The sequence below is a fragment of the Arthrobacter sp. 135MFCol5.1 genome (assembly GCF_000374865.1).
Classification (GTDB): Bacteria; Actinomycetota; Actinomycetes; order Actinomycetales; family Micrococcaceae; genus Arthrobacter.
Map to the genome: position 1 here is coordinate 341641 of NZ_KB895453.1, position 54791 is coordinate 396431.

Sequence of the window (54791 nt, forward strand, 5' to 3'; positions counted from 1 at the left end):
AATGGCCGCCAAGCCTTCGCTTGGCGGCCATTGCTGCGTTAATGCCCACATTTCGCGCTTGTTACAACTATGTTGCTCTATATGCAACGCCAGTCAGAACGGATGAAGCGAAGGCGTGATTGCCCGCCGGACGTTCTGCGCTGGTTTTAATCATGAAGCAGATACAGAAACCTCTTGACTGTGTCGCTCGTCACCACCTATTTTGAAACAACCACGTTGCAAGCAATGCAACTCATACTTTCTGATGGTGGTTCCATGAGTACCAATTCCAACTCCTCCGGAGCAGGAGCCGTTGCCGCTGACGCCAACGGCCCCGCCGTGGCAGGCCAGGGTGCCGGCAGCCCGGTGGCAAGCAAGGACGTTCGACGCCGGGTGGTCACGGCCAGTTTCATCGGCAACTTCGTCGAATGGTTCGACTACGCCGTCTACGGCTACCTCGCGGCCGTCATTTCGTCCGTCTTCTTCCCCGAGGCCGACCGCCAGACTGCGCTGCTGGCCACGTTCGCGGTGTTCGCGATTTCCTTCTTCGTCCGGCCCCTGGGCGGCTTCTTCTGGGGCCACATCGGCGACAAGCTGGGCAGGCGCAAGGCACTGTCCCTCTCGATCGTCATCATGTCCGTCTCCACCTTCTGCATCGCCCTCATTCCCGGCTACGGAACCATCGGCATGCTGGCCCCGGTCCTGCTCCTGCTGGTGAGGGTCGTCCAGGGCTTCTCGGCAGCGGGCGAATACGCCGGGGCGTCGGCCTTCCTGGTGGAATACGCGCCGGCCAACCGCCGCGGCCTGTACGCTGCGGTCGTGCCCGCCAGCACGGCCGCGGGCCTGCTCCTGGGCTCGCTGATCGCGGCCCTCCTCAGCTCGGTACTCAGCACCGGGCAGCTGCACGACTGGGGCTGGCGGTTGCCGTTCCTCCTGGCCGCCCCCATGGGGCTGATCGGGCGCTACATCCGCACCAAGCTCGAGGACACTCCCGCCTTCCGCGCCCTGGCAGAGCAGGAAGAGTCCGCCCCCAAGGCGCCGGCGCTGGACATGTTCCGGACCTACCGGAAGCAGCTGCTCATCGCCTGCGGAGCGGTGCTGCTCAACGCCGTCGGCTTCTACGTCATCCTCAGTTACATGCCCACCTACCTGTCCGAGGAACTGGGCTTCGGCCCCACCGAATCGTTCCTGGCCACCACCATCGCCCTGGCCAGCTACATCGGCTTCATCTTCCTCACCGGCATGGCCTCGGACCGGTTCGGCCGCAAGCGGATGCTGATCACCGCCTCTGTGCTGTTCATGCTCCTCACCGTCCCGGCGTTCATGCTGCTGGATACCGGCAACTTCCTGGTGATCGTCCTGGTCCAGATCCTGCTGGGCGGCATGCTCACCCTCAACGACGGCACCCTGCCCAGCTTCCTGGCCGAACTGTTCCCCACCAAGGTCCGGTACAGCGGCTTCGCCGTCAGCTTCAACCTGTCCAACGCGATCTTCGGAGGGACCGCGCCGTTCATGGCCACCCTGCTGATCGGCCTGACCCAGAGCAAGCTGGCCCCCGGCTGGTACCTCGTGGCCGCGTCCGCCGTGTCCCTCGCCGCAGTCCTGTTCGCCGCCGAAACCTCGCGCAAGCCGCTCAAGCACCTCTGATCCTGCAGAGGCCCCGGAACTTTCTTCCTTCCTACCCACCCATGTGCGGCCAAATACCTGCCCGCAATATCGAAAGGCACACCCGTGACCATCACCACCGACAACGCCTCATCCATCGCCGAACTCGAGCGCCTCAAGGTCCTGCACAACGGCACCAAGGGCAAGCTCACGTTCTCTGACGCAGAGTTCGAGCGCCGCCTCGGCGGCCTGCGCCAGATCATGGCCGCCAAGGAGCTGGACGCGGTCATCCTCACCAGCTACCACGGCATCAAGTACTACTCCGACTTCCTCTACACCACGTTCGGCCGCAACTACGCCTTGGTTGTCACCGCGGACGACTCGGTCACCGTCACCGCAAACATCGACGCCGGCATGCCATGGCGCACCTCCTACGGCGAGAACATCGTCTACACCGACTGGCGACGCGACAACTTCTACTTCGGCCTCCAGGAGGCACTGCGCCAGCGCGGCGTCAAGGCCACCCGGCTGGGCGTCGAGGACGACTTCCTCCCGGGCCTGACCCGCGAAAAGATCGCCGCCGCCTTCCCCGGCGCCACGCTCCTGGATGTCTCCCAGGACGCCATGCGCCAGCGCATGATCAAGTCCGCCGAGGAAATCGAGGTCATCAAGCACGGTGCCCGCATCGGCGACCTCGGCGGCGAGGCCATCCGCAACGCCATCCGCGAAGGCGTCACCGAGTACGAGGTGGCCCTGATCGGCACCGAAGCCATGGTGCACGAGATCGCCCGGACCTTCCCCGACCGCGAAGTCCGCGACACTTGGGTGTGGTTCCAGTCGGGCATCAACACCGACGGCGCCCACAACTGGGCCACCACCCGGAAGCTGCAGCAGGGCGACATCCTCTCCCTGAACTGCTTCCCCATGACCTCCGGCTACTACACGGCCCTGGAGCGCACCCTCTTCCTGGGCCAGCCGGACGAGCGCTCCCTGGAGCTGTGGAACATCAACGTGGAGGTGCACCGCCGCGGCCTGGAACTCATCAAGCCCGGCGCCGTCTGCAAGGACATCGCCGCCGAACTCAACGAGATCTACATCAGCCACGGCCTGCTGGCCAACCGCACCTTCGGCTACGGCCACTCCTTCGGCGTCCTCAGCCACTACTACGGCCGGGAGGCCGGCCTGGAACTGCGCGAGGACATCGACACCGTCCTGGAACCCGGCATGGTGGTCTCCATGGAACCGATGATCACCGTTGCGGACGGCCAGCCGGGTGCCGGCGGCTACCGCGAGCACGACATCCTGGTCATCGGCGAGGACAACACGGTGGAGAACATCACCAAGTTCCCCTTCGGCCCGGAACACAACATCGTCCAGGCCTAACCATCACCACAGCGAAGCGGCGCCATACACGTGGCGCCGCTTCTGCCGTCCATGAGGAAAGATGGTGTCCACCATGACTCCTGCAACGACTTCCGACAGCAACGGCACAGGCACCAGTACCAACGGCGGGACGGACGCCAAAGGCGCTTCCGTCGTCGTCAATGCCATCGCTGTCCTGCGCACCTTTACCGCGGACGAACCCTTGCTGGGGGTTACGGAAATCGCCAACCGGGTGGGCATGCACAAAAGCAGTGTCTCCCGGATCCTGGCCACCTTCGAGCAGGAGAACCTGGTGGAACGGGACCCGGAAACCAAGCGGTTCCGGCTGGGGCTGGGGCTGATCGCCGTCGCCGGGCCGCTGCTGGCCGAGATGGAGGAACGGCGCGTTGCGTACCCCGTGCTGCGGCAACTGGCGGAGCAGACCGGCGAAACCAGTGCGCTCATGCTCTGGAACGGGGACGAAGCCATTTGCGTGGAGCAGATCGCCAGCCACCACCAGATCAAGCACACCACGCCGCTGGGCGCCCGGTACCGGGACGCCATGAGCGCTTCCGTCCAGGTGTTCCTGTCCACGCTGCCGGCCGAGCGGGTGCGTGAATTGCTGCGGAGCGGAGCCATCACCTTTCCCGGAATGGACGACGCCGGCCTGATGGCTTACGAGGCCCGGCTCCAGGACGTGGCGCGGCGGGGCTGGGCGGGCAACTACGGTGAATCGTCCATGGATGAAGTGGGCGTGGCGGCCCCGGTCCGCGACCATCGTGGCGACGTGGTAGCGGCCGTCCTGATTCCGGCCCCGCGCTTCCGGGTATCGAAGGAGCAGTTCGAGCGTCTGGCTGAAGCCTGCGTTGCCGCCGCCGCCAAGGTGACCACCCGTCTGGGCGGCCGTCCGGCAAGCTGATCCGGCATGTTCAGGTGGCCGGGTGTTCAGGTGGCCAGGACGAATACCTGGTTCACGCTGTGACCGCGCTGACTGCGACGACGCCACCCCACGGGTCGCTGATCACCGCGCTCCGGAATCCCGGGGTGTTCGAGGGTGCCATGAGGATGCCGCCCCCTAACGCAACGGCCCGGTCGGCAGTGGAGTCTGCACTGGCCACCGCGAAGTTCACACTCCAGTTCGGCGGAACGTCCACGCCCTCCGTTGAGGTGGCCACTGCCACCATACGGTCTCGCAGAAGCCATAGTGAGAAGGCTGCGTCAGGCGGTGACTTCAGCTCCCACGTGAACATTGACCTGTAGAAATCCCCGGCTTTTCCAAGATCCGGGGTGTGCAAGGAACTCATCGCCCAGCAGTTCGGCTGGTCGGCAAGCTCAACGCCGTCAATTTCGCCTGCCTGCCGCAGGCAGAACAGCACGCCGGAGGAATCGGCAACCAGCGCAGTGGGGGCGTGGGCGTCCAGGAGCATCAACCGCCGGCCCCCAACCTGTTCAGCGCGTGCCGATGCCTCGGCGACGTCCTCCACCCGGATGTGCGTCAGCCAGCCCGCAGGCGACTGTGGCGGGGCCTGTCCCACACCGGCCACCAGGCGTCCGTTGAGGCGCGCCCGGTAGTAGTCACCGTCAATGCCGGACGTGGGAATTGCCTCGTCGAAGCTCCAGCCGAAAAGTTGGCCGTAGAACTCTTTGGCTGCCCGGGGATCCGGTTGCCACGTGTCCACCCAGCAGGGTGCACCTACCGACGACGTATCCCGCTTGGCCATAGTGCGCCCCCTCGAATCCCGCTGGGCCGCCGGACGCGTGGCGCCGGCCCCAAGAGCAATGCACGGCAAGCATACGTCCGAAGCCGGAGGCGTGACGGGAGGTGGATGCGGGTCCGGTCGGGCATTGCCCCTTATCAGCCCAGCTCCGCTCGGCGGCCCGACCTCCGCGAGTGCGGCCCGGACCTCTGTGATGGGTCCAGGATCGCCGGACAACCAGGCGTCCATGTCCACAAACACTGCATCCGGAAGATGGCCGCCGTCGTATGCCGAATGTCTCATTATATGGACGCAAGGGAGCGCGGCCCCGGGCTTCTTCACGGCCTGTCCGGGCGCTCGTCGGAGCCGTGCCGGTCTGTACAACCAGCACCGGCCCGCGGGAAACTGGCGCCATGGGCAAACTAACCTTCGCCATGAACGTCAGCCTGGACGGCTATACCGCAGCTCGCGGGGACGACCTCGGCTGGAGCATGCCGGACGATGAACTGTTCCAATGGTGGTCCGACCGCGTGTCGGCGACGGGCCTGGCCCTGTACGGACGCAGGCTGTGGGAGGCGATGAGCTCCCACTGGCCCACCGCGGACCAGGAGCCTGGTGCCACGCCGGCGGAGATTGAGTTCGCGCAACGCTGGCGGGACATGCCGAAGGTGGTGTTCTCCTCCAAGCCCCGCCCGGTCAACTGGAATACCCGCCTTGTCACCGGCGATGCAGTTCCGGAGATCGCGCGGCTCAAGGCAGGGGAGGGCGGTCCGATTGATATCGTCGGTGCCACGCTCGCCGCGGCGGCCATGCGGGCCGGACTGATCGACGAGTACGTGATGGTCACCCATCCGGTCCTGGTGGGCGGCGGGACGCCCTTCTTTACCTCCCTGGACCATTGGGTGCAGCTGAAGCTTGTGGAGACCAGGGCCTTTCCCGGTGGCGCGGTCCTGGCCCGGTACGACGTTCGTCGCTGAGCAGGCCAAGACTCAAAGCGGCCTGCCTCCGCGCTTGGGGATAGGGCGGCAAATTTACCGGGACGGGCCTCTCAGGGGAGCCCCGCCATCCGGGCGGCGAGATGCAATGCCGCCAGCCGCCCCGTCCCGCGAGGATCGCCACCGCACAGCTCAAAGATCCGCTGAAGCCGGTGGTGCATGGACTGCCGTTCCAAGTGCAGTTCGCGCGCCGATTGCGCGGTGTTGCAGCCCGAGTCCAGCCATACCCGCAAAGTCTCCAGCAACTGGGACTGCCGCTGCGCGTCATGCTCCAGGACCGCCCGCAGCTGCCGGTTCACGAACGCCTCCCGCGCCGAGGCATCCAGGCAGGTCAGGGACAGGCTTTCAACCGCGGAATCCTCCGCGTCCACCACCACCAGGCCGCGGGCCGGATACTGCCGGCGTGCCGAGGCGTTCCGCCGCCGGATCTGGCGCACCTCCAAGGCCCGCCGCGCCTCTGCCAGCGACCAGGAAGCCCCAGCCACCCCGCCGGCCAGGGGCCCCACGGCAATCACCGCGTCAGGGTCCCCCGCCAGGCCCTGCAACGATCCCAACAGCCGCCGCCGCTCACCGGCGGCATCGGTGCAGGGGAGGCCGATCATCACCACCAGCTCGGCGTCGTCCAGGTACGCGGCACAGGGAATCCGGCGTGAGCTCAGGAAGGTTTCGACGGCGCAGCGCACCTCCTGCGGTGACGCCGCATGGATTGCCGCCACCACTGCCGGGGAATCCGTGGGAAAGCCGGCCCCGGGGGCAAGCTGCTCAAGCCGCCACTCCGGGGCGGAATTGAGCACTGCCCGCATCAGTTCTGCTCCGGCCAGGGCGTGCAGTCCGGGTGGAGTGTGCTGCAGCAGCGCCAGCCCGAGGATGTCCACGGAGCGTTCCCCGGCCACCTGCGCCAGCGCCACGTCTGCGGCCTCCGGTACCCGCACCTCAAGCCGCCCCATCAGGACGCCGCGCACGGGAATGTCCACGCTGACCACCGTTCCGCCGGGCAGCCCGGCCCCGCCGGCAAGGCTGCCGTGAGCGCCCGGTCCGGAGCCGTCGTCGTCCGCCGGCCCCTCCCCGGCGTCCGCGTCCACCCCGGTGCTCCACCCCTCGGGGGCGGCGCTGCCCATGGTCACTCCCCACGGGGAGGTGAGGTGCACGGCGGAACCCGTGATGCCCGCCAGTACGGCCAGGATCTTGTCCAGCGAGGCCCCATGGGCCAGCTCCGCCGCCATGGCACGGGTGGCGGCGTCGGCCTGCTGCAGGTGCCCCACCGACTCGCTGACCAGCATGGAATTGATGGCCTGCATGACGCCCACAAAGGGCACCACCTTCCGCAGCTCGACCACCGGAAGACCGTATGCCTCGGCCGTCCGCAGCATGTCCGCAGGGATTTCCGGGAGGGCGCCCCCCGTCTCGATGGCGAGCGCCGCGATACCCCGCTGGGCCAGTTCGCGGACATAGTCCTCGCGTTTGGCGGGGGTGGCCGTGGCCAGGGTGATCCCGCCGCAGAGCAGCAGCTCGCCGCCACGGAGCAGGGGAGCGATGTCCAGGACTTCGCTGGAATGGACCCAGCGCACCGGCTGCGCATCGGCCACCACGCCCAGGGGATGGAGTACGGGATCGGCGGCGGCAAGGGCGGGGTGGGCGAGTATTTCGCCAAGAAACACTGACACGACATTCCGTAACGTAGTAGGGGAATCTGTTCGACAGATTGTATCTTGTTCCTTGTGATGGGGGCCACATAGCCTTTGAGTACTTATCCACCTCACGGAGGCCCCCATGCAAGAAAAGCTTTCACCAGCAACGCACGGGCACGCGGCCCCTGCCGGCCAGGACCACAACGTCGTGGACCACGAAGCCTGGCTGCAGCCCATCCCCGAATCAGCGCGCACACGCAAGGTATCCGGCCAGTTCTGGATCTGGGCGGGCGCCAACCTGGCTCCCATCAACTGGGTGCTGGGGGCACTCGGTATCCAGCTGGGACTCGGCCTGGCGGACACCGTCACCGTCCTGGTCCTGGGCAACCTGATCGGCATGCTCCTCTTTGGCTGCTTCGTCCTCCTGGGCCAAAAGACCGGAGCCACCGGCATGGTCCTGGCCCGGGCCGCTTTCGGCCGCCGCGGCAATTACCTGCCGGCCGCCATCCAGGCCCTGCTGGTCATCGGCTGGTGCGCGGTGAACACCTGGATCATCCTCGACCTGGTCATGGCACTCTTCGGAACCCTCGGCTGGGTTGACCCTGAAGCCCCCAACTACGCCTGGAAGATCGGCGTCGCCACCTTCATCATGGCCCTGCAGGTCGCTATCGCCTGGTTCGGCTACAAAGCCATCGCGGCCTTCGAAAAATGGACGGTACCGCCAACCATCCTCATCCTGGCCGTCATGTCCGCCGTCGCCTGGTTCGGCATGGACATCGACTGGGGCTACGCCGGACCGGCCGGCGCCATCCTGGAAGGCTCGGAACGGATCGCCGCCATGAGCGCCGTCATGACTGCCATCGGCATTGGCTGGGGTATCACCTGGTTCACCTACGCCGCGGACTACTCCCGGTTCGTCAGCACCAGCGTCCCCAAGAAGAAGGTCTACCTGGCCTCGGTCCTGGGCCAGTTCATTCCTGTGGTCTGGCTGGGTGTCTTGGGCGCCAGCCTGGCTACCAACTCCGGGGAGATCGACCCCGGCAAGCTGATCGTCCTCAACTTCGGCGCCATGGCTCTGCCGGTGCTGCTCATGGTGCTCCACGGCCCCATCGCCACCAATATCCTCAACATCTACACGTTCTCGGTCGCGACCCAGGCACTGGATATCTCCATCAGCCGCCGCAAGCTCAACCTGTTCGTCGGCGTCTTCTCGCTCGCCGCCGTCGTCTTCTTCATCTTCCAGGAGGACTTCGCCGCGGTGCTCGACGCCTGGCTGATCGGCCTGGTGGCCTGGGTGGCCGCCTGGGGCGGCATCATGCTGGTGCACTACTTCTGGCTGGACAAGCGCTGGCCGGGCGAGCCGGAGCGCCTGTTCGACGCCGTGGGCACCAAGCGGCTGCCCGGCGTCAACTGGGCCGGTGTCATCTCCCTGGTGGCCGGGATCGTCGCAACCTGGCTCTTCATGTACGGCCTGATCCCCATCATGCAGGGCCCCATCGCGGTGGCCCTGGGCGGCTGGGACCTGTCCTGGCTGGCCGGCGGACTGACCAGCGCCGGGGTGTACGCCATCCTCGGGCCACGGCAGCACATCCGGTACCTCGCAGTGAAGCCCCGGACGGTCACCGCCGTGAGCCCCGCCCCCGGAGCAGGCGGCAAGGAAACGGACGCCGCCCCTGTCCTGCCCGCCCGCTAGGCCGCACAGCTTCCCATCCCCCAACACCTGGCGGGCGCCCTGCGCCCGCCGAAAGGATTTCCCGTGAACCAGCCCGCCATCGCGGACGCCCTGCATCCGGTCACCTGGCCCGACGGCGCCAAAGCCGCAGCCTCCTTCACCTTCGACGTGGACGCGGAGTCCTGCACGATCGCCCACGACCCCAGCTCCACCCGGCGCATGTCGCTGATGACCCACCAGTCGTACGGTCCCAAAGTCGCCGTACCGCGGCTCCTGAAAATCCTTGAGCGCCAGGACATCAAAGCCACCTTCTTCATCCCGGGCTTCACCGCCGAGTCCTACCCGGACGTGGTCCGGCGGATCGTCGACGGCGGGCATGAGGTTGGCCACCACGGCTACCTGCACGAACCGATGCAGGGCATCGACGCCGCCACCGAGGCCGGCTACCTTGACCGCGGCCTCGAAGCCCTGGCGAAGGTGGCCGGGGTCCGGCCGGTGGGGTACCGGGCACCGTGGTGGGAACTGAACTGGCATTCCCCGGGCCTCCTCGCGGACCGCGGCTTCCTCTACGATTCCAGCCTGCTCGACGGCGATGCCCCCTACCGCTTCGCCGTCGCCGCCGATGATCCCCGGGACATCGTGGAGATCCCCGTGGACTGGACCCTTGATGACTGGGAGCAGTACGCCTTCTACCCCGGCGTGACCGGCAGCGGCGTCATCGAAAGCCCGGCCAAGGTCCTGGAAATGTGGACCCTCGAGGCCGAGGCGCACCACTCCCAGGGCAGCTGCTTCGTCCTGACCAACCATCCGTTCATCTCCGGCCGGCCCTCCAAGGCCGTGGCCCTTGAACAGCTGATTGAGCGGGTGAAGGCGATGGACGGCATGTGGGTCGCCACCATGGAACAGATTGCCCGGCACACCAAGGCCACGGTCACGGAGGTCCACACCCACGCGCGGATTGACGTGCCGGTATTCCCGGGCGCGGGTGCACAATTCCAGCCGGCCGTGGTGCGGCAGGGGGTGCTGGCCTAGAGTGGCCGAAAGGGCCGGGGCCGCCGGCCGGGAGGAGTGCCCGCATGGACCTCATGGCCAACCTTACGGACAGCATCGGGCAGGAACTCGCCTGGCAGATTCCCCTGTACGAGCAATTCCACCGGAACCCCGAGCTTGGCCTTGCCGAACACGCAACGTCCGCCGCGGCAGCGGACCTGCTGGCCGGCTGGGGCTTTGACGTCCGGCACTTTGGCCGCACCGGCGTCGTGGGCGTTCTCGCCAACGGCGCCGGTTCCTGCGTCCTGGCCCGGGCGGACATGGACGCCCTCCCCGTCGCCGAGGCCACCGGTGCGACGTACGCCTCCGCCGTTCCAGGGGTGATGCACGCCTGCGCGCACGACATGCACGTGGTGGCAATGCTCGGCGCGGCAAAGTATCTGGCTGGCCACCGGGACACTTGGCAGGGCACCTACGTTGCCTTGTTCCAGCCGGCGGAGGAGACGGCGGCGGGGTCCCGGGCAATGCTCGACGACGGCCTGGCCGCCGGAATCCCGCGGCCGGACATTGCGCTGGCCCAGCACGTCATGCCCACCGAGGCGGGAACCATCGGCACCACGCCGGGTCCCGTGCTGTCGGCCGGCGATTCGGTGCGCATCACCGTGCACGGCCGGGGTGCGCACGGATCCATGCCGCACAAGTCGGTCGATCCGGTGGTGCTGGCTGCCTCGATCATCCTCCGCCTGCAGACCGTGGTGTCCCGTGAAACGCGCCCGGGGGAGTTTGCGGTGCTGACCATCGGCTCGGTGACCGCCGGTGCCACGGCCAACATCATCCCGGACCGGGCGGAACTGCTGCTCAACCTCCGTACCTACAGCATGGCCGTCCGGAGCCAGATGCTCGCCGCCATCGAGCGGATTGTGCGCGGAGAGTGCGTCGCGGCCGGCTCGCCTCAGGAACCGGAGTTCGAGTACTACGACCAATACCCGCTGACCAGCAACGATCCCGGGGCCAACGCCAGGGTCACAGCGGCCTTCACCACGACGTTCGGTGCCGACGCCGTCTACCGCACCGCCCCGCAGACTGCGTCGGAGGATTTCAGCCGCATTCCCGACGCTTTCGGGGCCCCGTACGTGTACTGGGTTGTCGGGTCGGTGCCTCGGGAAACCTACCGGCAGGCGGTGGCAACGGGCGCCGTGGACACCGATATTCCAGCCAACCACTCACCGTTCTTCCTGCCCGCCGTGGATCCCACCCTGCGGGTGGCTACGCAGGCGCAGGCTGCCGCGGCCCTCGCGTACCTGGGCGACGCGGCTTCCTAGCCGCTTCGAGCCAGCAGGGACCGCATCTGCGCGGCCGCGTCGCTGCCCGGTGCAGGGGTATACACCACGATGTGGAGGTCCGGCCGGTCGGACGGGGACACCTGGTGGTGTTCCAACTGGAGCACACCCACGGCCGGGTGGTGGAAAAGGCGCTCGCGGGATTCGAAGCCCAGGATGTCGTACAGGTCCCAGCCCTGCCGGAATTCCGGGCTGGCTTCCTTCAGCCGTTCCACCTGGTACTGGATGTCCGGATCACCGAGCCGCTGCCCGGCTTCGGCGCGGAATTCGGCAAGGAACCGCTTGCTGGTGGTTTCCCAGTCCGGCAGGAGGTTGCGGACGTAGGGATCGGTGAACACCAGCCAGAGGAGGTTGCGGTCCGCCGGGGCCACCGTGGCGATGTTCGGAAACAGGGCGGCATAGGCCGTGTTCCAGCCGGCCACGCCCCAGTCCGGAAACAGCGCGAAGCTCGGATTGGGGTCCAGTGCATCGAGCAGGCGCTGGATATGGGGCGGGGCGGAATCGGCTGCGGGGCCGGCAGGGGCCGCTGCTGCGTAACCGCCCAAGGACAGGACGTAGCCCACGCCGGTTGCCGAGAGATGCAGGGCCCGGCTGACCGCCTCCAGCACCTGCCGGGACGGGCTGATGTCCCTGCCCTGCTCCAGCCATGTGTACCAGGTGACGCTGACGCCGGAAAGGAACGCCACCTCTTCGCGGCGCAGTCCCCGGTCGCGCGCCCGGCCGATCGGCGGCAGGCCGTAATCCGCCCGGAGCGCCTGGTCCCGGCGGGCGCGGAGGAAGAGGCCGAGTTCTTTGCGGCGCCCTGGTTCAGTCACCAGAAAATACTATTACTCTGGTACTCCTGCTACTAGTAGTAAGAGCGTCTTCCGTATGGAGGGCCATGCCCGCAGGATGGTAAGCATGCCTGCACTTCGCTCTAAAACTGTCACCCACGGCCGCAACATGGCCGGAGCCCGCGCACTGCTGCGCGCCTCCGGCGTCGCCAACGCGGATATCGGCAAGCCGATCATCGCCGTGGCCAACTCTTTCACCGAATTCGTCCCCGGCCATACCCACCTTGCCCCCGTGGGCAGGATCGTCTCCGATGCGATCCTCGCCGCCGGTGCCGTGCCGCGCGAGTTCAACACCATTGCCGTGGATGACGGCATCGCAATGGGCCACAGCGGCATGCTGTACTCGCTGCCGTCCCGCGACCTGATCGCCGATTCCGTGGAGTACATGGTCAACGCGCACTGCGCCGACGCCCTGGTCTGCATCTCCAACTGCGACAAGATCACCCCGGGCATGCTCATGGCGGCCCTGCGCCTGAACATCCCCGTGGTCTTCGTCTCGGGCGGCCCGATGGAAGCCGGCCGCGTGACCCTGACCGACGGCTCCGTCCGGTCACTGGACCTGGTGAACGCGATTGCCGACGCCGTGGACGAGTCCATCTCGGATGCCGACATCAACCTCATCGAAGAGAATGCCTGCCCCACCTGCGGTTCCTGCTCCGGCATGTTCACCGCCAACTCGATGAACTGCCTCACCGAGGCCATCGGCCTGTCCCTGCCGGGCAACGGCTCCGTACTGGCCACCCATACCGCCCGCAAGGCGCTATACGAGAAGGCCGGCGCCACCGTCGTCGAGCTGGTCAAGCGCTATTACGACGGCGACGACGAGTCCGTGCTGCCGCGCTCGATCGCCACCGCCAAGGCCTTCGACAACGCCATGGCCCTGGACATCTCCATGGGCGGCTCCACCAACACCATCCTGCACCTGCTGGCCGCCGCCCAGGAGGCGGGCGTGGACTACGGCCTGGCCGAGATGGACGCCAAATCCCGCCAGGTGCCCTGCCTGGCCAAGGTGGCACCCAACGTCGCCAAGGACAAGACCTACTACATGGAGGACGTGCACCGTGCCGGCGGCATCCCGGCCCTGCTGGGCGAGCTGAACCGCGGCGGACTCCTGCACAAGGACGTCCACTCCGTCCACTCCAATGACCTGGACGGCTGGCTGGATGACTGGGACATCCGCGGCGGAAAGGCCACCGAAGAAGCGAAGGCACTCTGGCACGCGGCCCCCGGCGGCGTCCGCTCCTCCACCGCGTTCTCGCAGTCGAACGAGTGGACTTCCCTGGACACGGACGCGGCGGAAGGCTGCATCCGCTCCGTGGAGCACGCGTACTCCAAGGACGGCGGCCTGGCCGTGCTCCACGGCAATGTGGCCGTCGACGGCGCCGTGGTGAAGACCGCAGGCGTTGACGAGTCCATCTGGGTCTTCTCCGGCCCGGCCGTGGTGTGCGAATCCCAGGATGAAGCCGTGGAGAAGATCCTGAACAAGACCGTCAAGGAAGGCGACGTGGTGGTCATCCGCTACGAAGGCCCCCGCGGCGGTCCCGGCATGCAGGAAATGCTCTACCCAACGTCGTTCCTCAAGGGCCGCGGCCTGGGCAAGAAGTGCGCCCTCATCACCGACGGCCGTTTCTCCGGCGGCACGTCCGGCCTGTCGATCGGCCACATTTCGCCGGAGGCTGCCTCCGGCGGCGCCATCGCCCTGGTGGAGGACGGCGACATCATCAGCATCGACATCACGCAGCGCTCCATGCAGCTGGAGGTCTCTGACGAGGTCCTGGCCGAGCGCCGCGAGAAGCTGGAGGTCAACGGCGGTTACAAGCCCAAGGACCGGGACCGCCAGGTTTCCGCTGCCCTGCGCGCCTACGCCGCCATGGCCCTCTCGGCGGACAAGGGTGCCGTCCGGGACGTGTCGCTGCTGGAGCGGTAACGCTGGTTCCTGGCGGGGGAAGGGCAGGTCCATTGGCCCTCCTCTGCCAGGGAATTCGGCGCCACACTTGAAGGGTCATCGTCGGGCCCGGGGAGGTGTGGTGCGCAGGTTTGAACCGTCCCTCGCGGCAGCCGCCCTCGTGATGGTGCTGCTGGCGGGCTGCTCTCCGCAGCCGGCAAGTCCACAGCCCTCGCGGTCCTCCGCTGTTGCCTCCGCAGCGGCGACCGGAGCGCCCGCCCCGCCGACGCCGTCGGACGTTCCGTCCTCACCGCCCGCAGAAACAGCGCCCGGCGCTCCCGCGGTCAGTTCCGCCGCGGCGGCCTGGACCACGTTTACGACGGCGGATGGCAGCATGGCGTTCGACCTTCCCGCCGACTGGCGCGTCAAGGACCCTGCGGGTGAACTGGCCGAGGGTGGCGGGGCATTCGCCGAGGTCCGGAACCAGGCCGGAAAGATAATGGCCACGCTGAGGACCAACATGGCCACCGGATCCACCTGCACCGAAAGGTACCCCTACGAAATCCTGGACACGGTGGACGTCCCGGCGCTTGTCCAGGGCGGAGAGGTGCCGCAGTTCGTGTTCGAATCCCGTGCGAATGCCCCGACCCCCGGCCTGTACAGCACCCCGGCTGCCGGTTACGGCATCACCTCGGGCCCCGCGGCCAGCGGACCGGACGCGTGCCCCATCTTCCAGTTCTTCAGGTGGCCCCCAAACGCTGCCATGTTCGGGGCGTCCTACGACCCCAACAACAACGCGACGCCAGGGGACCCGTCGCTCCCGTACCTGGACCTCGCCCGGAAGTACCGGGGCACGTCCGAGTATTCGGATATCAGGAAGATGATCACCTCGCTGCGGCCGGTGCAGCACTAGCCGGACGCTGTTGGCAGGGGGGCGCCCGGCCAATGGGGGACCAACGCCCCGCCCTGCCGTCCTGCCCCTCCGGTACCCTTTTCACATGGTGCAGGAAGTGGCCGATTACCGGGCGGAAGGCATCCTGCTCGCCGGGGCGGGACGGGCCATCCTGCTGCAGCTTGCCAATCCCGCCATCGGCCGCGGGGTGGCGGCACACAGCATCTTCACCGAGCGTCCCGTCAACCGGCTCAAGGGCACGCTCACCTATGTTTACGCCGTCGTGTACGGAACCGATGAGCAGGTGCATGAGGTGCGCCGCAGGGTGAACCGGGCCCATGCCCCCGTGCGGCGCATTCCCGACGAATCGTCCGCCGGGTACAGCGCCTTCGATCCCGCGCTGCAGCTTTGGGTGGCGGCCACGCTCTACGACACAGCGCTCACCGTCATTGAGAAGATCTACGGCCCGCTCGATGAAGCCGCCGCGGACGCCATGTATCGGGACTATGCACGGCTCGGTACGGCGCTGCAGGTCCCGCCGGCCATGTGGCCCGCGGACCGGGCAGCGTTCGGCCGCTACTGGCAGGAGCAGCTCGCCGCCCTGCGGGTGGAAGCCGAAGGCGCCCAGGTTGGCCGTGGCCTGCTGTACCCGGAAAACACCGCCTTCTGGTACCGGGCCATGATGCCCTCGGCACGCTTCCTGACCGCCGGGCTGCTGCCAGGCCAGCTGCGGAAGGACTTCGGCCTCGCCTGGAGCGACCGTCACGAGCGGCGCTTCAACCTGACCATGCGCGTCCTGGCGGTGGCCTACCCCAAACTTCCACGGGGAACCCGGCACTGGTTCAAGGACTACTGCCTGGGCGAGCTCGACAAGGACCTGCACGGGAACGGCCGGCTGCAGCAGCGCCAGGGGAGCCGTGCGTAGTTCCACCCCCGTCGAGCAGAGGATCGACGACTACGCCCGCCGCTTCCTGGCCACGGCCCCGGCCCGCGGCGCCAAGGCACGGCTCACCGAGTTCGCCGTTTTCGGCCTCAAGCAGGGCTGGGCCTGCATCTTCGGAGCCGCGCTCCTGGCCGTGCTCATGGCCGCCCGGCTGTGGTACCCGGACGATGCGGTGCTGGCGCGGAACGACTTCCTGACGCTCGCCGCCGTCGTCATCCAGGTCCTCATGGTCGCGTTCAAACTGGAAACCCTGAAGGAGCTGCGCGTCATCGTCCTGTTCCACCTGGTGGGGACCGTGATGGAACTGTTCAAGACGGACGTCGGCTCCTGGTCCTACGAGGCCGAGGGCGTCCTCCGGATCGGGGCTGTACCGCTCTTCAGCGGCTTCATGTATGCCGCCGTGGGCTCGTACATGGTGCGTGTCTACCGGCTCTTCGACCTCAGGTTCGCTGCCTACCCGAGGCGCTGGATCACTGCCATCCTCGCCGGCGCCATCTACGCCAACTTCTTCACCCACCACTACATCTGGGACCTGCGCTGGGTGCTGCTGGCCGCCGTCGTGGTTGTCTATGGCCGCTGCGTGATGCACTTCCGTGTCTTCCGCAAGGAGTTCCGCATGCCGCTGGTGGTTTCCTTCCTGCTGGTGGCACTGTTCATCTGGATCGCCGAGAACATTGCCACCTGGTCCGGGGCCTGGCTCTACCCCAGCCAGGCCGCAGGCTGGCATCCGGTGGGCCAGGAGAAACTCGTGGCCTGGTTCCTGCTGATGCTCATCTCCGTGGTGCTGGTGGCCTGGGTCTACAAGCCCCGGCCGCCGGAACCACGAGGCATACGACGCAGGGACATTCCGTCGGCTGCACTGCCGCGCTAAAGGGGGTCTGCCAAGACCCGTTTCAGCAGGGCCCTCGCTAGGGCTTCGGGACCACGCTTTGATGGACTGTATGTCTCCCGAAACCACAACCATCAGTACCGGCGCGCCGCAACAAACCTCTGGCAGCGAGCATCGCCAGGCCCACTGGGGAGGCGTCTTTGCGATGTCGCTGTGCGTCTTCGCCCTGATCGCCTCGGAGTTCATGCCGGTCAGCCTGCTCACACCAATGGCAGCGGACCTCCAGGTCTCCGAAGGGATGGTGGGGCAGGGCATCGCGGTCTCCGGCCTGTTCGCGGTCCTCACCAGCCTGTCCGTCTCCCGCCTGGCCGGCAGCCTTAACCGCAAGGCCCTGCTGCTGGGCCTCACGGCGTTGATGGCGGTCTCCGGGGCACTGGTGGCCCTGGCGCCGGGATACCTGCTCTTCATGATCGGCCGCGCCCTCATCGGCGTGGTGATCGGGGGATTCTGGTCCCTTTCCGCGGCCACCGCCATGCGGCTGGTCCCGCCCCACCAGGTGCCGCGCGCCCTGGCGATCTTCAATGGCGGCAATGCCCTCGCCACCGTCCTGGCCGCCCCGCTGGGCAGCTGGCTGGGCGCCGTCATGGGCTGGCGGGCAGCCTTCTTCTGCCTGGTTCCACTGGCCGCCGTTGCTTTGGCCTGGCAGTGGTTCAGCCTTCCGTCCATGTCGGTGGACAAGCCGCGGGAAGCGGGAAGCATCCTGGCGATCTTCGCCGCGTTCAAGAACCGCCAGGTGGCCTGGGGCATGGCCGCATGCGGGTCCTTCTTCATGGGACAGTTCGTCCTGTTCACCTACATCCGCCCGTTCCTGGAACGGGTGACGCGGGTTGATGCGGCTACGGTTTCCTTGGTCCTGCTGGTGCTGGGCGTGGCAGGCTTTGCCGGCACCATGCTGATCGGCCGGTTCCTGGGGAAACGCCTGTACCGGACGCTCGCCACCATTCCCGCGCTCATGGCCGTCATTGCGGCGCTGCTCGTGCCGGCGGGCGGCTGGTTCGCCGCCGTCGTGGTTCTTTTGGGTTTGTGGGGCTTGCTGTCAACGGCCGCGCCGGTGGGCTGGTGGAGCTGGGTCGCCGAGGCCATGCCGCACGACGCCGAGGCAGGCGGCGGCTTGATGGTGGCCGTAGTCCAGACCTCGATCGCCATTGGCTCAACCCTGGGCGGCCTCCTGTTCGACTCCGCCGGTTACGGCGGCACCTTCGTTGCCAGCGCAACGGTCCTGTCCGCCGCCGGCGTCCTGGCCTTCGTGACTGCCAAGGCCACGCACCGGATGGCGTGACCAACAGATTTCCAGCCAACCGAATCAACAGGAGGAGACCATGAAGTTCACCAAGAGCGGCGGCCAGACCGGCGCCGGGCCAAAGGAATGGTTCACGGGGACGGTGCAGATCGACGGGATCCGCAATCCCGATGAACAGTCGGCCATCGGCTGCGCCCATGTCCGTTTCGCCCCGGGTGCCCGCACCGCGTGGCACCACCACCCGAAGGGCCAGACCCTCTACGTCACCGACGGCATCGGGCTGGTGGCCCGCCGCGGCGGCGAGGTCCAGGAAATCCGTCCGGGCGACGTCGTCTACATCGAGCCCGGCGAGGAACACTGGCACGGGGCCACCCCCGAGCGGTTCATGGCGCACGTGGCCATGCAGGAAGCTGATGCGGACGGCCAGGTGGTCACCTGGCTCGACCACGTCACTGACGAGGAATACGGGGCCTAGCTCCCGTCCCGGACAGGAAAAAGAGCGGACGACGCCGGAAGAATCCGGCGCCGTCCGCTCTCCTCGTCGCGGGGAAGGGTCAGTCGTCGTAGGTGTTGGCGATGTAGACATCGCACGGGGCGTTGTGCGCCACGCTGTTGGCGACACTGCCCAGGAGCCGGCCGATGCCGCGCATCCTGCGGTTACCCACCACGATCAACCGGGCGTCCAGGCGGATCGCTTCCTTGATCAGGGAATCGGCGGGCTTGCCCCGGGCAGCGAAGTGGGTGACCTCCACCCCGGGCCGGGAGTTGGCCAGGTCCTTCGCCACGATCTCCGAGCTGTCCGCATTGGAAATCCTGACCTTGTCCGAACCCACGCCGAAAGTTTCGGCGGTTTCGCTTTCAAACCCGGTCACCACATGCAGTGATGCTCCCAGCGATTCCGCCAGGCCCAAGGCCACTTCCGCTGCCTTCCGTGCCGACGGGCTCGCGTCCACGCCTACAACCACTACTCCACTCATCCTGCACTCCTTCGTTAGTCCTGGCGCAATGTCCACCTGCCAGTCTAGGGAGTACCCCCGTCATGCTTCGGTATCACACAGTTGCTGCCGCAAACGCCGCCGCTGCCTGCCCATCAAAACGCCGAACCGATCGAGGCCAGTTCAGGGGCGGCAGCTCCGGCGTACCGGTTCTCCGGACGCGCCAACCCATAGTGCTCCCGCAGGGTCCGTCCGGTGTACTCGGTGCGGAACAGTCCGCGCTCCTGGAGGATGGGCACCACCTGGTCCACAAAGGTTTCCAGCCCGGAGGGGAGCACCGGCGGCATGATGTTGAAGCCGTCCGCCGCGCCGCCGTCGAACCATTCCTGGATGGCGTCTGCCACCTGCTCGGGCGTGCCGGTGAAGGTGCGGTGTCCGCGGCCGCCGCCCAGCCGGCCGATCAGCTGCCTCACCGTGAGCTGCTCGCGGCGGGCCATTTGCACGATCAAGGTGTAGCGGCTCTTGGCCCCCTCGATCTCATCCTCGCTGGGCAGGTTGGCCGGCAGTTGGCGGTCCAGGGGCAGGTCCTCCGGGTCCACGCGGAGGGTCCTGGCCAGCTGGATCCGGGCGTACTCCGGCTTGATCAGCCGGTCCAGTTCGCGCTCCAGCTCCAGGGCCTGCTCCTCGGTGGCACCGATGACCGGGACAATGCCCGGCAGGATCTTGATGGTTTCCGGGTCGCGCCCGGCGGCTGCGGTGCGGGCCTTGAGGTCGCGGTAGAAGTCCTGCGCGTCGGCCAGGGTCTGGTGTGCGGTGAAGACGGCATCCGCATAACGGGCGGCGAGGTCCTTGCCGTCCTCGGACGAACCGGCCTGGACAACCAAGGGATGGCCCTGCGGCGACCGGGGAACATTGAGGGGGCCGCGGACTTTGAAGTGCGTGCCCTGGTGGTCGATGGTGCGGATCTTGTCCGCGTCGCCCCATACGCCGCCGGCCTTGTCTGCCAGCACGGCGTCGTCCTGCCAGCTGTCCCAGAGTTTCTGCGCCACCTCGATGAATTCGGCGGCACGCTCGTACCGGACGGCGTGGGCGGGCTGATCGTCCACGCCGAAGTTCCGGGCGGCGTCGGGGCCGGCTGTGGTTACCACGTTCCAGCCGGCGCGGCCGCCGCTGGCCCAGTCCACCGAGGCGAAACGGCGGGCCAGGTTGAACGGCTCGTTGTAGGTGGTGGAGGCGGTGGCGATCAGCCCGATGCGTTCGGTGGCGCCCGCGATGGCCGTGAGCAGCACCGTGGGCTCCAGCTTGCCGCCCGGGCGGCGGCCCACCTCGCCGAACAGGACGGGGGAGTCGGCAAAGAAGATCGAATCGAGCTTGCCGCGCTCGGCTGTTTGGGCGAGCTTTTGGTAGTGCCCAATGTTCGTGCCCGCGTGCGGGTCGCTTTCCGGCAACCGCCAGGATGCTTCGTGGTGGCCAGTGCTCATCAGGAAGGCGTTGAGGTGAAGCTGGCGGTCGGTGGGCTGGTTGTTGGCAGTCATGGCTGTTTCCTTGCTGGATGGAGGGAAGGGGCGTGGGTTTCGGCAGGCGCAGCCACCGGGGTCAGTGGCCCGCCGTTGCTTCGACGCCGAGTGCGGCCAGGAGATCGCGGCGGAGGGCCTCGTGTCCGGCGGCGTCTGCGGAGGTGCGGATGGGTTCCGGCACGGGCCGGACCGTGGCGATCCGGCCCTGGTCCAGGACCACGATCCGGTCAGCAAGCGCAATGGCCTCGTCCACGTCGTGCGTGACCAGCAGGACGGCGGGACGATGTGCTGCCACCAGGTCCTGTAGCAGTCCGTGCATCCTGATCCGGGTCAGCGCGTCCAGGGCGCCGAACGGCTCGTCGGCCAGCAGCAGCTGGGGTTCGCGGACCAGTGAACGGGCCAGCGCCACACGCTGCTGTTCGCCGCCGGAGAGTTGGTGCGGCCATGCTTTTTCACGTCCGGCGAGCCCCACTTCCGCGAGGGCCTTGCGGGCCCGGGCCCCGGCGTCGTGCTCCCGGACGCCCAGGGTGACATTGCCCAGCACGCTGTCCCACGGCAGCAGCCGGGAGTCCTGGAAGACCACGGAGACGCGGTCCGGGACGCTGATCACGCCGCTGCCGCGGACGTCGTGGTCCAGCCCGGCGAGGGCGCGCAGCAGCGTGCTCTTGCCGCAGCCGCTGGGTCCGAGCAGGGCCACGAACTCGCCGGGCGCGATGTCCAGGTCCACACCGTCCAGGACACTCTTGGTACCGAAGCTGCGGATGAGCCCGCGGACTGAAACAGCGGCGCCGGACTTAGTGCCGGCGGGGGAGGGGGCGAGGGCGGTCAGCCCGCCAGGGTGCGCTGCCATGAGAGGGCCTTTCGTTCGATGAAACGGACAATGCCGTCGGAGAGGAGGCCAAGGATGCCGTAGACGGCAAGGCCCAGGATGATGATGTTGGTCTGGCCGTAGGTGCGGGCGAGCTCCATCATGTAGCCGATCCCGCTGGTGGCGTTGATCTGTTCCACCACCACCAGGGACACCCAGGCGCCGGTCACCGCGAAGCGCAGGCCCAGGAAGAAACCGGGCAGGGCTCCGGGGAGGACCACCTTGCGGATGAAGCCGGCCCGGCCCAGGCCCACCGTCTGGGCAAGTTCGACGAACCGCAGGTCGATGCCGCGCAGCCCGGCATGGGTCTGCAGGTAGACGGGGACAAAGACGCCCAGGGTGATGGTGAGGACCTTCATGGTCTCGTCGATGCCGAACCACAGGATGAGCAGTGGGATCAGGGCCAGGCCGGGGATGGCGCGCTTGATCTGCACCGGCCCGTCGATGAGTGCTTCACCGATCCGGCTCAGCCCGGACAGCAGGGCCAGCACCGCTCCCACCAGGATGCCGAAGAACAGTCCCAGGCCGGCGCGCTGGGCGGAGATCGCCAGGTTCTCCTGGAGCCGGCCGTCGGCGATGAGCTCACCGGCGGCGGCCACGACGGTCCAGGGTTCGGAGAGGATGCGCGGGTCCAGAGCCCCGGTGGCGGAAGCAGCTGTCCACAGCAGCAGCAAAGCGGACGGGCCCACCCAGGCGAGCCGCCGTCGTCGTCCGGGCCCGAGCCTCCTGCCTGTGGGCCGCACGTCTGGCCGGCCAGCCTGCGCCGGGTCCTGGTGCGGTGCGACGACGGGACGGTCCAGGACCGCGCTCATGCCGCGCCAGCCTTGGCGGCGGAGGCGAACGCCGTGCCGGCGATGGCCTCGAAGCGGGTGTCGTAAAGATCTGCCGCCGTCAACTGCGGCTTCTTCTGCTCGCGCGCCAGCAGGTCGATGGTTTCCTGGTGCCGGGCGATCGCGTCGGTCCACGTGGTGGGCAGGTCGCGTTTGCCGGTGGCGTCGATCAGGTACTGGCCATCCTCACGGGACAGGCCCTGGTCCTTGACGTAGTAGCCCTCCAGCCACTCGGCCGGGTGGTCCTCGATCCAGCGCTGCGCCTTGCCCCAGACCTTCGCGTAGCCGGCAAGGGCGGCAGCCTTGGCGGGATCGGCCAGGACTTTGGCGGGGGAGTAGAGGAGGCTGGGATCATCGCGCAGCCCGTGGCGGAGGGTGCTGGCGCCGTCGGCCTTGTACTTGGCCAGGTAGCGCTTGATCTGGACGCCGCCCAGCGGAGCCGCGTCCACCTGCTTGCTGGCCAGCGCCGTGGCGTAGGCGTCCCCGGTGCTGGGGAGCTCCACGAGCTTGACGTCTTCCTGCTTGAGGCCGGCTTTGTCCAGGATGCGCAGCACCAGGGCGCCCTGTGCCTGGCCCGGGGAGTAGGCCACTTTCTTCCCGCGCAGCTCCTCGAGCTTGCGGATGCCGGCTCCCGGCGCCACACCGAGCTCGTAGATGGGGTGGTTCACCGCGTCCTGCCGGTAGCCGGCGGCGATGATGCGGACGTCCAGCCCGGTCCAGGTGGCGTGGATGGGCGGAATGTCCGCCACTGACCCGACGTCCAGGGCGTTGGCGCGGAAGGCCTCGGTGGTCTGCGGGCCGCCGGAGATGTTGGCGAATTCCACCGTAAAGCCGTCCAGGTCCTTGATCAGGCCGGACAGTTCCAAGGCCACTTTGATGCTGGGATCTCCCACCGTGATGGTGGTCCCGGCCGGGACGGAGGCGGCCAGCGGTCCAAGGGATGACTGGCTGATGCGTTCGCCGCCCGCGGTGGCGGCACCGCCGCAGGCTGAGAGCAGCCCCGCGGCAGGCAGGGCCAGGAGGGCGCCCAGGGCGCGGCGGCGGGTAAACGTCCGAGCGGGGCCGGGGCGGGGCGGGGATGCTGGGAAGGACATGGTGTTCCTTTCGGGAAGATTCCGGGTACGACGACGGCACCCGGGATGGGTGCCCGGGTGGGCGTGGGAGGTTGGTGGCGCCTGAACGGCGCTGGGTGCGTGTTTTTGCGCTGATGCCTCAGGTGGTGCGTACGGCTTGGCCGGTGCCGTGGAAACACCTAAACACGGCCTGTGGGATCTTGGCCAGCACCACGCAACGGACGCTCAACGCGGCGAAATGGCGCTACTTATGGCGCCATCCTGGAGACAAAGCAGGCAACCCGGCGCCATGAACCGCAACGGACGTTAATGTGACTGGACGTCCGCGAAGGCCCGTCGTCAGGCGCGGAAAAGCCTCCTGCCGAGGCCCTGGAAGAACCCCGGTTCCAGCGCAGGGTCGATGACGGCCGGCCGTGCACCGGGATCCGTCCCCCAACGTTCCACCGGCCGGCGCCTGTTGTTCCAGTCGACCGCCCCGAACTCCGGATTGTAGAGCGGCGGGTCTACCCCTTCCGCAGTGAAGATGGCCCACATCCAGTCAGGGATGCAGTCCGCCGTCCGGGGGTAGGCCAGGAGTTGGCGTGCCCAGATGGACGCACCAGCCGGTTCCGCGCCGGGGTGCCACCGGCCGTCGTCCGTCTTCTTGAGAAGTTCCTCATCAAAGAGCTCCACCACTCCGGGGCGGTCAGGGTAAACATGGACCTCCGCCGAGGTCCAGGTTCCGATACCCGGTTCGTAGGCCCGGCTGCGGTATTCGTCCAGCCATACGATCAGCGCCTCGTAGGAGAACTCTTCCTTGCCATCCGCAAGGTCACGAAGTTTGCCGCCGGTACGGGCACAGCCGTGGCCCAGGGTACTGGAGCCCCGGTGGACCAGCACTTGCACCACTTCCTCAGTCCCGCGGGCAAACCCGGCGGGACCAAAGGCCTCACGGCTGAGCCGTTCAAGCCCTTCAATGACGAACGGATCCGCTCTTAGGTCACGCACGGACAGGTCACCGGCTTTCTGTTGACTGAGGATGGAACGGTGGCCCGGTGTCAGGCCCGCACGCGGCCCTGGGCCAAGCCGGCAATATTCTCGGTGACCGCCCAGGACGCAAGGAGCTTGAGGGCTTCCTCGGAGGGGCTGCCGGGGGTGGCCGGATACACGGTGAGGGTATGTCCGGGGTCCTCCTCCAGCCCGAGGACCTGGTAGTTCAGCTCAAGGAGCCCCACCACCGGGTGCTGGAAGAACTTGGTGCCCGCGTAGTGGCGCCGGACGTTGTGCGCGGCCCACAGGCTGCGGAATTCGTCGCTGCGCATGGACAGTTCGCCGATGAGTTCCGCGATCCCCTTGTCATGCGGATTGCGGCCGGCCTCGCGGCGGAGGATGGCCACGTTGGTGTTCGCTGCCCGCTCCCAGTCCGTGTAGAAGTTGTGGGCTCGGGGGTCCAGGAAGATGAACCGCGAGTGGTTGGCCGGCCGCGACGGAGTGCGGTACATGTCCGAATAGAGCGCATAGCCCAGGGTGTTGGCAGCCACGATGTCCAAACGGTTGTTGCCAATAAAGGCCGGTGCCCCCGTGATGGTGTCCAGGAGGTACTGCAGCTCCGGCCGCACCGCCGTGGACGCGGAACCGCCGGCGCCCGCAGCCCGCTTGCGTCCCGAGGTGTTGGCTGTCCGTGCCAGGTCATAGAGGTGGTCGTGTTCGGCCCGGTCCAGTTCCAGGGCGCCGGCAATGGCATCCAGGACGCTGTCCGAGACGCCATTGAGGTTGCCCCGTTCCAGGCGCGTGTAGTAGTCCACGCTGACGCCCGCCAGCCGGGCTACCTCCTCGCGCCGCAGCCCCGGGACCCGGCGCCGGCCGCCGTACGGTTCAATGCCTGCCTGCTCGGGGGTGATGCGTCCACGGCGGGAGGAGAGGAACTGCCGTACCTCGGCTCGGTTATCCATAGGGACCACGTTACGACGATTCCGCGAACCGTAAGGAGGGTCTGCCAAAACCAGTTTCGGCAAGACCCTCGCCAACTGCCGGCGCTGCGGGTTTGATGTACTTGTCCGCTTTCAGCCGTTCAGCATTTGGAGGACCCAGCATGCGCGCAACCATCATGCACGCCCCCGGAGACGTCCGCGTCGAGGACCGTGACAAACCAGCCGTCCAGCGGCCCACGGACGCGGTCATCAAGCTCGTTGCCGCCTGCGTGTGCGGGTCCGATTTGTGGCCCTACCGAGGCGCCGACAAGCTGGCCCGGCCGCAGCCCATGGGCCACGAGTACGTGGGCATCGTCGAAGAAATCGGCGCCGACGTGAAGAACGTCCAACCGGGCCAATTCGTCGTGGGGTCCTTCTTCGCCTCGGACAACACCTGTGAGATCTGCCGTTCCGGCTACCAAAGCGGCTGCGTCCACCGCCAGGGCGTGGGCGGCGCCCAGGCCGAATACCTGCGCGTCCCGCTGGCGGACGGCACCCTGGTGGCTACCCCGGAAATGCCCGACGACGCACACATTCCATCCTTGCTTGCTGCCTCCGATGTGCTGGGCACCGGATGGTTCGCCGCCAAAGCAGCCGAGGTGGGCCCTGGCAAGACTGTAGCGGTCGTGGGTGACGGCGCGGTGGGGCTCTTGGGGATCCTGGCAGCCAAGCAGATGGGCGCCGGGAAGATCATCGCCATGTCCAGGCATGCGGACCGGCAGGCACTGGCCCGCGAGTTCGGTGCCACCGACATTGTCGAAGAACGTGGTGACGCTGGCGTGAAAAAGATCAAGGAACTCACGGGCGGGCTCGGCGCACACTCGGTTATCGAGGCCGTGGGCACCCAGGAATCGATGCTGCAGGCCATCCACGCCACCCGCGCCGGAGGCCACGTAGGGTTCGTGGGCGTCTCCCATGATGTGGCGCTGCCCGGCCGGGACCTCTTCTACTCGCACGTCCACCTGCACGGCGGCCCTGCCCCGGTCAGGCAGTACCTGCCCGAGCTGATCGACCGGATCCTCCGCGGCGAGATCAATCCCGGCAAGGTGTTTGACCTTGAACTTCCCCTGGAACAGGCAGCGGAGGCGTACAAGGCCATGGACGAACGCCGGGCCATCAAGGTGCTCCTGCGCCCGTGACCACGGTCCTGCCCCCGACTGGAGGCCGTCGAGGGTAGGACTCCCAAGACCAGTTACAACAGGGCCACCCTGGCCGCCTCAACACACAGGGTTTCACCAGGGAAGCCCTTGTAGCATCGAGTTATCCCCCAACAGATCAGAGGAGAACCATGACTACCGTCAAGGCTTATGCATCCCCGTCCGCAACGGAGGACCTGGTGGCCACCACCATTGAACGCCGCGAGGTGGGTCCGCACGATGTCATGATCGAAATCAAGTTCGCCGGCATCTGCCACTCGGACATCCACACCGTCCGCGGCGACTGGGGCCCGCAGCAGTACCCGCTGGTCCCCGGCCACGAAATCGCCGGCATCGTCACCGAGGTTGGCTCGGCCGTCACCAAGCATGCAGTCGGCGACCGCGTGGGTGTTGGCTGCATGGTCAACTCCTGCAAGGAGTGCGTCAACTGCCAGAAGGGCGAGGAGCAGTACTGCCTCAAGGGCAACGTGGGCACCTATGGCGCCGTTGACCGCGATGGCACCATCACCCAGGGCGGCTACTCCACCCACGTCGTGGTGACCGAGGACTTCGTGGTGACCATCCCTGAGGGCATCGACCTCGACGTTGCCGCGCCGCTGCTGTGCGCAGGCATCACCACCTACTCGCCCCTGCGCCACTGGGGTGCCGGCCCCGGCAAGAACGTAGCCGTCGTCGGCCTCGGCGGGCTGGGCCACATGGCCGTCAAGCTCGCCCACGCCATGGGCGCCGAAGTGACCGTCCTGTCGCAGTCGCTGAAGAAGCAGGAAGACGGCCTGAAGCTGGGCGCCGACCACTACTACGCGACCAGCGACGAGAACACCTTCTCCGAGCTCGCCGGATCCTTCGACCTGATCATCAACACGGTCAGTGCCTCGATCGACATCAGCTCCTACCTGGGCCTCCTGAAGCTGGACGGCGCGCTGGTGAACGTCGGTGCCCCGGCCGAGCCGCTTCCTGTCAACGCCTTCGCACTGATCGGCGGGCGCCGCTCCTTCGCCGGTTCCATGATCGGCGGGATCCGTGAAACCCAGGAGATGCTCAACTTCTGCGCCGAGCACCACCTGGGCGCCGAGATCGAGGTCATCCCGGCCGAGAAGATCAACGAGGCCTACGAGCGCGTCCTCGCCTCGGATGTCCGGTACCGGTTCGTGATCGATACCGCCACCCTCTAAAGCACCACCACGTGCGGCGGGCCGGCTCCGAAAGGGGCCGGCCCGCCGTCGTGCTTAACCCGTGGGTGAAGGACGACGCCGGACCGGCCTCACGGCGCGAGGCTTCGCAGGATCGACGCGGCCGGGCCCGCCGTGGTGGTCCGGTAGTTGATGCCTGCCCAGAGGTTCAGCCCTTCCGGATCCCCTGCGGCTGAAGCCGCGGCACGCAGGGGAGTGGTGAGGTGGTGGATTTCCGGGTACCCGTAGGGGGCATCGGCGTCGTGGCGGCGCATGAACGCGTTGTACAGCCCGCGGGCATTGCGGCCGGAAAACGCACGGGTAACGGCGGTGGTGGTGAAATGCTCCGGGGACGCCAGTGCCGCCCGATGCGCCGGTTTGGTTCCGGCTTCGCCGGCACGGAGGAAAGCCGTGCCGGCCTGGACGGCTGCTGCACCGATGCTGAGGGCGGCCCGCGTTTCGTTCGCGGTGGTGATCCCGCCGGCCGCGACCAGGGGCACGTCGAGGTCGGACAGCTCCTCGAGGATCCCGTGCAGGGGCACCTCCGGCGGGGCGCCGGCGGCGTCGAAGGTGCCGCGGTGGCCGCCGGCCTCGGGCCCTTGGACGCAGAGGGCATCCGCACCCCGGGTAAGTGCCTGGAGTGCCTCGTCCCGGCCGGTCACCGTGGCCATGACGTACACCCCGCGTTTCTTCAGGGAATCCACAACGTCTGCACCGGGAAAATCGAAGGTAAAGGACACCACCGCCGGTGCCAGGTCCAGCAGGACCTCGAGCTTCCTGTCCCAGCCGTCATCGTCGTGCCGTGGATCCCCCAGTTCGACGCCGAAGCGTTCGGCGTCGGGGGCGAGCGAGGCGGCATAGCGCTGCAGGGCGTCGGGAGTGATGACGGAGGGCTGGGGGACAAAGAGGTTGACACCGAAGGGTGCGCCCGTGTGTTCCCTGACGGCGTCAATGTCGGCGCGCATCGCGTCCGCCGTCTTATACCCGGCGGCCAGGAAACCCAGGCCGCCGCCGGCGCTGACCGCAACCGCCAGCTCCGGAGTGGACGGCCCGCCCGCCATGGGCGCCTGGATGACGGGCAGTTCCAGGGACCTGGGACTGAACCGACGTGGTTTCCGCTCGCTGTTCAACTCATGCCTCCCGGGCCGGCTGCGCCTACCTGACGAATGCTACGCCGGTCCTGCTCCGGCACGAAGCGGCGGGGATGGAGCCGCCGGTAAGGACCCGCCGGTATGGACCGGTCGTGACAGGGCCGGGGCGTGCGGGGGAACGTCCCTAGGCGTCGTGGCTTCCTGCCGCCACCGGGCCTGCGGGCGCAATCCGCGCCACCGTGACCTTCACGGAAACGTCCGCCGGGGCAAAGTGCTTCCGGACCGCGGCGGCAACACCACGGACCACATCCGGGGTACGGGCCTCCGAGCTGACGCCTACCCGCACGGTCACCTCGGTGCGGCCGTCCTGGTCACGGACGTCCACGAGGGCGTCGTTTTCCGGCTCCGCGGCCCGCGGGTTCAGTACGGACGCGGCCCGGGCCGGCAGGCGCTGCCACAGGCTCCGTGCGGGAAATACTTCCGTGACGCCGTCGACCGATATGACGACGCTCTTCAATGGTGTGGTCACTGTTCCTCCCGGGGGGCGTCGATGACGTCGGTGATGGTGATGTCGATGGCCGCAATGGTCAATTCCGTGTGCCTGGCCAGCGCCTCGGCCAGATCCTGCCGCAGCGATGCCGCACTGTCCATGAGGTGTTGGCCGAACAGCACGGCGAGGTCCGCGCGGACCGTCACCGGCTCTCCGGGGAGGGTGACGTCGCCGTCGAGCTTTACGCGTCCGGCTACTGTCCCTGGCAGGTTGTCAGCCACGGACCGGACCAGCGCAAGCACGGCCCCTTCCGTTTCGGACAGCGTGTCGGCGGGGTCGTCGGACCGCAGCGGGATGGTCCTGCCGGGCCGCAGTTCCAAGGCGAGGTTCGCCAGGATGTCCTTCATCCACTCGTCCGTGCCACTGCCGGCCGCGGCAACGTCGCTGGCAAAGAGCTCGTTGCCGGCGGCGGAAAGCCGGCGGAGGGAGTCGAGCCCGTTGCGGCATTCCGGGCAGGATTCCAGGTGGTGCGGGTCGGCGAATTCACCCGTGTCCAGGTAGATGCTGAGTTCCTCAAGTGTGTGGCCGCACTCGAATGTGTCGTGGGGCATGCTCATCGCCAATCCTCCATTTCGCGGACCAAGGCAGTCCTGGCACGGGCAAGCCGCCCCCGGACACTGGCTGGGCTGATGTTCAGGGTTTGCGCAATTTCTTCGTAGCTCTGTCCGTTGATCTCTTTCAGGATCCAGCAGCGCCGCTGCTCTTCGGGCAGGGTGGCCAGGGCCGCCTTCAGCGATTCGATGCCGGCGCCGGCCACCGCTGTCGTCTCGGGCCCGGCTCCGGGCGAGACAGTGTCCGGCGGCGCGTCGTCCTCCCCGCCGGCCAGGCTGGTGTGGTTCCTGCGGCGGCGCAGCAAATCGATGCTCCGGCTGCCGGTCAGCCGCAGCAGCCACCCTTTGACGGCCGCCGGGTCGCGCAGGGTGTCCAGTTGCTTCCACGCTTGGACCAGCGCTTCCTGCACGGCGTCGTCGGCGTCCGCGTAGGAACCTGTCAGCCTGCGCGCGGAGGCCCGCATGTGTGGGCCGTAGCGCCGGGCGAGGGCTTCAAAGGCCGCCGTGTCGCCGTCGGCCGCCCTGCCCACCAAAATGGCATCGGGGACCAGATCCAACTGGTCCCGCATCAAGGGTGAACCTGTCACCGAACCCTGCTTTCACTATCGGCGCGAACGCCTCACGCGCGGCAGGCAGGTCCGCGGACCGCCGTGGCGGTGCCGCGGGCCTGCCGCGGGGATTGGCTAGTCTTTGCGGAAACCTTCTTTGACCTTGGCGGCAGCGTCCTTGAGGTTGCTGCCGATGCCCTTGGCTGCGTCCTTGACCTTCTCGCCCGCTTCCTGGAGTTTCGCCTGCGCCTGGTCCCGCTGGCCTTCACGTTCCAGCTCCTCGTTGCCGGTCAGCTTGCCGGCACCTTCCTTGGCGGCGCCGAGGTGGTTGGTTGCCGCGTTGTTGAGCTTGTCGTCGAGTCCCACGATGGTGTGCCTTTCTGTCGTGTTCGGTTTCGTGCTAGCCCGCGCGCAGTGCCCGGGCCAGTGTGGTCCTGGTTCCAGTTCCTATTCGGACCAGGACGTCGGTGTGATGGCCCAGCAGTGCATCAATGCTGCGGACCAGTTCCTCGGCCACGTCCGCCACCTCCCGCGGCGAGGCGCCGCGGCGTGCCTGGAGGGTCAGGCGCAGGGAGGTGCGCGCGGCGTTTTTGGAGCCGCGCCGGCGCCACGCGGTCAGGGAACTGCCGACGACGGACCGGTTGCCTTCCAGCGCCGCCTCCACGGCGGCTGCCAGGTAGGAGACCTCCACTGCGGTAGCCCCCAGTTCCGGGTCGTCTTCCCGCGCCGCCGTCCTGGTCCGGCCGCCGCCTTGGCGGGCCAGCCAGAGAATGGTGGTGAGTGCCGCCAGCAGCAGAACCGCTGGCACGGCCAAGGACCACCAGCTGCCCAGCGGTTCCGGCGACGGCGCGGTGTTCCGGAGGGCCTGCCACGCCGTCAAGGCGCTGCCGGCGACGGCGGTCCAGCCCGTGCGTACGTCCGCGCTCAGCCCGGCGGCCGCCACCAGGATTCCAGCGCCGACCAGGATCAATCCGGCAAGGGCCAGGAAGGTCCTGTTCATTGCCCTGTTCGTGTTGTTCATCGTCCTACTGCCCCTTCCGCGGCAATGGCCACATCCGCTGCCAGGTTCCTGGCCAGCCGGCAGGAAGCGACTTCCCGGGCTGCCGCTTCGGTGAGCGCTTCCCGGTCAAGGGGCTGGCCCGACGTCGGCCGGACCGACACGTGCGCGCGGCGCCGTCCCACCGTTGTGCTCACCTGCTCCGGCGCCAGGTTGGCGGCCAGGCGCACTTGGCGTGAAACGGCGGCGGCAATGGCTTCGTCATCCACCACCAACGCCAGGCGCTCGCTGTGCATGGTCCGCCGGCCCCGGCGGCCGCCCTTGACCGCAGCCACGAGAAGCACTGCCCCAAGTACCGCCGCCGCGGTGCCGGCTGCTGTCAGCCCGGCCGGTTGCACCGCCTGTGGCAGGTCCCTTATGGCATTCGCCATGGCATCGGGGCCGGCCACGAGCGGGCCGCGGCCCAGGAGCGCGAGGACGCACTCGGCCCCCAGCCACACGAAGCCGGCGAGCAGCAGCACGGCCGTGGCCACGGACAGTCCGGTGCGCGATGAGTGCGTCTCCCTCCGGAGCATCCGCTTTTGCATGCGGCCCTGGTTCATGGCTGCCTCCCGTCCTGTTTCCGTGCCCGGTCCGTGCGGGCTGCTTTGGCAGCCCGTGGGGCCGCGGTGAGCCGGATGTTGACCCGGCCAATGTCCATCCCGGTGATCCGCCGCCCGGCGAAGGCGATCCTCAGCCGGGCAATGTTCGCCTGCTCGAAGGTGGAGTGTTGCTCCCTTCCCGCCGGGGCCGCGGCCAGGAGCGGGGGAACAGGGAGCCGCATCTGGAGATCGACCCCGAGTTTTCCGGCATCGTCCCGGAGGGCGGCGGAAACGTCATCCCGGGGCACGCCGTACGCGCCGGCGGCCACGGCTTCCAAGGTATGCCGCAGGGCAGCCGGGGCGATCCGGGTATGGCCCCGGCGGGTCACGACGACGAGCGCCGGCCGCGCAGGGCGTCCAGCACGGCGCCGAGGTCCAGTTGCCCCTCGGCCGCCCGGCCCAGGACCGCGCCGATGGCCATGAAGATGGCCGTCAGCAGGAAGCCCCAGAAACCGAAGGCGAGGGCGGCCACAGCCAGCACGGCCCCTGCGGCCGTGCCGGCGACGACGGGGGTCATGCGACCCTCGGTTCGCGCTCGGCGTCGTCCGCGTCATCGCCCTCGGACGGGACATGGATATCGGTGATGGTGATGTTGACCTCGGTGACTTCCATGCCCACCAGGTCTTCCACTGCCGTGTAGACGGCATCGCGGGCCCGGTCCGCCACCTGCTGCAGGGGGTGCGGGTATTCGACCACCAGGGTGACATCCACGGCCACCTGGGTCTGGCCGACCTCCACGCTGACACCCTGGGTGAGGTCCTTCTGGCCCACCTTCTCGCGGAGGGTGCCAATGGCGCGGGCTGCCCCACCGCCCAGCGCGTACACGCCGTCAATCTCCTGGATGGCGATGCCGGCGATTTTTGCCACCACGCCGTCGGCCACCGTGGTGCGTCCGCGGCCGTCCGCGCCATTGGCGGGGGACAGTTCATGGCCGGGTGCGGTGGCTGCCTTCTTCTGCTGGACTGCTGCGGGGTTCTGCGCCTGGGTAGTCATTGCGTCACTCCTTGTTTGCTCTGGAAAGGGTTCCAAGGGCGCGTTGTGCGCCTTCACAAGTAAGGACGGGGCCAGGGCGGAAAACGTCACGCAGTTTTTTGCGTGACCCCTGTCACACCTGACTGGGGGCGTGAAAAAGGGGAGTGGACCACGACGGGAGGTCCCGTCGTCGTCCACTCCCCATGGGGCGCCGCTTAGACGGCCGCCAGGGCCGCTTCGTCGCCTCGAACGCTCAGCGTGAAGGTGTTGGGGCCGCTGCACGTGACGGCGATGCGGCAGGTGGTGGTGTTGTGCCGGGCGGAAAGGTCCGTTACCGCGGAGTCGAGGGTCTCGTGGAAAGACGCCCGGTCCCAGATCTTCAGCGTCACGGATTTGGCAGCGTTAAACGTCATTGTTCAGTACTTTCCTTCGTCAGTGCGGCCCCCTTCGGGCCGCTGGAGTGGCCTGTCCACGCTTCGGGGATCGGTGGCCTGCGCTCACCGGTGGGCCTCGTTGCGTCACCAGGATTTCGGAGCGGGAGCTTGCCCGCCCTCCATATCCATAGTGCCCAAGCCGGAACGGCGCTCGAAACCAAAAAGCGCTTTATTGCGGGTGTTTCTCGTCACGTTTAAGCGGGGCGCGGCGTCTATTCGTCGAAGTGCGCCGGGATCGTTTGCTCGCCGGAAATGGATGCAATGACGGCGGCGGCCACCTGCCGGAGCTTGATGTTCCGGGTATTCGAGGCGCGGGTGAGGATGCCGAACGCCGTGTCCCGGGTGCAGCGGTTTTGGGCCATGACCGCCCCCACCGCCATATCGATGACTGTCCGGGACTGCATGGCCGCGGAGAGGTCGTTCCTGGTTTCACGCAAGCGGGCAATCCGCAAGACCAGGCGCAGCGAGTTTGCCGCGTGCCCGGCGAAAGTCTCCACGGTTGCGATGTCCTCGACCGAGAAGCCGTTGGTGCGGCCGGAATAGAGGTTCAGCACTGCCTCGCCATCTCCACCGAGATCCAACGGGACGGCGAGGATGGAGGAGACCCCTTGATGCAAGGCGGTCCGGACGTAGTCCTGCCAGCGGGTTTCGGCGGCAAGGTCGGGAACCAGGAGGGTGCGCTCCTCCCGCAGCGCTGTCAGGCAGGGGCCTTCGCCAAAGCCGTTCTGCAATTCATCCAACGCGCTCGCGGCGGCGTCACTGGCGGCAACGGCTTCGGGTTTCTTTTGCCGGATAACCGTGACGCCGCTGTGGATGGTGTTGCCGGGGACGCTCAGCCGGGAAGACACCAGGACGGCCAATTCCGTCATGAATGCCCTGATGTCGCTGCTCTCAAGGACGAGTTCCTGCAGCGACAAATCGGCATCCCATCCACTCCTGAATCCGGTGGGAAGGGAACCTTCGTTGTCGGTCATGCGCCGTCGCCTCCAATGAATTCGTTCATAGCCAGCGTGACGAGTCCCACCTGTGCTGCGGGCAGGTGCAGGGCTTCATTGAGGTAGGCATCCAGAGCCAGTTCGTCAACGTCCCCGCCGATGCCGTAGTAGTACGTCCAGAGTTCAACCAGCGTCACCTTGGAGGCCTGGAACCGCTTCGCTGCAATCCGGCGGTGCGCATCTGCCTCGTTCAGTTGGTCCGGGCCACCCATCCAGTCCGCGTTCATCATTGCCGTCCATCCGGCGATCCCGGGATGTAGCCCCCATCAACGATCTCGGCAGCAATTTCCCGGATCCGCTTGTTGTTTGATGCGGCAGCGGCCTGCAGCACCGTGAGGGCGCTGTTCCTGCCGCCGCGGGTCTGGAGCATGACCAGGGCGACGGCCGCGTCCACAACGGCGCGGGATTTGAGCGCAGATCGGAAATCGTCTCCAGGGGCCTCCGGCGCATGCAGCCGCAGCGCCAGGCGGAGGATGCGGGACATCGAGGCCGCGTGGTCCTCCACGAAGGCAATGGCGGCCGGATTGAAGGCGTGTGTGGTGTAGGCGTAGGAGTTCAGCGCTGCACGTGCGGAGGAGTCTGTGTGGATGGGGACCGCCAGTACGGAGCGGACATTGTCTTCAGCGATGCTGTCCAAGTACCGGCTCCAGCGCAGATCATTGGCCAGGTCGCCAATCAGTACCGTTCTTTGCTGCCGGAGGGCCGTAAGGCAGGGGCCAATGTCGAAACCATACTGCGTCTCGTCGAGCCGGTACCCTTCCTGGCTGCTCGCGGCCACGGTGGCGAGTCCGCCGTTCCGCTCCACCGTGATGGTGCACTCCATGGTGCGGCCGTCCGCGCCCAGCTGCGCAGCGGAGATAGTGGCCAGGCCAAGGAGGAAGTCCGGGAAGCCGGGGCTGTCCAGGAGCAGGTCCTGCAGCCTGTCTGACGGGGAGATGATATTTTCCTTGGCCATCGGGCCTCGATCCTCAGTACGCCAGGGTTGCTGCTCCCGGCTTGCGACCCCCGCTCTCTGCGCGGCTGGCCCGTGTGGCAACCCCTGGATCTGCTGGCTATCCGGAAATCTCCTATTTCCGACACTACGCCTCCGCACCTGCATTTGGTACGCGGGCGCCGGCACGCGCTACCCGTCGGAACCTGCACGGTGGCCGCCGTCCTGGTCGCCGCCGTCCTTTTCGCCGCTGTCTTCCGTTTCGGAGCGGTGGGATCCGTTGAAATCGTCGGAGTAGGGCGCCCGGGGCCGGGGAAGGTCGTCGATCAGCTCGTTCGCCGCCAAGGCAAGCAGGTCCCGTTGGATCGGTGGGAGGGAGAGAAGCCCTTGCAGGTAGGCCTCCACTTCGTACTCGCCGGCGTCTCCGGAGAGGCCAAAGTACTTCAGCCAGAGGTCGGGGACCGAGATGTCGGCAGCCTTCATCGCGGCTCTGAGTTGGCGTCGCTGTTCCGGTTCGTTGGGGTCGAAGCCCATGGCGAACCTAGGTTCCGGAGGCCGGCGTCCCGGCCACGACGCGTTCGCTGACCTGCTGCAGCGATGTTTTTTCCTCCCGGGCCTGCCTGATGAGGAACCGCACGGCGTCTTCCTGCCGCAAACCCATCCGTTCCATGATGACCCCGGTGGCACGGTTGACCAGGTCGCGGGTATACAGCGACGCCTGGAGTTCCGCCGTCATCCGATGCGGAGCCTCATTGGCCTGGATATGGGAGATCAGCGTGGCGGCCGGCGCTGCGAAGAGCTGGAGCAGTGCAGCGCTCCCGTGGTCGTAGGTGTCGGGGGCTGCGGCGTACAACTTCAGGGCACCCAGGGATTCCTTCCCCGCCAACAGCGGCGCGCTGACTACTGCGAGTATGGGCAGCCCGGCGATGCCGTTGCGCCACTGGGGCCACCGCTGTTCCACGTTGAGGTCGGTGACCAGCACGGGTCGCTCTGACGCCCACGCCGTAAGGCAAGGTCCTTCGCCATATTCATACTGAACCGTGTCCGCCTGGGAAACGATCGTGTCGGTGTATCCACTGCTGGTACGGCGTCCCCGGCCGTCGATGAGTGAGACGCCTGCCCCGATGGTGCCGGGGACTGATTCCTTGGCGGCCCGGGCCAGCAAACGGATGGCGGTTGTGACCTTTTCTTCCGTTAGCAGTAATCCCTGGATGCGAGCGATCACTGCGGTTAGCTCGTCAAGGGGAAGTTGCGCCATGGTCCCAGCATAGATCCACACCCGCACCGGGGCTCCGCATGGCCCGGACCGTCCGAAACCCGCCCAGGCAGGGAGGGCTTGACTGGATGGGTGGGTGGCGGTTCGCTGGAGGACATGTTGAGTTCATCCGACCCTGAATCTGCCCAAGACCTCCAGAGCATCCTGGTGGGCTCAGAGAATGGCATCGAGTTCCTTTCCGGGTTCTCACGCCTTGCCGCCGCCGCCGTTTCAGAGGCAGGCGGGGGTGTGGTGGAGTGTGCCGTCACCCTGAAGATGAAGCGACGGCCCACCACGGCTGCGGCCAGCAGTGCACGTGCCCTGGAGCTGGACCAGCTGGAACAGGCGTTGGGTGATGGTCCCTGCGTGAAGGCGTTGCGTGAGATGTCATTGGTGTTGATCGACGACGTCGAGTCCGATTCGCGATGGCCTGAATACAACCGGGCGCTCCTGGCGGCCAACGTCCACAGCTCGCTGGGTGTTCCCTTGGAGATCACGGGCGAGACCGCCGCGGCATTGAATTTTTTCGCCTCGCGGCCCGGCGTATTCACAGCGGACGTCCTCGAAAAGGCACTCGGCTTTGCGGCCGCCGCCCAGAACACACTGCATTTGTCGGTGCGCATCGATACCGCCCGGAACCGTGCGGACAACTTGGAGGCTGCCCTGGAGAGCAGGACCGCCATCAACCTTGCCTGTGGGGTGATCATGGCGCAGAACCGCTGCTCACAGCAGGAGGCGATGGATATCCTCGCCCGGGTCTCCAGCAACCGCAACCGGAAACTCCGGGATGTCGCCAACGAACTCATCGAGCAGTTGACCGGGAATGGCGTCAGGACCCATTTCGAGGCGTAACTGTATGCCGGCCGTTCCGGCGTCCAAGGCTGTTCAGGAGCCCCATTGACACCTCCATACTGGCGGACTAACGTACAACCAAATGGTTGTAGATCAGCTCCGTGAGTCCGAACGTGACCGCCTCTTCCAGGCGTTCGCCGATTCCACCCGGCGTGACATCGTCCGCCGGGTCACGGTGGGCGAGTACACCGTGTCCGGGCTCGCGGCCTTCTACTCCATGAGTTTCGCCGCCGTCCAGAAGCATGTGGCGGTGCTGGAACGCGCATCGCTGGTCACGAAGGAAAAACGCGGAAGGGAGCAGGTTGTCCGGGGCAACCACGAAGGGCTCCAGGAAGCCCGGCGGCTGCTCGACGAATACGAAAAGATCTGGCGGCAGCGGGCCGCCAGGATGGCAGACATTCTTGCTGAAGGTTAGGAAGGCACGGCCATGGCAGTCATCAGTATGGACAAGAACCCCGAGGCGCTCTCCCTCACGCTGGTCGCCGAGTTCGACGCCGGCGTCGAACGCGTCTGGCAGCTCTGGGAAGATCCCCGCCAGCTCGAGCGTTGGTGGGGACCACCCACCTGGCCGGCTACGTTCCACCGGCACGACTTCGTCCCCGGCGGGCGCGCAAACTACTACATGACCGGCCCGGAGGGCGAGAAGGCCCATGGCTGGTGGGAGTTTACGGCCATCGAGGCACCCCGGGAGCTTCAGTTCGACGACGGGTTCGCGGACAGCGACGGAAACCCCACGGGCGACCTGGGCGTCACCCATGCGACGGTCACGCTCGAGCCGCTGGGGGAGCGGACGCGCATGACCATCCATTCCGCGTTCGAGTCCGAAGAGCAGCTGGAGAAGATGGTTGCCATGGGGATGGAGGAAGGGATGACGCTGGCCGCCGGCCAGATCGACGGCATCCTCGCAGAGCCCGCCAACATCTGAACCTGCATCTGAACCCGGCAACCGGCAGGAACCTTGCGGCGGCGCCAGGTGGGCGGACGACGGCGGGACGTCCCGCCGTCGTCCGCCCACCTGCGGGCGTTGAACGCGCAGGCCGGCGCCGCAATACTGGAAGGCGGACCAACCTGAGGTGAGGCGGTGGCGGCAATGAGTGGGGGGTCGGCGGGGTTCCGGAGGCGGCTGGAGCGGGCGGCCGAAGTGCGTTCATACCGCGGTGCGGGCATCAGCGCCGAGGAAGAAGCCACGTTGGATGCCCTGGACGCTCAGGAGCGCGACAAGCGCCGGAAGGTCAGCGACGCCGCCCGCGCGGAATACCTGGTCCGCGATGCCATGGCGCAGGGCAAGTTCGACAACCTCAAGTACGCCGGCAAACCGATTCCCGGCCTTGGCGATTCCTATGATCCGGACTGGTGGGTCAAGGGGCTGATCCAGCGGGAGAATATCAGCGGCCTGGGGCCGGCAGCCATCCTGCTCCGCGCTGAGGATGCCCACCTTGATGCGACTCTCGACGCCCTGTCCACGGAGCAGCAGGTCCGGGACCTCCTGCAGGACTTCAACAAGCGGGTTGTCGATGCACGCCGGCAATTGCAGGGCGGTCCGCCGGTCATTACGAAGACGCGGGACGTAGAAGTGGAACTGGACCGCTGGCGGAACCGCCGGGCAGCGCGCGTTGTGGAAGTACCCGCGGAGCCGGAGCCTGTGCGTTCCTGGTGGCAGCGGCTGTGGAAAGGGCCCGGCCGGGGCTAGCGCAATTTGCGGCGCAGGCCGATCCCGCGCTGGTATCAGGGCTTCGGGTACCAGGGACTCGGGTATTAGGGCTTCGGTGTCGGATTTGGGCCAATCATCGATGCTGGCGGCGGAGCGAACGGTGCTGCGGGATACAGGGCCGCCACCTTGAGCATGTAGTTGGCCCACTGCGGCCCGGCAATCATGTAACCGTCCAGGCTGGGATAGAACGTGCCGTTGATGGTGACGTTCTGGCCGGCACGCGTCTGGCCTCCCAGGGCATCCCCAAAGAAGGACGCGGTGACCAGGCCGGTGGTGTAGCCCACCACCCAGGTGGAGCCATTATTGTTCGACGTTCCGGTCTTGGCTGCGGTGGGGAACTTGTCCTGCACCTTCGGGTTGATCCACACGCCTGATCCCCGCTTCAAAACGTCCTGCAGCACCGAGTTCACGCCACGGGCCACATCAGGCTTGACGGCGTCACGGCAGTCCGGGGCCGGTACGGGAAGTTTCGCGCCCGCGCCATCAGTGACCTCCACCAGGGCGATGGGCGTGCAATAGCGGCCCTCGGTGGCGAAGGTGGCAAAAGCGTTCGCAAGGGTCAGGGGTGCGACTCCTGTGCCGCCCAGCAAGTTGCCCAGCTGGTGCATGTTGACCGGGGTGCTGTCCAGTCCGCTATGCAGGCCCACCGAGTCCACCATCTTCTGGATGCCACAGAAGTCGAGCTGTGCTGCCGAGGCGAACGTGGCGGTGTTGATCGAGTTGTAGAGGCCGAAATTGACAGGCATTGGCCGGTAGAAGCCGTCCTCTGCGTTCTGCAGGTCGTCCGCCGCGCCGAGCGTGGGATTGTTCTGCGCTGTGTCATAGGCGCCCAGTACTTTGCCGCAGCTGTCCTTCCACGGGAAGTCGAGGGGATAGACCCGGCGTGACGCGTCCACCACCGCGGTAAGGGCCTTCCCCTCGTTCAGCCACTCGGCAAACGTGAACGGCTTCATGGTCGATCCCGGCTGGAACCCGCCTGCCCCGTTGAGGTCGTTCCCCTGCGCGTCCTTGGCGTCCACGTTAAAATTCAGGTTCGTGTCGAACTTGCCCGGTTGTGGAAGGAACACCGTGTTCTGGGCCATCGCCAGGATCTTGCCGGTGCCCGGCTGGATGCTCACCAGGGATGCGGCCCAGCGGTCCGGGTTGGCGCCTGCCGTCCCGTCCACCTGTGCCTGGGCCGCAGCTTGGAGCCTGCTGTCCAGGGTGGTAACGATCGTGAGTCCGCCCCGGTACAACCGCCGCTCCCGCTCGGCCTCGCTTTGCCCGAACGCGGGATTGTCCAGGATCAAGTGGGAAATGTAATCGCAGAAGTACGGCGCCAGGGCGGCATTGGCGCACCCCTGTTCCGGGGGCGTGATCTTCAATTCGATGGGAGCGGCCACCGCCTCGTCATGCTGGGCCTGGGTGATCTTGCCCAGGCGCAACATTTCGGACAGGACCTGGTTCCGGCGTACTGCCGAGTTGTCCGGATGGGTGGCCGGATTGTAGAACGTGGGGCTGTTCACCAGCCCGGCCAGCAGGGCCGCCTGCGGCAGGGTAAGGTCCTTTGCCGTGGTGCTGAAGAAGTAGCGGGCCGCCGCCTCGATCCCGTACGCGTTGCTGCTGAAGAAGACGATGTTCAGGTAGCCCTCAAGGATCTGGTTCTTGGTGTACTTCTTCTCGAGGGCGATGGCCAGCTTCATCTCCCGCAGCTTGTCGCCCAGGTTCTTCTGCCCGCTCAGGACCACCGCATCCGGCCTGTCCTGTGAAAGCTGGGACTCATTGAGGACATTCGTGACGTACTGCTGGGTGATGGTTGACGCCCCTTGCTCGCCGCCTTTGGTCAGGTTGGAAAACAGTGCGCGGAGGATGCCCTGCGGATCCACCCCGGCATGCTCGTAGAACCTGCTGTCCTCGATCGAAACAATGGCGTCCTTGATGAAGGGTGACATCTGGTCCAGTGGCACCCGAACGCGGTTCTCCGCATAGAGGGTCGCGATCGGCTGGCCGTCGGCGCTCAGGACCCTGGTGGCTTGTGACGGCGGCTGCACCGTCAGTTCCGCAGGCAGGTTGTCAAAGAATCCAATGGAGGAGCTGACGCCGAGGCCCGCGGCTGCCACTGCCGGGACCACCAGGCTGGCAGCCAATACGCCACACAGGATGCTGGCTGCAATGAACCCCACGAGCCGTCCCACGGCTGCGCCAAATCCATGCCTGCGCTTCCGCTTCTTCGCCATTCCTCAGCCCTCGTGCTCCAGGGTGTGATCAGGATACGCCGCCGGCCACCGCCGTAACAGAGGCCTGACGGTCAGGATTTGGTCACGGCAAAGGTCTTGACCAGCGATAGTTACCGACATATCGTTAACTATCGCTGAAGTAATCAGCGAGATACCTGAAGTGAAAGGACGATGCCGCTATGAAAGGCATATTCGACGACAAGCACCCCGGCCCGGAGTTCGCCAAAGGCCGCTTCGAGCGGGGGAGGGCCCGCAAGGGGCCGCACGGGCACCGTGGGCCGGGGTTTGGGCCCGGCTTCGGACCCGGTTTTGGACCCGGTTTTGGCCCGGGCTTTGGTCCCGGGTTCGGTCCCGGTTTTGGCCGCGGCGGCCGGCGCGCCAGCCGGGGGGATGTCCGCGCGGCCATCCTCTCCCTCCTGGCCGAGGCGCCATCCAACGGGTACGGACTGATCAAGACCATTGCCACGAAGACCGGTGGGATGTGGCGGCCCAGCCCCGGATCGATCTACCCCACCCTCCAGCAACTGGTGGACGAAGGCCTGATCGAGGCGCTCAGCGAAGGCCGGGGAACAGAGTTCGCGCTCACCGATGCGGGCAGGGCCTATGTGGCAGAGCATGCAGAGGAGATGGAAAACGCCTGGAATGCAGAGCCCGACAGTGCAGACCGGGACTTCCACGAGAGCATTGGAAAGCTAATGGGTGCCATCCATCAATTCCGCGCGGGTGTGACCGGGGAACAGCGCGCTGCAGCTGTCGCAAAGATGGATGAAACGCGCCGGGCCCTCTACAAGATCCTTGCTGACTAGCAGCTCCAGGCGGTCCGGGCCGGCAGGCGCCGGCTGCGCCCGGCCGCAGGTCCCGGGAACAGAGTTCCCGGGCGGAGAAGCTAAGCGAACGCGTCTTCCTTGGCGGGCACCCCGGCCTCGGCTGGTGCAGCGGCTTTGGCCGGGCCCGCGGCGGCGTGGGCAGCGTGGTGGTTCAGCATGTGGCCCAGGGCGCTGAAGCCCGAGCCCATTTCTCCGAAGGCGTAGGCCGTTTCCGCATGCTCGGACAGGTCCACGCCGGCGGTCTCAGCTTCATGGCTGACACGGAACCCCACCGTCTTGTTGATGACCAGGCCAATGATTGCCGTCCCGATTCCGGACAGCAGCAGGGTAATGACGACGGCGGCCGCCTGGGCCACCAGCTGCTGGATGCCGCCGCCGTAGAAGAGTCCGCCTCCTTGGCCGTTTACGGGCAGGGCAATGAATCCCAGCGCCAAGGTGCCGATGAGGCCCGCGCCCAGGTGGACTCCCACGACGTCCAGCGAATCATCGAGGCCGAAGCGGTACTTGAGGTCCACGAACACGCAGCAGGCAACCCCGGCAACGAGGCCCAGTCCTACGGCCGCGAGCGGGCTGATGTTTGCGCAGGACGGCGTGATGGCGACCAAGCCGGCAACCACGCCGGAGGCGGCGCCCAGGGAGGTCGGGTGCCCGTGGCGGACCTTCTCGGTCACCAGCCAGCTCAGCATCGCCGCGGCGGGGGCTATCAGGGTGTTGACCCAGATAAGCCCGGCCTGCTCCACGCTGGTTGCGGCGCCGCCATTGAAGCCAAACCAGCCGAACCACAGGATTGCTGCGCCCAGCATGATGAACGGGATGTTGTGCGGTCGGTGGTTGGGGTCCTTCGCGAAGCCGTGCCGCTGGCCAACGATGATGGCGAGCACCAGGGCGGCCGTGCCGGAGCTGATTTCCACCACCGCGCCGCCGGCGAAGTCGATGACCTGGCCGAAGATTGCCGTGACGGCGCCGCCTGCACTCATCAGGCCGCCGCCCCAGATCATGTAGGCGAGGGGGCAGTAGATCACCGTGATCCAGACGGGCACGAAGAGGGCCCAGGCACTGAATTTGGCGCGGTCGGCGATGGCACCGCTGATCAAAGCCACGGTGATGATGGCAAAAGTGGCGCTGTACCCGGCCTTGAGCAGGTCCGGGGACCCAATGAGGTTCTGCAGGCCGAAGCTGGTGAAGGGGTTGCCGAAGACTCCCAGCACACCGTCGCCGGTGGTCATGGAGTAACCCCACAGGACCCAGACCACGCCGACGATGCCGGCAGAGATGAAGCTCATCATGATCATGTTCAGGGCGGCCTTGGCGCGGGTCATGCCGCCGTAGAAGAGGCCAAGGCCAGGAGTCATCAGCAGTACCATCGCGGCTGAAATCATCAGCCAGACGTGTTGGGCAGTGATTTCCACTGGTGGGTCCCTTCGCAGCGTGAACGTTGTGCGGGGCCCTTTTGGCCCCGCGGCATTTCCCCCGCGGTCCATTTTTCGTGCCGCGTGTTTCAGCCAGTGCCGCTTAAAGTTGCGGCCGCGTTACACAAATCGCTCCTGCGTGAAGTTCACGTATCAGCCATGTTTCAGGAATGTAAACGCGCCCCCACCGTGAGGAATCGTCCTGGCCGCCGGACCCCGCGATGCTGCGGACTTCGCGGGGTTTCCGGCTGCTCCAGGGGTGAGAATCCGCCGTCGTGCGTCTTTTCGCCTTATGTTTCGGCGCCGTGAACGGCGATTCGCCCGTTCAGAAGCTGCGGGCGTTGGCCAGGACCGGCAGCGTGGCGCGTACGGAGTCCACGGACGCCGGATCGATGTCGACGACGGCGAGTTCAGGTTTTCCGCCGAGTGACACCACGGCGGTACCCAGGGGAGTGACGACGGCGCTGTGCCCGATTCCGGTGGGCGCCGCACCTGCGGGGCCTGCGCCGATGGTTTCGGGATCGCCCTGGCCGCACGCAACCACGAACGTGGTGCTGTCCAGTGCCCGGGCACGCACCAGCAGGTCCCACTGCTCGGCCTTGCCCTCGCCGGCTCCCCAGGAAGCGCACACAATGTTGACGTGTGCTCCCGCGTTGGCGTTGGCCGTGAACAGGGCCGGGAAACGGACGTCGTAGCAGGTGGCCAGGCCGAACACGGTGCCGTCGAGCTCGAACGTTACCGGCGCCTGCCCGGCGTCCACCGTCTTGGATTCGGTGAAGCCGAATGCGTCAAAAAGGTGGACCTTGTCGTAGGACGCCTCCACGGAGGGGCCGGTGACCAGCAGCGTGTTGCGGACGCGCCCTTCCGCGCCGGGGGTGAACATGCCTGCCACGATGGTGATGTCCAGGTCTTTGGCGACGCGGCGCACCTCGCCTGCCCAAGGGCCGTCAAGTGGTTCGGCAATGTCTTTCAACGAGTTCCCAAAGGCCCGCATGGCCGCCTCCGGGAAGACCACCAACTGTGCGCCGGCGTTTTTCGCCTGGGCCGCGTAGTCCCTGATGATGCCGAGGTTGGCCGCGGTGTCGGCGCTGCTGATGATTTGGGCGATGGCGATACGCATGGAAGATCTCCGATCTGTTGTATACATAATGTATGGTAAAAATTTCGGGTTCGGCCGCTTCGGGCCGCGAAAAGGCGTACGCCTACCTGCGCGAGAACGTCCTGACGGACCCGGAACTGCAAGGCCGCTTCCTCAACGAACAGGAGCTTGCGGCGGACATCGGGGTGTCCCGCACTCCGGTGCGCGAGGCGCTGTTGCTTCTGGTTTCCGACGGGCTGGTGGAGCTTATTCCGCAACGGGGCGCCTACGTTCCGGTGGTCACCGGCCGGGAGATTTCCGAGCTGATGGAACTTCGCGGCGTGCTGGAAAGCCATGCGGCCAAGCTTGTCATTGACGAACACCGGGTGCCCGCCAAGCAAATGCAGGACACCCTGCGGCAGCAGGCGCAGATTCCGGACAACGATGAACCGGACGATGCCCGCGAATTCATCCGCCTGGACACGCTCTTCCATCAGCAGCTCATCGACGCCGCCGGAAACGAACTCATTTCCCGAACGTACAGCAAGCTGCATGTCCGCCAGGTCCTGGTGGGCGTTGCCGCACTGTTCCGCACCGGAGGCAGGCGCGAGGCGGTGTGCGCCGAACACCAGGACATCCTCGATGCCCTGGTGGCCGGCGATTCCGCACGTGCCAAAGAGGCTATCGACCATCACCTCGCGGTGACTCGGGACATCCTCCTGCGGAGCTGATCACCGGGCTTCGCCTGCGCCGGACACGCGGGCCGCTTCGCCGGCCGCCCTGGATTCAGCACCGCCTTCCAGCAGCAGGCGGTAGTCCTGGTCCTCCACGGTGTTGCTGTCGCGGCCCAGGGCAAGCCCCACGAGGGTTACGGCCGCTGCGACCGCAACGTAGATGGCCACCGGAATCCAGGTGCCAAACTGCGACAGCAGCACGGTGAACAACAAGGGGGCGATGGCGCCGCCGATGACGCCTGCGAAGGTGTAGGCCAGTGAACTGCCCGTGGACCGGAGCCGGGGTGAGAACTGCTCCACGATGAAGGCGGCCTGCGGCCCGTACATGAAGGAGTGCGCCGCCAGGCCCAGGACAATGCCCACGATCAGCATCGGCTCATTGTTGCCGCCAAGGACGCCAAAGAAGACAAAGGTCCACACGGCGCCGGCCGCTGCGCCCACGCCGTAGACCAGGCGCCGGTTGAAACGGTCCGAGACTGCGCCGGCCAGGGGAATCATGAACAGCTGGAAGGCCGAGCCCACCAGGACTGCGGTGAGCACCTGGTTGCGTTCGTAGCCGAGCGCCTGGATGCCGTAGGTGAGGGTGAAGACGGTGAACAGCGCGTACAGCACGTCCGGGCCCACCCGGCACAGGATGGCGGCAACGAGTGGCCGCAGTTCCGTACTGAACACTTCCCGGATGGGCGCGGCGGGCTGTTCTCCATGGGCTTCGATCGCCTTGAAGATGGGGGTGTCCTCCAGCTTGAGCCGGATCCACAGGCCGAAACCGACCAGCAGTGCGGAGACCAGGAACGCGATGCGCCACCCGAAGCTGATGAACTGCTGTTCGGTGAGCATCAGGGTCAGGACCGCCAGCGCACCGTTGGCCAGCAGGTTCCCGGCGGGCGGACCCACCTGCGCGGCCGAGGCCCAGAAACCCCGCCGCTGCGGGTCGCCGTATTCGCTGGAGAGCAGCACTGCGCCGCCCCATTCACCGCCCACGCCCACGCCCTGGGCGAAGCGCAGGAGCACCAGGATGATCGGCGCGGCAATGCCAATGCTGTCGTAGCCAGGAAGGACGCCGATCAGCACCGTTGCCACGCCGATGATCATCAAAGTGGTGACCAGGACCTTCTTGCGTCCGATCCGGTCACCGAGCCGTCCGAAGACCACACCGCCCACGGGCCGTGACACATAGCCGACCGCGTAGGTGGAGAAGGCGAGGATGGTGCCGGTCAGGGGATCGGAGGACGGAAAGAAAACGATGGGGAAAACGACAGCGGCCGCCGCGGAATAGACGGCAAAGTCATACCACTCCAGTGCCGTGCCGGTCAGGCTTGCCGCAAATGCCTTGACCAGGCCCTTTGGGCGGATTGGCGGGCCTGACTGGGGCGCTGCGCCCGCACCGGAAACCGGAGAATTGCTCATTGTGTCCTCCACAGTGGATTTTGAGGTGACGCCTGTCACGCTGGCGTTAAATGTATACATTACGCATACTGGATGTACATTGGCGACTGTTTCCGGTTTCCGGTTTGTTAATTTTCCCGCGGTGCACCGGCTCCGCGGCCTTCGAAAAGGACGGCACCATGACGGCTCTCAGCTTTGAACTTCCCGACGGCAGCATCAAGAACGTGCAGGTCCGGCACCTCCTCAACGCCGGCTACGCGGGGCGTGAGCAGGATGAGGTGCAGGCCCACATCGCAGAACTTGCTGAGCTCGGGGTCCCCGGCCCCACCACCACTCCGGCCATGTACCCCGTCTCGCCCTACCTCGCGCAGCAGGTATCCGAGGTCCGCGTCCAGCATGGACGCACGTCCGGTGAGGCGGAATGGGCGCTGGTCATCACCGACGACGGCGTCCTGCTCACCGTCGCCTGCGATCACACGGACCGTGAGCTCGAAGTGCATGGTGTGGCGTGGAGCAAGAATGCCAGCCCTGACGTCCTTGGCCGCAAGGCGTGGCGGCTTGACGATGTGCGGGACCACCTGGACCGCATCACGCTGCGCGGCTGGGTAGGGGAGGGGGAGACCCCGGACACCCTCATCCAGGACAGTTCCCTCGAGGCCCTGCTGACCCCGGACTACTGGCTGGAGGTGCTGGCCGCGCGCGGGCTCAACCAGCCGGGCACCGTGCTGATTTCCGGCACCGTGGCGATGACGGGCGGCGTCAACCAGTTCGCCCGCAGCTGGAAGGTGGAGATGGCGGATCCGGAGACGGGAGAATCGCTGGACGTCCAGTACGTCGTGGAGCAAATGCCGCAGCCCATCGGCTAAGCGCTGCACCGGGGCAATAACGGCATAAAAAAGGTTCCGCCGCCCCACCAGGGGCGGCGGAACCCTTCCGCGCCGCGAAGCTACTGCCTGTAGCCCTCCACTTCACTGACGGGACGGGCCTGGGCCTCGTTGGGGTTTTCCCCGGATTCCTTCTTGGCCCGCCTTTGTCGCAACAGGTCCCAGTATTGGTCCAGGCTTTCCTCCACGTACTTCAGGCGCGCCTGGTCCGGGGCCTGGCCTCCGGTAGACCCTTCGCGCAGCGCATGCTCCTCTTCCACGAGGGCCTGGATGTGCGTCAAAATATCCTGATCATTCATTGGGCTTCCCCTCACTCCGGTCCGGTCACCTTCAGCCTACGTAGCTGGTGCTGAAGCCACCAGTCCCGCGCTGTACCATCGATTTCATGTCCACTGCGCTCGATATGGCAGGTCCCATCCTGGAAGTACTGACCTGGTTGTGCCTGCCCGCCGGGCTGGGACTGCTGTTCTACACCGGGTTCCTCCGCCGCTTCATCCACCCGTGGGACGTGGCAGAAGCCGTGGTGTATTCGGACTCCACCGGCGTAGGGTTCCGCTGGTACGACCGGAAGCACCAGGTGCACAACGCCCCCATGTCCCCGTACGACATCAGGGACATGGCCGTGGGGGACACGTTGCCGATCTACTACCACCCCAAACGCCCAACCCAGTGGCAGTCCACCGTACCGGAAGAGGCGGGCAGGACGGCGTCAGTCCTGGGCCGCTGCCTGACGGCCATCGGCACCGTGGCCCTGTTGGGCGGCTTCGTCCTGCCGATGTTCTAGCTTCGGCTGCTAACCTGTCACCACCACCACAACGCCGAGGGCGCCCAGGACCACGCCCGCGAAGGCGGTCCAGAGCACAGCCGAAAGGTCCGCTTCGATGCTCTCCCCGGCCAGGCCGTGGGACCTCGCCCGGTAGCGGCGGCGCTGGGTGAGGTAGATGGCCAAGGCGGCGGCTCCGGACACCGCCGGGAGCATCAGGATGGGCGGCCCGTACGTGGGAAGCCAGCGAAGGAAGAAGGCGCTCGCCGTCACCAGCGCCAACATGGTCCGGCCCCAGGCCAGCGCCGTCCGTTCGGGTTGGAGACCCGGATCACCGTGCGGCCGGGGTGCGCCGGATGCCATCAGCGCAGAAGGACAAAAACGAGGACGACGGCGGCCGTCAGCGCGCCTGCCCCGGCCAGCAGGGGGACGAAGAAAGGCAGCGGAAGCGGTGCTTTGTTGCGCATGCTGCGCTCCACGCGAAGCCACCGCATGGCAGCGCCGCCGCTGAGCATCATGCCCATGAGAAGGAGGATGATGGCCAGGCCTTTGCGGACCGGTTCGATGAAAAGGCCTGAGGTAAAGGCTTCGAGGGCAATGCCACCGGCGAGCAGCGCAAGGGAGGTGCGGATCCATGCGAGGAAGGTGCGTTCGTTCGCGAGGGTGAACCGCGGATCCGGTTCCTCGCCGCCCGGCAACAGGCGTTCGGCGAGCCGTCCGCGCGGCGGCGGGGCTGCGGTCCCGGGCGGATGCTCACTGTTGGTCACGGGCCCAGTGTAGCCGCGCCGTCAAAGCACGGACTCCGGTCAGGCCGCCCGGCGGAGTGCCGCCTTGCCGGCCAGATGCTCACCGATGGGGAGCGCGGCAGTGGCTGCGGGGGACGGGGCGTTCAATACGTGGAGCATCCGGTCGGTCCCTGCCAGCAGGAAATCGTGGAGGAGCGTGCCGTCCCGGCGTACCGCCTGCGCCCTGATGCCTGCCTCGCGGGGCAGCAGGTCGCCTTTGGCCAGGCCAGGCGCGTATTTTCGGCATTCCTGCAGGTAGCTTCCCTTGAACAGGGAGTTCCGGACCTCCCGCACGGCGGTGGCGGCATTGGACCTCGCCACGTGCCACAACCCCGGAAAGCGCAGGTAGCGGGCCACGTCCTTCGGATGGACCGAGAACTTGGCGTACCCCTCCCGGGACAGGCCCAGCACCGCGTTGGGTCCTACGGTGATGCCGCCGTCGATGGTGGGCGTCAGGTGCACGCCCAGGAAGGGCAAGTCCGGGTCGGGCACCGGGTAGATCAAGTGTTTGACGTAGTCCGATTTTGCGGCCGGCAGCTCAAAATACTCGCCGCGGAAGGGAACGATTTGGACGTCGATTTTCATACCCGCCAATTCGGCGAGCCGGTCCGACTGCAGCCCGGCGCAGGCCACCAGGCGGCGGCAGGCGTAGACGTCCCCGTCGGTCCCAACCTCCACGTGGCCGGCGTGTTCCACGATGGAGGTGACCCGGGCTCCGGTGTAGACGCGTCCGCCGGCGGCCGTGATGAGTTCGGCCAGCTTGCGCGCCACCTCCGGGTAGTCAACGATGCCGGTGCTTGGGATGAACAGGGCCCCCAGCCCAGCAACATTGGGTTCGCGCCGGTTGAGCTCGGCCCCGTCGATCCGCTCGCAGTCCAGGCCGTGGATGGCGGCACGCTCCTCAAGCCGGTCCAGCCGTTCCCGTTCCACCGCCGAGGTTGCCACCAGAAGTTTGCCCGGCTCGGCATACCTGATGCCGTGGTCGCGGCAGAAATCCTTGGTCTGGCGGGCTCCGGCCTTGCAGAATTGGGCCTTGAGGCTGTCCGGGGCGTAGTAGATGCCGGAGTGGATGACGCCGCTGTTGTGCCCCGTCTGGTGCGAAGCCAGCACAGGGGCCGCCTCCAGCAGGACCAATGATGCGTCGGGCTCTTTCCGCAGGAGGTGGTAGGCGGTGGCAAGGCCCACGATTCCGCCACCAATGATGCAGTAGTCCGTCCGTTCCACGGCTCTCCGCCTTTCGTCGTGGCTAGAGTCTAGCTACCCGTCACGCTCCGCTCCGCGGCGCGAACATGATCAGTGCTACGCCCAGCAGGCACACCACGGACCCCGCAATGTCCCACCGGTCAGGACGGAAACCGTCGAACGCCATGCCCCAGGCCAGGGAACCGGCCACGAACACTCCGCCGTACGCCGCCAGGATCCGGCCGAAGTGCGCGTCGGGCTGGAGGGTGGCCACAAAGCCGTAGGCGCCCAGGGCGATCACGCCCAGTCCGGCCCACCACCAGTCCCTGCCCTCGCGGACGGACTGCCAGACCAGCCATGCGCCCCCGATTTCGGCTGCGGCGGCGAGGACGAACAGCACAATCGTCTTGAAGACACTGACGGTTCCTTCAGGAATATCCACGCAGCCATCATGCCAGCCGGGAATTCGGCAGGCTGCCGCGCGGTTGGGGGAAAGTATGGAGCGCATCGGATTTCTTTCCTTCGGCCACTGGGGTCCCGGACAGGGTTCCCGTACCCGGACAGCGGCCGACGCCCTGCTCCAGGGGATTGATCTTGCGGTAGCCGCCGAAGAACTCGGAGTTGACGGCGCATTTTTCCGTGTCCATCACTTCGCCCGCCAGCAGGCCTCCCCGTTCCCACTTCTTTCTGCCATTGCCGCGCGCACCAGCAAGCTGGAAATCGGCACAGGCGTTATTGACATGCGCTACGAGAATCCGCTGTACATGGCGGAGGAAGCGGCTGCGGCAGACCTGATCAGTGGCGGCAGGCTGCAGCTGGGAATCAGCCGCGGCTCACCCGAACCTGCCCGGAACGGCGCTTCGGCTTTCGGATACCGGCCGGAGCCCGGGGAGACCGACGCGGACATGGCCCGGCGCCATACGGCGGCTTTCCGCCAGGCCATCACGGGTGCGGGCGTGGCCCAGGCAGACCCCCGGTACGCCGGCGGTGCCACCGGACTCCTGCCCGTCCAGCCCCAGTCGCCCGGTTTGGCGGACCGGATCTGGTGGGGCGCAGGCAGCCGGAAGACCGCGGTGTGGGCTGCTGAACTCGGCATGAACCTGATGAGCTCCACCCTGCTCACGGAGGACACCGGCGTTCCGTTCCATGAACTCCAGGCTGAACAGATCCAGCTGTTCAGGGAGGCGTGGGCCGCGGCAGGACACACACGCCCTCCACGGGTGTCGGTCAGCCGCAGCGTCCTTCCCATCGTGGATGACGAGGACAGCTACTACTTTGCGGGCAGCGCGCTCCGCGACGGCCGCGACCAGGTGGGCGTGATTGACGGCTTCACCGCAAGGTTCGGCAAGAGCTATGTTGGCGCACCTGACCTCTTGGCGGAGCAGCTGGCGGCAGACACGGCAGTGCAGGCGGCCGATACGCTGCTGCTGACCGTCCCCAACCAGCTGGGCGTGGAGTACAACTCCAAGCTCCTGGGCACCATCGTGGAACACGTTGCGCCGGCCCTGGGATGGCGCCGCCGCTGACGCCGGGGAACTTTCCGTGAGACCTAACCGTTACTCTTGAAGAGCGTGGTGGGGGCTTCGCGCCCCTACTACTGTGTGACTGCGGAACGGTCATATGACGGAGAGAGAGAAATATGGCTCACACCGCCTTAGGCTTGATCGCATGATCCGGCTACGACAGCTGGCCCAAGCGGCTTCTGTGCTGACCACGCCTCTGGCGCCAGAGGACATTCTGTCCCTGTTCAACCCTGTCTACTCGGCCCGGCAGCTTCGGGGCGTCGTGACCCGCGTGGTCCAGGAGACGGCCCAGTCGGCCACGATCTTCTTCCGTCCCGGGCGCGGCTGGAAGGCGCACCTTGCCGGGCAGTGGGCGCGCATCGGCGTCGAACTCGACGGCGTACGCCACTGGCGCTCCTACTCCCTCAGCGCCCCGGCGGGCAAGGACCCCGCCATCACCGTCACCGATGTCGGAGCTGTTTCCGGCACATTGGTGCGCACCACCAAGCCGGGCGACGTCTTGTTCCTTGCCCCGCCGCAGGGTGATTTTGTTCTTCCTGAGCACCCCAGGCCCCTGCTCATGGTCACGGCCGGCAGTGGCATCACCCCGGTGATGTCCATGATCCGCACCCTTGTCCCGCGGCGGCCTGATGCCGACGTCGTCCTGGTCCATTCCGCCCGCACCCCGGGTGACAGCCTCTTCCGCGAGGAACTGGCCGAGTTGGCGGACCAGTTTCCGAATTTCCGGCTGGCGCACTGGTACACGGGCGAACAGGGCCGGATGGACTTCTCCAGCACCCGGGAGCTGGACGAGATCTGTCCCGACTGGAAGGAACGGTCAGCCTACGCCTGCGGCCCGGACAGCTTCCTGGACGACGCCGAAGCGCTGTGGAAGCGGGCAGCCCTGACCACCGGCGCGCCCGGGACCGACGTCGCAGTGGCCGGAGACGCCGGCAACCTGATGATCGAACGCTTCAACACCACCTTCAACGCCGGTGTAGGCCACGACGGCGGCCTGGTCACCTTTGAGGCCTCCGACCGGGAGGTGGAGGCCGACGGCGACACCCCCATCCTGGACATCGGCGAGGACGCCGGGGTCCTGATGCCCAGTGGCTGCCGGATGGGTATCTGCCACAGCTGCCTCACCCCGCTCCTGGCTGGCCAGGTCCGCGACCTCCGCACCGGGGAAGTCCATGGCGAACCCGGCGAACTTATCCAAACGTGTGTCTCGGCAGCCGCCGGACCCGTCAACCTCGAAATCTGAGGAGCACCACGGTATGTCAGTAATCTCACCCGCCAAGGCCACGGCCACGGGAAGCTCAAGAACGCGCCCCGGCAAGCTCGCAGAATCCGGCAGCCCCACGGTCCGGCCCCCGGCGGCAGCGCACCTCAGCGACGAACAAGTGGCGGAGCTCGGCCGTGAGCTCGACGCCATCCGGGACGAAATCCTGGGAAAGCGCGGTGCGGAAGACGCCGCTTACATCCGCCGCATGATCAAGATCCAGCGCGGGCTTGAAATCTCCGGCCGGGCCGCCCTGCTGGTCAGCAAGAACAAAGCAGCCTGGGTTACCGGCACCACGCTCCTGAGCCTGGCCAAGATCCTGGAAAACATGGAGCTCGGCCACAACATCCTGCACGGACAGTGGGACTGGATGCGGGATCCGGATATCCACTCCACCACGTGGGAGTGGGACTTCGTTACCCCGTCGCGCTCCTGGCAGCACACGCACAACGACCTCCACCACCGCTGGACCAACGTGGTGGGCAAGGACAACGACGTCGGATACAACCTCCTCCGGATGGATGAGAACCAGCCGTGGAAGCCCATCAACCTGGCCAACCCGCTGTTCAATGCGATCCTTGCGCCGGTGTTCGAGTGGGGGATCGCCGTCTACGATCTCGAGCTGACCGAATACAAGGAAGGCACCAAGTCCAAAGAGGCCCTGCTCAAGGACCTCAAGGCCCTCGGCCGCAAGGTGATCACCCAATTCACCAAGGACTACGCTGCCACCCCTGCGCTCGCGATGATCACCGGCTCCGCCAAGCAGGCCCTGTTCGGCACGATCGCCGCGAACGCCATCCGCAACGTGTGGGCCCACGCCGTCATCTTCTGCGGCCACTTCCCGGAAGGCACCGACACCTTCACCGAAGAAATGGTGGAGGGTGAAACCCGGGGCGACTGGTACGTTCGCCAGATGATCGGCTCCGCCAACATTTCGGGGTCCCGGTTCATGCACCTCATGACCGGCAACCTGTCGCACCAGATCGAGCACCACCTCTTTCCGGACCTGCCCTCCAACCGGTACGCGGAGGTGGCCCCCAGGGTCCGCGAGATCTGCCAGCGCTATGGCCTGAAATACACCACCGGTCCGCTGCTCAAGCAGGTGGGTTCGTCTTGGGCGAAGGTGTTCAAGCTGGCGCTGCCCGGCAAGGCTGCCCGGGCCTAGGAACCACACACGACGCAAAAAGTGACCCTGCCGGCGAAATCCGGCGGGGTCACTTCCTGCGTTTGGGCCCTAGCGCCGGGCTTCCGGCGCCAGGAGCATGTGGTCCAGTTTCGGCAGGGCGTGCCGGAGCCGGTGCTCGGCGCGCTCCAGGGTCTCTGCCGCCTGCGACAACCCGGTTTCGGCCAGTTCCAGGCGGGCAGTCCCCTGCAGCCGGTGGCCGGACCACCGCAGCTGCAGCTGCCGGACCGCGAGGACCCCGGGAGTCCCTCCGAGTGCGGCTTGGGCGAGTTCCACCAGTTCCGGCTCGATGCCGTCCATGAGCCGCCGCCCGATGCTGCGGACCGTTCCCCACAGGAGCACCATGATCGCGGCAGAAATGGCCAATCCCACGATCGGGTCCGCCAAGGGGAAACCAAGCATGACGCCAACGGCGCCGATCACCACGGCCAGCGACGTGAAGCCGTCCGTCCTGGCGTGCACACCGTCCGCCACGAGCGCCGCAGAACCGATCCTGCGGCCCACCCGGATGCGGTAGATTGCCACCGCCTCGTTCCCGGCGAAGCCAATCAGGCTCGCCGCCATGACCCACCCCAGGTTTTGCA

General features: G+C 66.8%; 63 protein-coding genes (1 of these 63 running past the window's edge). 26 read left to right on the plus strand and 37 right to left on the minus strand.

The annotated features are described in order from the left end of the window. Positions 1-255: 255 nt before the first annotated feature. The 3 genes from C563_RS0105150 to C563_RS0105160 all read left to right on the plus strand — a co-directional run bounded on the left by C563_RS0105150 (position 256) and on the right by C563_RS0105160 (position 3865). Positions 256-1626 (plus strand): MFS transporter, encoded by a 1371-nt coding sequence (locus C563_RS0105150; RefSeq protein ID WP_026264380.1) that lies wholly within the window; start codon positions 256-258, stop codon positions 1624-1626. 84 nt (positions 1627-1710) lie between these two features. After that, positions 1711-2967 carry an aminopeptidase P family protein gene (locus C563_RS0105155; RefSeq protein WP_018760973.1) on the plus strand — a complete coding sequence of 419 codons (1257 nt, stop codon included), beginning with the start codon at positions 1711-1713 and terminating at the stop codon, positions 2965-2967. A gap of 61 nt (positions 2968-3028) precedes the next feature. Beyond that, complete coding sequence (locus tag C563_RS0105160) at positions 3029-3865, plus strand: IclR family transcriptional regulator domain-containing protein (protein WP_018760974.1); 837 nt, start codon at positions 3029-3031, stop codon at positions 3863-3865. Between the two features lie 52 nt (positions 3866-3917). Here the strand turns inward: C563_RS0105160 and C563_RS0105165 are convergent, their stop codons facing one another. Next, complete coding sequence (locus C563_RS0105165) at positions 3918-4667, minus strand: VOC family protein (protein ID WP_018760975.1); 750 nt, start codon at positions 4665-4667, stop codon at positions 3918-3920. 389 nt (positions 4668-5056) lie between these two features. Between C563_RS0105165 and C563_RS0105170 the strand changes: the two genes are divergently transcribed. Continuing rightward, complete coding sequence (locus C563_RS0105170; protein ID WP_018760976.1) at positions 5057-5620, plus strand: dihydrofolate reductase family protein; 564 nt, start codon at positions 5057-5059, stop codon at positions 5618-5620. Between the two features lie 71 nt (positions 5621-5691). On the opposite strand, the gene C563_RS0105175 is transcribed toward C563_RS0105170, so the two are convergent. Next, on the minus strand, positions 5692-7302 hold the full coding sequence (locus C563_RS0105175) for a PucR family transcriptional regulator (protein WP_026264381.1): 1611 nt from the start codon (positions 7300-7302) through the stop codon (positions 5692-5694). 106 nt (positions 7303-7408) lie between these two features. Here C563_RS0105175 and C563_RS0105180 point away from each other — a divergent pair, with 106 nt between their 5' ends. The 3 genes from C563_RS0105180 to C563_RS0105190 all read left to right on the plus strand — a co-directional run bounded on the left by C563_RS0105180 (position 7409) and on the right by C563_RS0105190 (position 11250). Continuing rightward, entirely contained in the window at positions 7409-8959 is a 1551-nt protein-coding gene (locus C563_RS0105180; protein ID WP_018760978.1) for a purine-cytosine permease family protein, read from the plus strand. Between the two features lie 63 nt (positions 8960-9022). After that, positions 9023-9970: a polysaccharide deacetylase family protein gene (locus C563_RS0105185; protein WP_018760979.1), complete on the plus strand. Its 948-nt coding sequence runs from the start codon at positions 9023-9025 to the stop codon at positions 9968-9970. Positions 9971-10014: 44 nt separating this feature from the next. Continuing rightward, complete coding sequence (locus C563_RS0105190; protein ID WP_018760980.1) at positions 10015-11250, plus strand: amidohydrolase; 1236 nt, start codon at positions 10015-10017, stop codon at positions 11248-11250. On the opposite strand, the gene C563_RS0105195 is transcribed toward C563_RS0105190, so the two are convergent. After that, positions 11247-12083, minus strand: a complete 837-nt coding sequence (locus tag C563_RS0105195; RefSeq protein WP_018760981.1) for a helix-turn-helix transcriptional regulator — start codon at positions 12081-12083, stop codon at positions 11247-11249. The two genes, C563_RS0105190 and C563_RS0105195, sit on opposite strands and share 4 nt — an antisense overlap. An 85-nt stretch (positions 12084-12168) precedes the next feature. Here C563_RS0105195 and ilvD point away from each other — a divergent pair, with 85 nt between their 5' ends. After that, positions 12169-14028 (plus strand): dihydroxy-acid dehydratase, encoded by a 1860-nt coding sequence (ilvD, locus tag C563_RS0105200; RefSeq protein WP_018760982.1) that lies wholly within the window; start codon positions 12169-12171, stop codon positions 14026-14028. Positions 14029-14103: 75 nt separating this feature from the next. Here the strand turns inward: ilvD and C563_RS22745 are convergent, their stop codons facing one another. After that, positions 14104-14382, minus strand: coding sequence for a hypothetical protein (locus C563_RS22745; RefSeq protein WP_231369843.1), 279 nt, complete (start codon positions 14380-14382; stop codon positions 14104-14106). Between C563_RS22745 and C563_RS0105205 the strand changes: the two genes are divergently transcribed. From C563_RS0105205 to C563_RS0105225, 5 genes are all read left to right on the plus strand, one after another. Further along, positions 14381-14899, plus strand: coding sequence for a hypothetical protein (locus C563_RS0105205; RefSeq protein ID WP_231369844.1), 519 nt, complete (start codon positions 14381-14383; stop codon positions 14897-14899). The genes C563_RS22745 and C563_RS0105205 overlap by 2 nt on opposite strands. Before the next feature lie 85 nt (positions 14900-14984). Then, entirely contained in the window at positions 14985-15803 is an 819-nt protein-coding gene (locus C563_RS0105210; protein ID WP_018760984.1) for an oxygenase MpaB family protein, read from the plus strand. Beyond that, positions 15796-16692 carry a DUF817 domain-containing protein gene (locus C563_RS0105215; protein ID WP_018760985.1) on the plus strand — a complete coding sequence of 299 codons (897 nt, stop codon included), beginning with the start codon at positions 15796-15798 and terminating at the stop codon, positions 16690-16692. The genes C563_RS0105210 and C563_RS0105215 overlap by 8 nt, the downstream gene beginning before the upstream one ends. A gap of 70 nt (positions 16693-16762) precedes the next feature. Beyond that, on the plus strand, positions 16763-17989 hold the full coding sequence (locus tag C563_RS0105220; RefSeq protein ID WP_043423766.1) for an MFS transporter: 1227 nt from the start codon (positions 16763-16765) through the stop codon (positions 17987-17989). 40 nt (positions 17990-18029) lie between these two features. After that, positions 18030-18425 (plus strand): (R)-mandelonitrile lyase, encoded by a 396-nt coding sequence (locus C563_RS0105225; protein WP_018760987.1) that lies wholly within the window; start codon positions 18030-18032, stop codon positions 18423-18425. 79 nt (positions 18426-18504) lie between these two features. Here the strand turns inward: C563_RS0105225 and C563_RS0105230 are convergent, their stop codons facing one another. The 7 genes from C563_RS0105230 to C563_RS0105265 form a co-directional block, all read right to left on the minus strand. Next, on the minus strand, positions 18505-18927 hold the full coding sequence (locus C563_RS0105230; RefSeq protein WP_026264383.1) for a universal stress protein: 423 nt from the start codon (positions 18925-18927) through the stop codon (positions 18505-18507). A gap of 113 nt (positions 18928-19040) precedes the next feature. Beyond that, positions 19041-20420, minus strand: a complete 1380-nt coding sequence (locus C563_RS0105235) for an LLM class flavin-dependent oxidoreductase (protein WP_018760989.1) — start codon at positions 20418-20420, stop codon at positions 19041-19043. Positions 20421-20481: 61 nt separating this feature from the next. Further along, positions 20482-21252, minus strand: coding sequence for an ABC transporter ATP-binding protein (locus C563_RS0105240; protein WP_018760990.1), 771 nt, complete (start codon positions 21250-21252; stop codon positions 20482-20484). Beyond that, a complete protein-coding gene (locus C563_RS0105245) occupies positions 21228-22082 on the minus strand; it encodes an ABC transporter permease (RefSeq protein ID WP_026264384.1) in 855 nt (284 codons plus the stop codon). Before C563_RS0105245 ends, C563_RS0105240 begins: the two co-directional genes overlap by 25 nt. After that, on the minus strand, positions 22079-23194 hold the full coding sequence (locus C563_RS0105250) for an ABC transporter substrate-binding protein (RefSeq protein ID WP_018760992.1): 1116 nt from the start codon (positions 23192-23194) through the stop codon (positions 22079-22081). Before C563_RS0105250 ends, C563_RS0105245 begins: the two co-directional genes overlap by 4 nt. A 318-nt stretch (positions 23195-23512) precedes the next feature. Further along, on the minus strand, positions 23513-24160 hold the full coding sequence (locus C563_RS22750; protein WP_231369845.1) for a hypothetical protein: 648 nt from the start codon (positions 24158-24160) through the stop codon (positions 23513-23515). A gap of 50 nt (positions 24161-24210) precedes the next feature. Then, positions 24211-25104 carry a helix-turn-helix transcriptional regulator gene (locus C563_RS0105265; RefSeq protein WP_018760995.1) on the minus strand — a complete coding sequence of 298 codons (894 nt, stop codon included), beginning with the start codon at positions 25102-25104 and terminating at the stop codon, positions 24211-24213. Positions 25105-25244: 140 nt separating this feature from the next. Here C563_RS0105265 and C563_RS0105270 point away from each other — a divergent pair, with 140 nt between their 5' ends. Both C563_RS0105270 and C563_RS0105275 read left to right on the plus strand, forming a co-directional pair. Further along, entirely contained in the window at positions 25245-26261 is a 1017-nt protein-coding gene (locus C563_RS0105270) for a zinc-dependent alcohol dehydrogenase family protein (RefSeq protein ID WP_018760996.1), read from the plus strand. 149 nt (positions 26262-26410) lie between these two features. Beyond that, positions 26411-27451, plus strand: coding sequence for an NAD(P)-dependent alcohol dehydrogenase (locus C563_RS0105275; protein WP_018760997.1), 1041 nt, complete (start codon positions 26411-26413; stop codon positions 27449-27451). An 89-nt stretch (positions 27452-27540) separates the two neighbouring features. Here the strand turns inward: C563_RS0105275 and C563_RS0105280 are convergent, their stop codons facing one another. The 16 genes from C563_RS0105280 to C563_RS0105355 all read right to left on the minus strand — a co-directional run bounded on the left by C563_RS0105280 (position 27541) and on the right by C563_RS0105355 (position 36416). Continuing rightward, entirely contained in the window at positions 27541-28578 is a 1038-nt protein-coding gene (locus C563_RS0105280; protein WP_026264386.1) for a nitronate monooxygenase, read from the minus strand. Positions 28579-28723: 145 nt separating this feature from the next. Beyond that, positions 28724-29068 (minus strand): hypothetical protein, encoded by a 345-nt coding sequence (locus C563_RS0105285; RefSeq protein ID WP_018760999.1) that lies wholly within the window; start codon positions 29066-29068, stop codon positions 28724-28726. Continuing rightward, positions 29065-29640, minus strand: a complete 576-nt coding sequence (locus tag C563_RS0105290) for an Asp23/Gls24 family envelope stress response protein (RefSeq protein WP_231369846.1) — start codon at positions 29638-29640, stop codon at positions 29065-29067. Before C563_RS0105290 ends, C563_RS0105285 begins: the two co-directional genes overlap by 4 nt. A 2-nt stretch (positions 29641-29642) precedes the next feature. After that, a complete protein-coding gene (locus C563_RS0105295; protein ID WP_018761001.1) occupies positions 29643-30209 on the minus strand; it encodes an RNA polymerase sigma factor in 567 nt (188 codons plus the stop codon). Positions 30210-30323: 114 nt separating this feature from the next. After that, complete coding sequence (locus tag C563_RS0105300; protein WP_018761002.1) at positions 30324-30554, minus strand: CsbD family protein; 231 nt, start codon at positions 30552-30554, stop codon at positions 30324-30326. Positions 30555-30588: 34 nt separating this feature from the next. Continuing rightward, positions 30589-31209 carry a hypothetical protein gene (locus C563_RS0105305; protein WP_018761003.1) on the minus strand — a complete coding sequence of 207 codons (621 nt, stop codon included), beginning with the start codon at positions 31207-31209 and terminating at the stop codon, positions 30589-30591. Next, a complete protein-coding gene (locus C563_RS0105310; RefSeq protein ID WP_018761004.1) occupies positions 31206-31787 on the minus strand; it encodes a hypothetical protein in 582 nt (193 codons plus the stop codon). The genes C563_RS0105305 and C563_RS0105310 overlap by 4 nt, the downstream gene beginning before the upstream one ends. After that, positions 31784-32155, minus strand: coding sequence for a hypothetical protein (locus tag C563_RS0105315; RefSeq protein WP_018761005.1), 372 nt, complete (start codon positions 32153-32155; stop codon positions 31784-31786). The genes C563_RS0105310 and C563_RS0105315 overlap by 4 nt, the downstream gene beginning before the upstream one ends. Further along, positions 32152-32343, minus strand: a complete 192-nt coding sequence (locus C563_RS0105320; protein WP_018761006.1) for a DUF2273 domain-containing protein — start codon at positions 32341-32343, stop codon at positions 32152-32154. Before C563_RS0105320 ends, C563_RS0105315 begins: the two co-directional genes overlap by 4 nt. Then, positions 32340-32819, minus strand: coding sequence for an Asp23/Gls24 family envelope stress response protein (locus C563_RS0105325; protein ID WP_018761007.1), 480 nt, complete (start codon positions 32817-32819; stop codon positions 32340-32342). The genes C563_RS0105320 and C563_RS0105325 overlap by 4 nt, the downstream gene beginning before the upstream one ends. A gap of 194 nt (positions 32820-33013) precedes the next feature. Next, a complete protein-coding gene (locus C563_RS0105330; RefSeq protein ID WP_018761008.1) occupies positions 33014-33211 on the minus strand; it encodes a hypothetical protein in 198 nt (65 codons plus the stop codon). Positions 33212-33444: 233 nt separating this feature from the next. Beyond that, on the minus strand, positions 33445-34206 hold the full coding sequence (locus C563_RS0105335) for an ANTAR domain-containing protein (RefSeq protein WP_018761009.1): 762 nt from the start codon (positions 34204-34206) through the stop codon (positions 33445-33447). Then, positions 34203-34457, minus strand: a complete 255-nt coding sequence (locus C563_RS0105340) for a hypothetical protein (RefSeq protein WP_231369847.1) — start codon at positions 34455-34457, stop codon at positions 34203-34205. The genes C563_RS0105335 and C563_RS0105340 overlap by 4 nt, the downstream gene beginning before the upstream one ends. Next, on the minus strand, positions 34454-35182 hold the full coding sequence (locus C563_RS0105345; RefSeq protein WP_018761011.1) for a GAF domain-containing protein: 729 nt from the start codon (positions 35180-35182) through the stop codon (positions 34454-34456). The genes C563_RS0105340 and C563_RS0105345 overlap by 4 nt, the downstream gene beginning before the upstream one ends. 168 nt (positions 35183-35350) lie before the next feature. Continuing rightward, positions 35351-35692: a hypothetical protein gene (locus C563_RS0105350; RefSeq protein WP_018761012.1), complete on the minus strand. Its 342-nt coding sequence runs from the start codon at positions 35690-35692 to the stop codon at positions 35351-35353. A 7-nt stretch (positions 35693-35699) separates the two neighbouring features. Next, on the minus strand, positions 35700-36416 hold the full coding sequence (locus C563_RS0105355) for a GAF and ANTAR domain-containing protein (RefSeq protein ID WP_026264387.1): 717 nt from the start codon (positions 36414-36416) through the stop codon (positions 35700-35702). Between the two features lie 114 nt (positions 36417-36530). Here C563_RS0105355 and C563_RS0105360 point away from each other — a divergent pair, with 114 nt between their 5' ends. The 4 genes from C563_RS0105360 (at position 36531) to C563_RS0105375 (ending at position 38955) form a co-directional block, all read left to right on the plus strand. Next, complete coding sequence (locus C563_RS0105360; protein ID WP_026264388.1) at positions 36531-37265, plus strand: GAF and ANTAR domain-containing protein; 735 nt, start codon at positions 36531-36533, stop codon at positions 37263-37265. 82 nt (positions 37266-37347) lie between these two features. Continuing rightward, positions 37348-37680: an ArsR/SmtB family transcription factor gene (locus tag C563_RS0105365; RefSeq protein WP_018761015.1), complete on the plus strand. Its 333-nt coding sequence runs from the start codon at positions 37348-37350 to the stop codon at positions 37678-37680. A 12-nt stretch (positions 37681-37692) separates the two neighbouring features. Continuing rightward, on the plus strand, positions 37693-38190 hold the full coding sequence (locus tag C563_RS0105370; RefSeq protein ID WP_018761016.1) for an SRPBCC family protein: 498 nt from the start codon (positions 37693-37695) through the stop codon (positions 38188-38190). A gap of 165 nt (positions 38191-38355) precedes the next feature. Further along, positions 38356-38955: a J-domain-containing protein gene (locus C563_RS0105375; protein ID WP_026264389.1), complete on the plus strand. Its 600-nt coding sequence runs from the start codon at positions 38356-38358 to the stop codon at positions 38953-38955. A gap of 65 nt (positions 38956-39020) precedes the next feature. On the opposite strand, the gene C563_RS0105380 is transcribed toward C563_RS0105375, so the two are convergent. After that, entirely contained in the window at positions 39021-41192 is a 2172-nt protein-coding gene (locus C563_RS0105380; RefSeq protein ID WP_018761018.1) for a transglycosylase domain-containing protein, read from the minus strand. A 179-nt stretch (positions 41193-41371) separates the two neighbouring features. Between C563_RS0105380 and C563_RS0105385 the strand changes: the two genes are divergently transcribed. Next, complete coding sequence (locus C563_RS0105385) at positions 41372-41998, plus strand: PadR family transcriptional regulator (RefSeq protein ID WP_018761019.1); 627 nt, start codon at positions 41372-41374, stop codon at positions 41996-41998. A gap of 80 nt (positions 41999-42078) precedes the next feature. Here C563_RS0105385 and C563_RS0105390 read toward each other — a convergent pair whose 3' ends face one another. Further along, positions 42079-43428 (minus strand): ammonium transporter, encoded by a 1350-nt coding sequence (locus tag C563_RS0105390; protein WP_018761020.1) that lies wholly within the window; start codon positions 43426-43428, stop codon positions 42079-42081. A 325-nt stretch (positions 43429-43753) separates the two neighbouring features. Beyond that, positions 43754-44548 carry a carbon-nitrogen hydrolase family protein gene (locus C563_RS0105395; protein ID WP_018761021.1) on the minus strand — a complete coding sequence of 265 codons (795 nt, stop codon included), beginning with the start codon at positions 44546-44548 and terminating at the stop codon, positions 43754-43756. A gap of 32 nt (positions 44549-44580) precedes the next feature. Between C563_RS0105395 and C563_RS0105400 the strand changes: the two genes are divergently transcribed. Beyond that, positions 44581-45237: a GntR family transcriptional regulator gene (locus tag C563_RS0105400; RefSeq protein ID WP_018761022.1), complete on the plus strand. Its 657-nt coding sequence runs from the start codon at positions 44581-44583 to the stop codon at positions 45235-45237. Here C563_RS0105400 and C563_RS0105405 read toward each other — a convergent pair whose 3' ends face one another. After that, positions 45238-46647, minus strand: coding sequence for an MFS transporter (locus C563_RS0105405; protein WP_018761023.1), 1410 nt, complete (start codon positions 46645-46647; stop codon positions 45238-45240). A gap of 158 nt (positions 46648-46805) precedes the next feature. Between C563_RS0105405 and C563_RS0105410 the strand changes: the two genes are divergently transcribed. Then, entirely contained in the window at positions 46806-47492 is a 687-nt protein-coding gene (locus C563_RS0105410) for a DUF2848 domain-containing protein (RefSeq protein WP_026264390.1), read from the plus strand. 80 nt (positions 47493-47572) lie between these two features. On the opposite strand, the gene C563_RS0105415 is transcribed toward C563_RS0105410, so the two are convergent. After that, positions 47573-47809, minus strand: a complete 237-nt coding sequence (locus tag C563_RS0105415) for a DUF2630 family protein (protein WP_026264391.1) — start codon at positions 47807-47809, stop codon at positions 47573-47575. An 86-nt stretch (positions 47810-47895) separates the two neighbouring features. Between C563_RS0105415 and C563_RS0105420 the strand changes: the two genes are divergently transcribed. Then, positions 47896-48294, plus strand: coding sequence for a DUF3592 domain-containing protein (locus C563_RS0105420; protein ID WP_018761026.1), 399 nt, complete (start codon positions 47896-47898; stop codon positions 48292-48294). 9 nt (positions 48295-48303) lie between these two features. Here the strand turns inward: C563_RS0105420 and C563_RS0105425 are convergent, their stop codons facing one another. From C563_RS0105425 to C563_RS0105440, 4 genes are read right to left on the minus strand one after another with little or no spacing between them, the layout of a single operon-like run. Continuing rightward, positions 48304-48636, minus strand: a complete 333-nt coding sequence (locus C563_RS0105425; RefSeq protein ID WP_018761027.1) for a DUF202 domain-containing protein — start codon at positions 48634-48636, stop codon at positions 48304-48306. Continuing rightward, a complete protein-coding gene (locus tag C563_RS0105430; protein ID WP_018761028.1) occupies positions 48636-49040 on the minus strand; it encodes a YidH family protein in 405 nt (134 codons plus the stop codon). The genes C563_RS0105425 and C563_RS0105430 overlap by 1 nt, the downstream gene beginning before the upstream one ends. A gap of 39 nt (positions 49041-49079) precedes the next feature. After that, complete coding sequence (gene lhgO / locus C563_RS0105435) at positions 49080-50282, minus strand: L-2-hydroxyglutarate oxidase (RefSeq protein ID WP_018761029.1); 1203 nt, start codon at positions 50280-50282, stop codon at positions 49080-49082. 40 nt (positions 50283-50322) lie between these two features. Next, positions 50323-50682, minus strand: coding sequence for a YnfA family protein (locus C563_RS0105440; RefSeq protein WP_018761030.1), 360 nt, complete (start codon positions 50680-50682; stop codon positions 50323-50325). Between the two features lie 55 nt (positions 50683-50737). Between C563_RS0105440 and C563_RS0105445 the strand changes: the two genes are divergently transcribed. The 3 genes from C563_RS0105445 to C563_RS0105455 all read left to right on the plus strand — a co-directional run bounded on the left by C563_RS0105445 (position 50738) and on the right by C563_RS0105455 (position 54189). Then, positions 50738-51766 (plus strand): LLM class flavin-dependent oxidoreductase, encoded by a 1029-nt coding sequence (locus C563_RS0105445; protein WP_018761031.1) that lies wholly within the window; start codon positions 50738-50740, stop codon positions 51764-51766. A 142-nt stretch (positions 51767-51908) separates the two neighbouring features. Further along, entirely contained in the window at positions 51909-53006 is a 1098-nt protein-coding gene (locus C563_RS0105450) for a ferredoxin reductase (protein ID WP_026264392.1), read from the plus strand. Positions 53007-53019: 13 nt separating this feature from the next. Then, positions 53020-54189, plus strand: coding sequence for a fatty acid desaturase family protein (locus C563_RS0105455; protein ID WP_018761033.1), 1170 nt, complete (start codon positions 53020-53022; stop codon positions 54187-54189). A 69-nt stretch (positions 54190-54258) separates the two neighbouring features. Here C563_RS0105455 and C563_RS0105460 read toward each other — a convergent pair whose 3' ends face one another. Further along, on the minus strand, positions 54259-54791 hold the 3' portion of the coding sequence (locus C563_RS0105460; protein WP_043423769.1) for a cation diffusion facilitator family transporter. Its footprint extends 544 nt past the window's final position; 533 of the gene's 1077 nt are visible here — the last part of the coding sequence; its start codon lies off the right edge, out of view; it ends in the stop codon at positions 54259-54261.

Coding starts and splice junctions, on each gene's coding strand:
- C563_RS0105150 (WP_026264380.1), top strand. CDS start 256: ATGAGTACCAATTCCAACTCCTCCGGAGCAGGAGCCGTTGCCGCTGAC.
- C563_RS0105160 (WP_018760974.1), top strand. CDS start 3,029: ATGGTGTCCACCATGACTCCTGCAACGACTTCCGACAGCAACGGCACA.
- C563_RS0105165 (WP_018760975.1), bottom strand. CDS start 4,667: ATGGCCAAGCGGGATACGTCGTCGGTAGGTGCACCCTGCTGGGTGGAC.
- C563_RS0105170 (WP_018760976.1), top strand. CDS start 5,057: ATGGGCAAACTAACCTTCGCCATGAACGTCAGCCTGGACGGCTATACC.
- C563_RS0105180 (WP_018760978.1), top strand. CDS start 7,409: ATGCAAGAAAAGCTTTCACCAGCAACGCACGGGCACGCGGCCCCTGCC.
- C563_RS0105190 (WP_018760980.1), top strand. CDS start 10,015: ATGGACCTCATGGCCAACCTTACGGACAGCATCGGGCAGGAACTCGCC.
- ilvD (WP_018760982.1), top strand. CDS start 12,169: ATGCCTGCACTTCGCTCTAAAACTGTCACCCACGGCCGCAACATGGCC.
- C563_RS0105205 (WP_231369844.1), top strand. CDS start 14,381: ATGGCGTTCGACCTTCCCGCCGACTGGCGCGTCAAGGACCCTGCGGGT.
- C563_RS22745 (WP_231369843.1), bottom strand. CDS start 14,382: ATGCTGCCATCCGCCGTCGTAAACGTGGTCCAGGCCGCCGCGGCGGAA.
- C563_RS0105210 (WP_018760984.1), top strand. CDS start 14,985: ATGGTGCAGGAAGTGGCCGATTACCGGGCGGAAGGCATCCTGCTCGCC.
- C563_RS0105220 (WP_043423766.1), top strand. CDS start 16,763: ATGTCTCCCGAAACCACAACCATCAGTACCGGCGCGCCGCAACAAACC.
- C563_RS0105225 (WP_018760987.1), top strand. CDS start 18,030: ATGAAGTTCACCAAGAGCGGCGGCCAGACCGGCGCCGGGCCAAAGGAA.
- C563_RS0105230 (WP_026264383.1), bottom strand. CDS start 18,927: ATGAGTGGAGTAGTGGTTGTAGGCGTGGACGCGAGCCCGTCGGCACGG.
- C563_RS0105235 (WP_018760989.1), bottom strand. CDS start 20,420: ATGACTGCCAACAACCAGCCCACCGACCGCCAGCTTCACCTCAACGCC.
- C563_RS0105240 (WP_018760990.1), bottom strand. CDS start 21,252: ATGGCAGCGCACCCTGGCGGGCTGACCGCCCTCGCCCCCTCCCCCGCC.
- C563_RS0105245 (WP_026264384.1), bottom strand. CDS start 22,082: ATGAGCGCGGTCCTGGACCGTCCCGTCGTCGCACCGCACCAGGACCCG.
- C563_RS0105250 (WP_018760992.1), bottom strand. CDS start 23,194: ATGTCCTTCCCAGCATCCCCGCCCCGCCCCGGCCCCGCTCGGACGTTT.
- C563_RS0105265 (WP_018760995.1), bottom strand. CDS start 25,104: ATGGATAACCGAGCCGAGGTACGGCAGTTCCTCTCCTCCCGCCGTGGA.
- C563_RS0105270 (WP_018760996.1), top strand. CDS start 25,245: ATGCGCGCAACCATCATGCACGCCCCCGGAGACGTCCGCGTCGAGGAC.
- C563_RS0105275 (WP_018760997.1), top strand. CDS start 26,411: ATGACTACCGTCAAGGCTTATGCATCCCCGTCCGCAACGGAGGACCTG.
- C563_RS0105290 (WP_231369846.1), bottom strand. CDS start 29,640: ATGCCCCACGACACATTCGAGTGCGGCCACACACTTGAGGAACTCAGC.
- C563_RS0105295 (WP_018761001.1), bottom strand. CDS start 30,209: ATGCGGGACCAGTTGGATCTGGTCCCCGATGCCATTTTGGTGGGCAGG.
- C563_RS0105305 (WP_018761003.1), bottom strand. CDS start 31,209: ATGAACAACACGAACAGGGCAATGAACAGGACCTTCCTGGCCCTTGCC.
- C563_RS0105310 (WP_018761004.1), bottom strand. CDS start 31,787: ATGAACCAGGGCCGCATGCAAAAGCGGATGCTCCGGAGGGAGACGCAC.
- C563_RS0105320 (WP_018761006.1), bottom strand. CDS start 32,343: ATGACCCCCGTCGTCGCCGGCACGGCCGCAGGGGCCGTGCTGGCTGTG.
- C563_RS0105325 (WP_018761007.1), bottom strand. CDS start 32,819: ATGACTACCCAGGCGCAGAACCCCGCAGCAGTCCAGCAGAAGAAGGCA.
- C563_RS0105330 (WP_018761008.1), bottom strand. CDS start 33,211: ATGACGTTTAACGCTGCCAAATCCGTGACGCTGAAGATCTGGGACCGG.
- C563_RS0105335 (WP_018761009.1), bottom strand. CDS start 34,206: ATGACCGACAACGAAGGTTCCCTTCCCACCGGATTCAGGAGTGGATGG.
- C563_RS0105340 (WP_231369847.1), bottom strand. CDS start 34,457: ATGATGAACGCGGACTGGATGGGTGGCCCGGACCAACTGAACGAGGCA.
- C563_RS0105345 (WP_018761011.1), bottom strand. CDS start 35,182: ATGGCCAAGGAAAATATCATCTCCCCGTCAGACAGGCTGCAGGACCTG.
- C563_RS0105350 (WP_018761012.1), bottom strand. CDS start 35,692: ATGGGCTTCGACCCCAACGAACCGGAACAGCGACGCCAACTCAGAGCC.
- C563_RS0105355 (WP_026264387.1), bottom strand. CDS start 36,416: ATGGCGCAACTTCCCCTTGACGAGCTAACCGCAGTGATCGCTCGCATC.
- C563_RS0105360 (WP_026264388.1), top strand. CDS start 36,531: ATGTTGAGTTCATCCGACCCTGAATCTGCCCAAGACCTCCAGAGCATC.
- C563_RS0105365 (WP_018761015.1), top strand. CDS start 37,348: ATGGTTGTAGATCAGCTCCGTGAGTCCGAACGTGACCGCCTCTTCCAG.
- C563_RS0105370 (WP_018761016.1), top strand. CDS start 37,693: ATGGCAGTCATCAGTATGGACAAGAACCCCGAGGCGCTCTCCCTCACG.
- C563_RS0105375 (WP_026264389.1), top strand. CDS start 38,356: ATGAGTGGGGGGTCGGCGGGGTTCCGGAGGCGGCTGGAGCGGGCGGCC.
- C563_RS0105380 (WP_018761018.1), bottom strand. CDS start 41,192: ATGGCGAAGAAGCGGAAGCGCAGGCATGGATTTGGCGCAGCCGTGGGA.
- C563_RS0105385 (WP_018761019.1), top strand. CDS start 41,372: ATGAAAGGCATATTCGACGACAAGCACCCCGGCCCGGAGTTCGCCAAA.
- C563_RS0105395 (WP_018761021.1), bottom strand. CDS start 44,548: ATGCGTATCGCCATCGCCCAAATCATCAGCAGCGCCGACACCGCGGCC.
- C563_RS0105400 (WP_018761022.1), top strand. CDS start 44,581: ATGGTAAAAATTTCGGGTTCGGCCGCTTCGGGCCGCGAAAAGGCGTAC.
- C563_RS0105405 (WP_018761023.1), bottom strand. CDS start 46,647: ATGAGCAATTCTCCGGTTTCCGGTGCGGGCGCAGCGCCCCAGTCAGGC.
- C563_RS0105410 (WP_026264390.1), top strand. CDS start 46,806: ATGACGGCTCTCAGCTTTGAACTTCCCGACGGCAGCATCAAGAACGTG.
- C563_RS0105415 (WP_026264391.1), bottom strand. CDS start 47,809: ATGAATGATCAGGATATTTTGACGCACATCCAGGCCCTCGTGGAAGAG.
- C563_RS0105420 (WP_018761026.1), top strand. CDS start 47,896: ATGTCCACTGCGCTCGATATGGCAGGTCCCATCCTGGAAGTACTGACC.
- C563_RS0105425 (WP_018761027.1), bottom strand. CDS start 48,636: ATGGCATCCGGCGCACCCCGGCCGCACGGTGATCCGGGTCTCCAACCC.
- C563_RS0105445 (WP_018761031.1), top strand. CDS start 50,738: ATGGAGCGCATCGGATTTCTTTCCTTCGGCCACTGGGGTCCCGGACAG.
- C563_RS0105450 (WP_026264392.1), top strand. CDS start 51,909: ATGATCCGGCTACGACAGCTGGCCCAAGCGGCTTCTGTGCTGACCACG.
- C563_RS0105455 (WP_018761033.1), top strand. CDS start 53,020: ATGTCAGTAATCTCACCCGCCAAGGCCACGGCCACGGGAAGCTCAAGA.